This window comes from Rugamonas sp. GW822-FHT03B10, assembly GCF_058801745.1.
Genome location: NZ_JBXANP010000013.1, coordinates 114,509 through 159,996, shown reverse-complemented (window position 1 = coordinate 159,996; position 45,488 = coordinate 114,509). Strand labels below are relative to the sequence as shown.

32 protein-coding genes (1 of these 32 cut by a window edge) are annotated in these 45,488 nt (G+C 68.3%); 13 read left to right on the top strand and 19 right to left on the bottom strand.

Annotated features, from left to right (window positions below; translation table 11 throughout):
- The 9 genes from AC1RQG_RS20025 to AC1RQG_RS19985 form a co-directional block, all read left to right on the top strand.
- Positions 1 to 1,038: ABC transporter substrate-binding protein (locus AC1RQG_RS20025; RefSeq protein ID WP_493133899.1), on the top strand; the 1,038-nt coding region annotated here is incomplete at its 5' end.
- A gap of 117 nt (positions 1,039 to 1,155) precedes the next feature.
- A complete protein-coding gene (locus AC1RQG_RS20020) occupies positions 1,156 to 2,292 on the top strand; it encodes an ABC transporter substrate-binding protein (protein WP_493133897.1) in 1,137 nt (378 codons plus the stop codon).
- A 38-nt stretch (positions 2,293 to 2,330) separates the two neighbouring features.
- Positions 2,331 to 6,809: an EAL domain-containing protein gene (locus AC1RQG_RS20015; RefSeq protein WP_493133895.1), complete on the top strand. Its 4,479-nt coding sequence runs from the start codon at positions 2,331 to 2,333 to the stop codon at positions 6,807 to 6,809.
- 423 nt (positions 6,810 to 7,232) lie between these two features.
- The gene (locus AC1RQG_RS20010; RefSeq protein WP_493133893.1) at positions 7,233 to 9,101 is read left to right on the top strand and encodes a thiamine pyrophosphate-binding protein; all 1,869 of its coding nucleotides are present in this window, start codon (positions 7,233 to 7,235) and stop codon (positions 9,099 to 9,101) included.
- 3 nt (positions 9,102 to 9,104) lie between these two features.
- Positions 9,105 to 9,902 (top strand): SDR family oxidoreductase, encoded by a 798-nt coding sequence (locus AC1RQG_RS20005; protein ID WP_493133891.1) that lies wholly within the window; start codon positions 9,105 to 9,107, stop codon positions 9,900 to 9,902.
- Positions 9,899 to 10,723, top strand: coding sequence for a citrate synthase family protein (locus AC1RQG_RS20000; RefSeq protein WP_493133889.1), 825 nt, complete (start codon positions 9,899 to 9,901; stop codon positions 10,721 to 10,723). Before AC1RQG_RS20005 ends, AC1RQG_RS20000 begins: the two co-directional genes overlap by 4 nt.
- Positions 10,720 to 11,532 carry a citrate synthase family protein gene (locus AC1RQG_RS19995; protein WP_493133887.1) on the top strand — a complete coding sequence of 271 codons (813 nt, stop codon included), beginning with the start codon at positions 10,720 to 10,722 and terminating at the stop codon, positions 11,530 to 11,532. Before AC1RQG_RS20000 ends, AC1RQG_RS19995 begins: the two co-directional genes overlap by 4 nt.
- A 71-nt stretch (positions 11,533 to 11,603) precedes the next feature.
- Positions 11,604 to 13,709, top strand: a complete 2,106-nt coding sequence (locus AC1RQG_RS19990) for a TonB-dependent receptor plug domain-containing protein (RefSeq protein WP_493133885.1) — start codon at positions 11,604 to 11,606, stop codon at positions 13,707 to 13,709.
- Positions 13,710 to 14,042: 333 nt separating this feature from the next.
- Complete coding sequence (locus tag AC1RQG_RS19985; RefSeq protein WP_493133883.1) at positions 14,043 to 15,992, top strand: diguanylate cyclase domain-containing protein; 1,950 nt, start codon at positions 14,043 to 14,045, stop codon at positions 15,990 to 15,992.
- Between the two features lie 10 nt (positions 15,993 to 16,002).
- Here the strand turns inward: AC1RQG_RS19985 and AC1RQG_RS19980 are convergent, their stop codons facing one another.
- Positions 16,003 to 17,202, bottom strand: coding sequence for an NnrS family protein (locus AC1RQG_RS19980; RefSeq protein WP_493133881.1), 1,200 nt, complete (start codon positions 17,200 to 17,202; stop codon positions 16,003 to 16,005).
- Positions 17,203 to 17,494: 292 nt separating this feature from the next.
- Here AC1RQG_RS19980 and AC1RQG_RS19975 point away from each other — a divergent pair, with 292 nt between their 5' ends.
- The gene (locus AC1RQG_RS19975; protein WP_493133879.1) at positions 17,495 to 17,755 is read left to right on the top strand and encodes a heavy-metal-associated domain-containing protein; all 261 of its coding nucleotides are present in this window, start codon (positions 17,495 to 17,497) and stop codon (positions 17,753 to 17,755) included.
- A gap of 135 nt (positions 17,756 to 17,890) precedes the next feature.
- Here AC1RQG_RS19975 and AC1RQG_RS19970 read toward each other — a convergent pair whose 3' ends face one another.
- The 3 genes from AC1RQG_RS19970 to moaA all read right to left on the bottom strand — a co-directional run bounded on the left by AC1RQG_RS19970 (position 17,891) and on the right by moaA (position 21,717).
- Complete coding sequence (locus AC1RQG_RS19970; protein WP_493133877.1) at positions 17,891 to 18,565, bottom strand: response regulator; 675 nt, start codon at positions 18,563 to 18,565, stop codon at positions 17,891 to 17,893.
- Positions 18,566 to 18,619: 54 nt separating this feature from the next.
- On the bottom strand, positions 18,620 to 20,563 hold the full coding sequence (locus tag AC1RQG_RS19965; protein WP_493133875.1) for a type IV pili methyl-accepting chemotaxis transducer N-terminal domain-containing protein: 1,944 nt from the start codon (positions 20,561 to 20,563) through the stop codon (positions 18,620 to 18,622).
- A gap of 179 nt (positions 20,564 to 20,742) precedes the next feature.
- Entirely contained in the window at positions 20,743 to 21,717 is a 975-nt protein-coding gene (gene moaA, locus AC1RQG_RS19960; RefSeq protein WP_493133873.1) for a GTP 3',8-cyclase MoaA, read from the bottom strand.
- A gap of 230 nt (positions 21,718 to 21,947) precedes the next feature.
- Here moaA and AC1RQG_RS19955 point away from each other — a divergent pair, with 230 nt between their 5' ends.
- Positions 21,948 to 26,288: a DUF4214 domain-containing protein gene (locus AC1RQG_RS19955; protein ID WP_493133871.1), complete on the top strand. Its 4,341-nt coding sequence runs from the start codon at positions 21,948 to 21,950 to the stop codon at positions 26,286 to 26,288.
- Between the two features lie 100 nt (positions 26,289 to 26,388).
- Here the strand turns inward: AC1RQG_RS19955 and AC1RQG_RS19950 are convergent, their stop codons facing one another.
- The 6 genes from AC1RQG_RS19950 to AC1RQG_RS19925 all read right to left on the bottom strand — a co-directional run bounded on the left by AC1RQG_RS19950 (position 26,389) and on the right by AC1RQG_RS19925 (position 34,501).
- Positions 26,389 to 27,135: a peptidylprolyl isomerase gene (locus tag AC1RQG_RS19950; RefSeq protein ID WP_493133869.1), complete on the bottom strand. Its 747-nt coding sequence runs from the start codon at positions 27,133 to 27,135 to the stop codon at positions 26,389 to 26,391.
- Between the two features lie 18 nt (positions 27,136 to 27,153).
- Positions 27,154 to 27,837 carry a respiratory nitrate reductase subunit gamma gene (gene narI, locus AC1RQG_RS19945; RefSeq protein WP_182218844.1) on the bottom strand — a complete coding sequence of 228 codons (684 nt, stop codon included), beginning with the start codon at positions 27,835 to 27,837 and terminating at the stop codon, positions 27,154 to 27,156.
- Positions 27,838 to 27,848: 11 nt separating this feature from the next.
- Positions 27,849 to 28,508, bottom strand: a complete 660-nt coding sequence (narJ, locus tag AC1RQG_RS19940) for a nitrate reductase molybdenum cofactor assembly chaperone (RefSeq protein WP_493133867.1) — start codon at positions 28,506 to 28,508, stop codon at positions 27,849 to 27,851.
- Between the two features lie 34 nt (positions 28,509 to 28,542).
- Positions 28,543 to 30,099, bottom strand: a complete 1,557-nt coding sequence (gene narH, locus AC1RQG_RS19935; RefSeq protein WP_493133865.1) for a nitrate reductase subunit beta — start codon at positions 30,097 to 30,099, stop codon at positions 28,543 to 28,545.
- 29 nt (positions 30,100 to 30,128) lie between these two features.
- Positions 30,129 to 33,824, bottom strand: a complete 3,696-nt coding sequence (locus AC1RQG_RS19930; RefSeq protein ID WP_493133863.1) for a nitrate reductase subunit alpha — start codon at positions 33,822 to 33,824, stop codon at positions 30,129 to 30,131.
- Between the two features lie 155 nt (positions 33,825 to 33,979).
- Entirely contained in the window at positions 33,980 to 34,501 is a 522-nt protein-coding gene (locus tag AC1RQG_RS19925; RefSeq protein ID WP_493133861.1) for a nitrous oxide reductase accessory protein NosL, read from the bottom strand.
- A gap of 257 nt (positions 34,502 to 34,758) precedes the next feature.
- Here AC1RQG_RS19925 and AC1RQG_RS19920 point away from each other — a divergent pair, with 257 nt between their 5' ends.
- Positions 34,759 to 35,151, top strand: a complete 393-nt coding sequence (locus AC1RQG_RS19920; protein ID WP_493133859.1) for a hypothetical protein — start codon at positions 34,759 to 34,761, stop codon at positions 35,149 to 35,151.
- Positions 35,152 to 35,180: 29 nt separating this feature from the next.
- Here the strand turns inward: AC1RQG_RS19920 and AC1RQG_RS19915 are convergent, their stop codons facing one another.
- Positions 35,181 to 36,899: a putative bifunctional diguanylate cyclase/phosphodiesterase gene (locus AC1RQG_RS19915; protein WP_493133857.1), complete on the bottom strand. Its 1,719-nt coding sequence runs from the start codon at positions 36,897 to 36,899 to the stop codon at positions 35,181 to 35,183.
- 225 nt (positions 36,900 to 37,124) lie between these two features.
- Between AC1RQG_RS19915 and AC1RQG_RS19910 the strand changes: the two genes are divergently transcribed.
- On the top strand, positions 37,125 to 37,811 hold the full coding sequence (locus tag AC1RQG_RS19910; RefSeq protein WP_493133855.1) for an SDR family NAD(P)-dependent oxidoreductase: 687 nt from the start codon (positions 37,125 to 37,127) through the stop codon (positions 37,809 to 37,811).
- Here AC1RQG_RS19910 and AC1RQG_RS19905 read toward each other — a convergent pair.
- From AC1RQG_RS19905 to AC1RQG_RS19870, 8 genes are all read right to left on the bottom strand, one after another.
- On the bottom strand, positions 37,808 to 38,953 hold the full coding sequence (locus tag AC1RQG_RS19905) for a JmjC domain-containing protein (RefSeq protein WP_493133853.1): 1,146 nt from the start codon (positions 38,951 to 38,953) through the stop codon (positions 37,808 to 37,810). The two genes, AC1RQG_RS19910 and AC1RQG_RS19905, sit on opposite strands and share 4 nt — an antisense overlap.
- A gap of 137 nt (positions 38,954 to 39,090) precedes the next feature.
- On the bottom strand, positions 39,091 to 39,333 hold the full coding sequence (locus AC1RQG_RS19900) for a DUF3079 domain-containing protein (RefSeq protein WP_493133851.1): 243 nt from the start codon (positions 39,331 to 39,333) through the stop codon (positions 39,091 to 39,093).
- A 20-nt stretch (positions 39,334 to 39,353) separates the two neighbouring features.
- Positions 39,354 to 40,004 (bottom strand): carbonic anhydrase, encoded by a 651-nt coding sequence (locus AC1RQG_RS19895; protein ID WP_493133849.1) that lies wholly within the window; start codon positions 40,002 to 40,004, stop codon positions 39,354 to 39,356.
- Positions 40,005 to 40,017: 13 nt separating this feature from the next.
- The gene (locus tag AC1RQG_RS19890) at positions 40,018 to 41,676 is read right to left on the bottom strand and encodes a methyl-accepting chemotaxis protein (RefSeq protein ID WP_493133847.1); all 1,659 of its coding nucleotides are present in this window, start codon (positions 41,674 to 41,676) and stop codon (positions 40,018 to 40,020) included.
- Between the two features lie 31 nt (positions 41,677 to 41,707).
- Complete coding sequence (locus AC1RQG_RS19885; RefSeq protein ID WP_493133909.1) at positions 41,708 to 42,388, bottom strand: Crp/Fnr family transcriptional regulator; 681 nt, start codon at positions 42,386 to 42,388, stop codon at positions 41,708 to 41,710.
- 7 nt (positions 42,389 to 42,395) lie between these two features.
- Positions 42,396 to 43,823: an oxygen-independent coproporphyrinogen III oxidase gene (gene hemN, locus AC1RQG_RS19880; RefSeq protein WP_493133845.1), complete on the bottom strand. Its 1,428-nt coding sequence runs from the start codon at positions 43,821 to 43,823 to the stop codon at positions 42,396 to 42,398.
- A gap of 86 nt (positions 43,824 to 43,909) precedes the next feature.
- Positions 43,910 to 45,295 carry a NarK family nitrate/nitrite MFS transporter gene (locus AC1RQG_RS19875; protein WP_493133843.1) on the bottom strand — a complete coding sequence of 462 codons (1,386 nt, stop codon included), beginning with the start codon at positions 45,293 to 45,295 and terminating at the stop codon, positions 43,910 to 43,912.
- Between the two features lie 44 nt (positions 45,296 to 45,339).
- Positions 45,340 to 45,488 carry the 3' portion of an MFS transporter gene (locus AC1RQG_RS19870; protein WP_493133841.1) on the bottom strand. The gene runs 1,108 nt beyond the window's last position, so only the last 149 of its 1,257 coding nucleotides appear in the window; its start codon lies off the right edge, out of view; the stop codon is at positions 45,340 to 45,342.

Below are 45,488 nucleotides of genomic sequence, written 5' to 3'. Positions count from 1 at the left end.
ACAGTTTTTTCTCGGGGGTGCGGAGGTGGGGAGAAGAGACAGCTGCTGGCCGGCGCGCTGGCGCTGGCCGCCCCCGCCGCCCGCGCCGACCGCCTGCCCGACAACCTGGCCGCGCGCGGCGTGCACGGCGACGCGCTGGCGCAGGCCGGCGAGCCGGCCCGGCGCCCGCACGTGGCGGCCGGCACGCTGGCCGTGCTGTACCCGGACATCGGCGAACCCTACCGCAAAGTGTTCACGGAGATCCTCGAGGGCATCGAAGACCAGGCCCAGGCCCGGGTGCACGGCTACCCGGTGGCCGCCAGCGCCGACCCGGCCGAATTGCAGTCGACCCTGAAAAACAACGGTTGCCGGGTCGTCATCGCGCTCGGCCGGCAGGGCTTGAAGACGGCCAGCGGCCTCGATCTGCCGCTGGGGATGGTGGTGGGCGGCGTCAGTTCCGTGCCCGAGGCCGACAAGCTGAACGGCATCAGCCTCACGCCCGACCCCGCCCTGCTGTTCTCCCACCTGCGGGGCCTGCTGCCGGGCGTGCGGCGCGTGATCGTGGTCTACAATCCGCGCCACAACGAACCGCTGATGAAGCTGGCGCGCGAGGCGGCCCGGGCCCAGGGGCTGGAGCTGCAGACGCTGGAGGCGACCGACCTGGCCGGCGCCGTGCGCCGCTACGAGACGGCCCTGGCCGGCGCCGACGGCCGGCGCGACGCCATCTGGCTGCCGCCCGACCCGCTCACCGTGGACGAGGCCGTGATCATGCCCATGGTGCTGCGCGAGTCGTGGAATCGCAACATCGCGCTGTTTTCCAGCAGCGTCCTGCACGTGCGCAAAGGCGCGCTGTTCGCCCTCTACCCCAACAATTTCGAACTGGGCCGCGACCTGGCCACGCTGGCCCTGGCGCGCCTGAACGGCGACCCGGCGCGGCGCGGCGTGGCGCCGTTGCGGGCCGTGCGCGCGGCGCTGAACACCCGCAGCGCCAGCCACATGGGGTTGAATATTTCCGCTAGCCAACAGCGTAGTTTTGATGCACTATTTCCCGAACCTTAAACGTGCCATGTTGCTCATGTTTTTTGGCAACAAATTTCCTTTAGTTTAACTAGCATCAGCATATATACTACGGCGTACCTTGGTCCCACGTTGCATGGGACGGCAACCGACAGCTGAATGAACAACATCAATTTCCCCGCCGGCCGCCGCGTGCGCGCCTGCATCGCCCTGCTGCTGGCCCTGGCCGGCGCGGGCGCGACGGGCCAGGCCGGCGCCCAGCGCGCCGGGCAGCCCTCCATCGTCGACCTGCCCGGCGCCCACGTCCATTCCGACGTCGGCGCCCTGATCGACCGCATCGAGTCGGGCAACGTGCCGGCGCCCTACCGTTCCGTCACCCTGGCCCAGCTCGAGGACCAGCTGCGCCGGCCCGAGCTGCAGGCCTCGATCGGCAAGGGCGGCACCATCGCGGTGCTGTACCCGAACGTGGAGGAGCCGTTCCGCTCGGCCTTCGTCAGCATGATCCAGGGCATCGAGGAGCGCACCAAGCTGCACGTGCGCAGCTATCCGGTCGACCCGAAGGTGGACACGGCCGACCTGAACAACACGCTCAAGCGCAACGGCACGCGCGTCGTGATCGCGCTGGGCCGCCAGGGCCTGAACGCGACGGCCGGTCTGGACAAGGAGATCACGGTGCTGGCCGGCGGCGTGCTGTTGCTGTCGGACGCAGACAACGTGGCCGGCATCAGCATGACGCCCGACCCGGCCCTGCTGTTCGCGCGCCTGCGGGCGCTGCTGCCCGAGCTCAAGCGCGTGATCGTGGTCTACAACCCGCAGAAATCGGAGTGGCTGATCAAGCTGGCGCGCGAGGCGGCCCGCGCCCAGGGGCTGGAGTTGTCGACCCACGTGGCCGGCGACCTGGCCCGCGCGGCCCAGCTCTATCCGCAGCTGATCGCGGCCGCCGACAACCGCCACGACGCCGTCTGGCTGCCGCACGACACCACCACCGTGGAGGAGGGCACGATCCTGCCGCTGGTGCTGCGCGAATCGTGGAACAGCGGCGTGCCGCTGTTCTCGAGCAACGCGCTGCACGTCAAGAAGGGCGCGCTGTTCGCCATGGTGCCCAACAACGTGGAACTGGGCCGCACGCTCGGCGGTTCGGCGCTGGGCGTGATCGCCGGCGACAACCGGCGGCGCAGCCTGACGCCGCTGCGCGAACTGCAGACGGCCATCAACGTGCGCACGGCCAGCCACATCGGCCTGAACCTGGGCTCGCGCCAGCAGCGCAGCTTCGACTTCGTCTATCCCCAGCCGTGAAACGCTAGCCTCCCCTTCGACTCCTGAGCACGGTTAATATGTTTCGTCATTACTTACGCCGCACCGGATTCCAGCATCAACTGACCGTCATCGTCTCGGCCGCCATCCTGGTGCTGGCGCTGTTCTCGTCGTTCATGAACTCGTGGGAGGCGCGCTCGCGCATGCGTGAGCACTTCATCGGCCAGGGCCAGCGCGTGGCCGAGAACCTGGCCCGCCAGAGCACGCTCGCGCTGCTGTTCCACTCGCCCGAGAACGCGCGCGACGTGGTCAGCGCCACGCTCGCCTTCCCCGACGTGGTGGGGGTGCAGATCAGCGACGCGCGCCACAAGGTGCTGCTGTCCAAGGTGCAGGGCGGCGCCACGCTGGACGCGGCGGCCGGCCGCGGCGCCAGCCCGGCCCACCCGGACCTGGTCAGCGAGACCGCGGACGCGTGGCTGTTCGCCGCCCCCGTGTTCGGCGGCCAGGCCGAGGCCTCGCCGTTCGAGCTGCAGGAGCGCCAGCCGCAGTTGCTCGGCTACGTGCACGTGCAGTTCGGCAAGGGCACGCTGCAGCGGCTGACGCTGTCGCTGTTGCTGGGCAACCTGGCCATCAGCCTGTCGTTCGCCGTGATCCTGCTGCTGCTGGTGCGCCTGCTCACGCGCCACATGATCAATCCGCTCAACGCGCTGTCGACCCTGATGCGGCGCGCCGAGGCCGGCGAATCGGGCATGCGCGCCAAGCCGGCCGGGCCGCGCGACCTGATCGAGATGGGCCAGACCTTCAACAAGATGATGAACGTGCTCGAACAGCGCGAGGCCGAACTGATGGACTCGCGCGACGCGGCCGTCAACATGGCGCAGATGAAGGCGCAGTTCGCCGCCACCGTCAGCCACGAGGTGCGCACCCCGCTCAACGGCGTGGTCGGCATGCTCGACATGCTCAAGGAGATGCGCCTCAACCAACGCCAGCAGGAATGCGTGGACGTGGCCTGGAACTCCTCGCGCACGCTGATCGATCTGATCAACAACATCCTCGACTACTCGAAGATGGAGGCCGGCAAGCTGGCGCTGGAGGAGGTCGACTTCGACCTGCGCACGCTGCTCGAGGAGGTGGTGGAGCTGGTGGCCCGCCCGGCCCAGCAGAAAGGGGTGGAGATCGCCTACCTGCTGGACGCGGCCGTCCCGGCCCGCATCACGGGCGACGCGCTGCGGCTGCGCCAGATCCTCATCAACCTGCTCGGCAACGCCGTCAAGTTCACCGAGCACGGCGAGGTCGCGCTCAGCGTCACGCCGGCCGACGTCGGCGACGGCGCCGGCCTGCGCTTCGAGGTGCGCGACAGCGGCATCGGCATGAGCCTGGACGTGCAGCGCCACCTGTTCGAATCGTATGTGCAGCCCGACCCGTCCACCACGCGCCGCTACGGCGGCACGGGCCTGGGCCTGGCCATCTGCAAACAGCTGGTGGGCCTGCTGGGCGGCCAGATCGGCGTGACCAGCGTGCCGGGCGCCGGCACCACCTTCGTGTTCACCGTGCGCTGCCGGCCCGCCGCCGCCCAGCCGGCCGCGCCGGCCGACGCCGCGCTGGCCGGCGTGCCGGTGCTGGTGGTCGACGGCAGCGAACTGGTGCGCACCTTCCTGCGCCAGGCGCTCGAACGCCACGGCGTGCGCTGCCAGGCCACGGCGTCGGGCGGCGCGGCGCTGGGCGAATTGAAGGCGGCGGCGGCCGCCGGCCACCATTACCGCGCCGTGATCCTCGACATGGCCGCCACCGACGACGAGGGGGCCGACCTGGCCGGGCGCATCGAGGCCGCCGGCCTGGGCGCGCAACTGCTGGTGCTGGACCGCTTCGGCCCGCCGGCCGGCGGCACCACCATCGGCGGCCACGCCACGCTGGGCAAGCCGCTGCGCCAGGAGCGCCTGCTGGCGGCCCTGCGCACGCTGCTGGCCGGCCGGCCCGCGCCCGAGCCGCAGCAACTGAGCCACGCCGGCCCGCCGCCGGCGCGCCAGTTCCGCGTGCTGGTGGCCGAGGACAACCGCACCAACCAGATGGTGGCGGCCGGCATGCTGGCCATGAACGGCTGCGTGTGCGAATTCGCCGCCAACGGCCGCGAAGCCGTGCAGGCGGCCCAGCGCGGCCAGTACGACTTGATCCTGATGGATTGCAGCATGCCGGAGATGGACGGCTACGAGGCGACGGCCCACATCCGGCTGGCCGAGGAGGCTCAGGGCCGGCGCACGCCGCTGGTGGCGATGACGGCCAACACCCAGCGCGGCGACGCCGAGAAATGCCTGGCCGCCGGCATGGACGACTACCTGGCCAAGCCCATCACCCTGATCGAGCTGCGCCACAAGCTGGAGAAATGGCTGCCGCACGGGACCGACGCGGCGGCCCACGCCGGCGCGCCCGCGCCCGCGCCGGCGGCCGGCGCCGAGGCCGAGGCCGAACGCGAGCGCCAGGCCGGCGCCGACCCGGCGTCCGCGTCCCCGGTCGACCCCGAGGTGTTCGACAAGCTGCGCGACATCCTGGGCGCCACCCTGCCGCACGCCATCACCCCGTTCCTGGAGGACGCGCCCGCCAGCCTCGACGAGCTGGAACAGGCCGTCCACGGCGGCGACATCGAGACGGCCCGGGCCCGCGCGCACGCGCTCAAGGGCTCGTCGGGCAACCTGGGCGCGAGCGAGCTGGCGCAATTGGCGGCGCAGGCCGAACAACTGGCCATCGCCCACAAGGTGGCCGAGATCGAACCGCTGCTGCCGCGCCTGCACGCCAGCTACCAGCAGGTGGCCGACTTCCTGCACGCCCAGCTGGGCGGCGCCACGGCCGTCGGCGCGCTGGGCGACGAGGACATGCCGCAGGTGCTGGTGGTCGACGACGACCGCAGCACCCGCAGCACGCTGCGCTACACGCTGCAGCGCGACGGCTTCCGGGTCGAGGAGGCGGCCGACGGCGCCCAGGCGCTGGCCATGCTCAAGCGCTTCCAGCCCGACGTGATCCTGATGGACGCCGTGATGCCGGTGATGGATGGCTTCACGGCCTGCGCCCGCATGCAGGAGCTGCCGGGCGGCAGCGGCATCCCGGTGCTGATGATCACGGCGCTGCAGGACAACTCCTCGGTCGAGCGCGCGTTCGCGGCCGGCGCCAGCGACTACATCCCCAAGCCGATCCACTACGCCGTGCTGTCGCAGCGCGTGCGCCGCATCATCGAGGGCAACCGGGCCGAGAAGCGCATCCGCCACCTGGCCTTCAACGACCTGCTGACCGGCCTGCCCAACCGCACCCTGTTCTTCGACCTGCTGGGCCAGAGCGTCGAGGCGGCCGGCGCCGCCGGCGGCCAGGTGGCCGTGCTGTTCATGGACCTGGACCGCTTCAAGTACGTCAACGACAACCTCGGCCACGACGTCGGCGACCGCCTGCTGCAGGCCGTGGCCCAGCGCGTGCGCCACAGCGTGCGCAACGTGGACACCGTGGCCCGCCTCGGCGGCGACGAATTCACCGTGGTGCTGAGCGACCTCGATGGCCCGGGCGCGGCCGCCGCCGCCGCCCACAACATCTGCCGCATGCTGGCCACCCCGTTCCAGATCGACGGCCACGACATCTTCGTCACCAGCAGCGTGGGCATCGCCATGTATCCGCACGACGGCGCCGACGTGGCCACGCTGGTCAAGCACGCCGACAGCGCCATGTACCGCGCCAAGAAGACCAACACCGGCTTCCAGTTCTACGAGGCGTCGATGGAGCAGTCGATCTCCGAGCACGTGCGGCTCGAGAGCGACCTGCGGCGCGCGCTGGAGCTGGACCAGCTGGAAGTGTATTACCAGCCGCAGTCCAACATCGCCACCGGCCAGATCGTGGCCATGGAGGCGCTGGTGCGCTGGCACCACCCGCAGCGCGGCATGGTGTCGCCGGCCGAGTTCATCCCGCTGGCCGAGGAGACCGGCATCATCAAGCCGCTGGGCGACTGGGTGCTGCGCACCGCCTGCGCCCAGCTCAAGGCCTGGCACAGCGAGGGCCTGCCGCCGCTGCGCGTGGCCGTCAACCTGTCGGTGCGCCAGCTGCTGCAGAAGGATTTCTCGCGCGCGGTGGAGGCGGTGCTGGCCGACACCGGCCTCGCGCCCCACCTGCTGGAGCTGGAGATCACCGAGAGCACGCTGATGGAGAACGCGCAGGACACGCTGACGGCGCTGCACCGCCTGCGCTCGCTGGGCGTGCGCCTGTCGATCGACGATTTCGGCACCGGCTACTCGTCGCTGTCCTACCTCAAGCGCTTCCCGGTCGACATCATCAAGATCGACCGCTCGTTCGTGCGCGACGTGCCGCAGGACGCCGACGACGCGGCCATCGTCACGGCCATCATCGCCCTGGCCCACAGCCTGCGGCTGGAGGTGGTGGCCGAGGGCGTGGAGACGGCGGCCCAGCTGCACTTCCTGCAGGCGCGCCATTGCGACCTGCTGCAGGGCTATCATCTGAGCCCGGCCATCCCGGCCGCCCAGTTCGCGGCCCTGATCCGCCAGCACGAAGCCGGCGCCGTGCGCGCCTGACGCGGTCCCGCGCCGCCCGCCGGCGCGGCCGTCCGCCCCCACAGTCCACCGCCTCCCCCGTCACCGCCCGCCAGCCGGCCCAGCTTTGCCCGGCCGGCGCGCCCCAGGCGCGTCCGGTCGCGGCTTTCCGCGCCTTGCCGCGTCGCCCCCCCCTCCCGCCACGTCCGCCCCTCCCGCGCGCCGATAGTTGCAATTGCGCGACAGGCACGCGCATGCTGCACCGCACTATGAAAAACCTGTTTTTTCAATAGTTCAACTAGAATAACTCTCCTAAATTCTCACAGAATGTCACAAATCCTTTGTTTTTACGCTATCATTGCGTCTTGGAATTATTCGTTACTTCGAAACAAATGTAGTTGCTGTATCGCTATTTCATGTCGGCTCACCCGGATAGCCGATATCGCCTATTCAAAGGAGCTTTACATGTTTGACGCAGTTGAGTTTGAGCAACAAAAGACCGTCCCCGCCCGCCGCCCCCTCGCCACCGCCCCCCTGCGCAGCGCCGAACCGATGGACATGGCCGACCTGCTGGTGGCCTACCTGGAACAGCTGGAAATCGACTATGTGTTCGGCATTCCCGGCGGCGCCATCGAGCCGCTGTACAACGCGATCGCCCGCAACCAAAGGCGCGGCGGCCGTCTGAGCCACATCGTCGCGCGCCACGAGGCCGGCGCCGCCTTCATGGCCGACGGCTATGCCCGCGAGACCGGCAAGATCGGCGTGTGCGTGGCCACCTCGGGTCCCGGCGCCACCAACCTGATCACGGCCGTGGCCACCTCCTACGCCAACGGCGTGCCGATGCTGGTGATCACCGGCCAGCCCGCCCTGCCCTCGTTCGGCAAGCACACCTTGCAGGAATCGACCTGCACCGGCATCGACGTGATGGGCATGCTGCGCCCCTGCACACGTTACAATTCGCTGGTCTCGCATCCGCTGCAATTGGAGTGGAAATTGCTTACCGCACTGCAGCATGCGACCCGCGCGCCGCGCGGTCCCGTGCACCTGAGCGTGCCGGTCGACGTGTTCCGCGCGCCCAGCATGCAAAGCGCGCCGGCCTACGACCTGCCGGCCCTGCTGCGCCCGTCCGCGCTGGTCGACAGCCAGGCCGTGGAGACCCTGCGCAGCATGATGGCGGCCTGCCGCAACGTGGTGCTGCTGATCGGCGGCGACTGCGGCGACGCCATCCACCCCATCCTGCAGTTCGCGGCCCTGAAGGGCGCCACCTTCGTCACCACGCCCGACGGCAAGGGACTGGTCAGTCCCCAGCATCCGCTGTACCGCGGCGTGTTCGGTTTCGCCGGCCACGCGTCGGCCGAGGCGGCGCTGCGCGATCCGTCCGTCGACCTGATCCTGGCCGTCGGCGCCAGCATGGGCGAATGGAACACGGGCGGCTGGAACGACAGCCTGCTCAACGAACGGCTGGTGCACATCGACGAATCGGAGGAGCACCTGGCACGCACGCCGATGGCGCGCTTCCACATGCGCGGCAACCTGCGCTCCATCTTCGACTGCCTGGTCGAGCGCATCCTCGCGCACCGCCAGCAGGCCGACGTGGCGGTCGAGCGGCGCGTGGCCGCGCGCGAGCTGGCCGCCCTCAGCTGGGACCCGGAATCGCTGCTGGCCGCGCCGGCCGCCTTCCACAGCGAAGCCACGCCGATCAAACCGCAGCGCCTGATGCACGACCTGGGCCGGCTGTTCCCGCCCGCCACGCGCTACCTGGCCGACGCCGGCAACAGCGTGGCTTGGGCCACCCACTACCTGCAGCCGCGCGACCGCCGGATGGCCGGCGGCGAACGCGCCCACGCGGCGGGCGGCGACCAGCGCGCCTGCAACGGCGGCTGGCTGCGCCTGACCACCCACTTCGCGCCCATGGCCTGGGCCATCGGCGCGGCCGTGGGCACGGCGGCCGGCAACCAGAACGCGCCCGTGGTCTGCATCACGGGCGACGGCAGCATGCTGATGAGCGGCCAGGAGATCTCGGTGGCCGTGGCCGAGCAGTTGTGCGTGGTGTTCGTGGTGCTGAACGACCGCGCGCTGGGCATGGTCAAGCACGGCCAGCGCCTGGGCGGCGCCGAGCAGATCGGCTACGCGCTGCCGCCGACCGACTTCGCCATGCTGGCCCGTTCGCTGGGCGGACGCGCCCACACCATCCATTCGCCGGCCGACATGGCGGCGCTCGACATCAAGGCCATCTGCAACTACCCCGGCCCCACGCTGCTCGACGTCCACATCGACCCCGAGGAAGTGCCGCCGATGAACAGCCGTCTGCGCGTGCTGCAGGAAGGGGTGTAAGCGATGGGCAAGGCGGAATTGTTTCTGGCCGACGGCCTGCAGGCGCAGGCGCACGGCAAACTGGCCGGCAAGGTGGCGCTGATCACGGGCGGCACCAGCGGCATCGGCCTGGCCAGCGCCCGGCTGTTCCAGGCCCACGGCGCGCAGGTGGCCATCACCGGCCGCAGCCCGGACGGCCTGGCGCGGGCCGGCGCCGCGCTCGACGGGCAGGCGCTGGTGCTGCGCAGCGACGCGGGCAGTCTGGACGAGATCGACGCCGTGATGGCCGCCGTCAAGCGGCGCTATGGCCGGCTCGACGTGTTGTTCATCAACGCCGGCGTGGCCAGCCCGGCGCCCATCGAGCAGGTCGACGAGGCCGGCTTCGACGAGCAGATCGGCGTCAACCTGAAGGGGGTGTTCTTCACCATCCAGAAGGCGCTGCCGCTGTTCGACGGCCCGGCCAGCGTGATCGTCACCACCTCGATCACCAACCGCCTCGGCTCGCCCCATTTCAGCGTGTATGGCGCGGCCAAGGCCGCCCTGCGCTCGCTGGTCAAGTCGCTGGGGCTGGAACTCATCGGACGCGGCGTGCGCGTCAACGCCATCAGCCCCGGCCCCATCGACACCGCGATGTTCGACCGCCTCGGCCTGTCCGACGCCGTGGCGGCGGCCAAGAAGCAGGCCATCGCGGCCAAGTCGCCCAGCGGCCGATTCGGCAGCGCCGACGAGGTGGCCAAGGCCGCCCTGTTCCTGGCCAGCGCCGACGCGTCCTACATGGTGGGCGAGGAGATCGTCGTCGATGGGGGGATGAGCCTGCTATGACCGCGACCGCGCCCCGGCCCGACGCGGCCGACCTGATCCACACCCGCATCTGGCACGAGACGCCGGAACCGGACAATCCCTTCGCCACCCGCAACGCGCTGTGCCGCGGCTACGACGTGTTCGGCCAACTGGTCGGCCGCGCGCGCTGGGTCGAGATGCTGTACCTGCTGCTGCGCGACGAGCAGGCGCCGCCGTCGGCGCTGGCCATGCTGGAGGCGCTGGCCGTGGCGCTGGCCAACCCCGGCCCGCGCGACGCCTCGGTGCACGCGGCCATGTGCGGCGCCGTCGGCGGCTCGACGGCCGCCGCCAGCCTGATCGCGGCGCTGTCGGTGGGCGCCGGCCGCCACGGCGGCGCGCGCGACGTGTACGACGCCATGGTGCTGTGGCAGACGTGCGGCCCCGACCTGGCCGCCTGGCGCCAGCACCAGCGGGACCAGGCGGACGCGCCCATCGAGCCGTGGCCGCGCAGCGCGCGCCTGCCCGGCTTCGACCCGCACGGCACCTCGACGCCGACCGTGGTGCGGCAATTGCTGGCCACCCTGGTCACGCTGGGCGGCGACAACGGCCACGGCTACACCGGCTGGCTGCTGCAACAGCTCGATCATCTGCCGGCGCTGGCCGGCCTGCCGCTGGCCATCAGCGGCGTGGCCGCCGCCGCCCTGTGCGACCTCGGTCTGTCGCCCGACGAGGGCGAGATGCTGTACCTGCTGCTGCGCCTGCCCGGCGCGGCCGCGCACGCGCTGGAACAGAAGCACGGCGGTTTCAAGCGCTTCCCCTTCTATCCGGTCGAGCTGGCCGCCCACGACGCGGAGGCCGCATGACCGGCCCCGACCTGCTGCGCGAACACGCCGGGCGCCTGGCCACCGGCGTGGGCGCCTGCTACCCCGGCAGCCACGCCATCTTCCGCGGCCACGACCTGCACCGCGACCTGCGCGAACTGGACTGGGTGGACCTGTACGTGTTCGGCATCACGGGCCGGCGCCTGACCCCGGCCCAGGTGGCCATGCTGCACGCGATCTGGGTCTGCACCAGCTATCCGGACGCGCGCCTATGGAACAACCGCGTGGCGGCGCTGGCCGGCAGCGCGCGCAGCAGCGCCAACCTCGGCATCGTGGCCGCGCTGGCCGTGTCGGAGGCCACCGTGTACGGCGGCCAGGCCGGCATGCGCGCCATCGCCTTCCTGCAGGCGATGCGCGCGGCCGTGGACGGCGGCGCGGCGCTGGCGCCGCTGGTGCTGGCCGAGGCCAGGGCCCGGCGCGTGTACGGCTACGGCCGCCCGATCCACGCGACCGACGAGCGCTTGCCGTGGATCATGGAACTGGCCCGCGAACACGGTCTGGCCGACGGTCCGCACGTGCGGCTGGCGTTCGAGGTCGAGAAAGTGTTGCTTCCGCACTACCCACAGTTGCGTATGAACTACGCTTCCTTGCATGCGGCCCTGATCGCCGACATGGGCCTGTCGGCGCGCGAATACCAGTTGCTGCGCATCCCCACTTTCCTCGCAGGCATGCCGCCTTGCGTGGTGGAAGCGGCGGAAAAGCCCGAGGGCGTGCTGTTCGCCACGCCCTGCGACGCGGTCGCCTACGCCGGTCTGGCGCGCCGTCCGTGGCCCGGCGCCGCCATCGGATGATGCATATTTTGAACATTTGCCGATGGGGGCACGCTACAATGCAAAAAATCATCACCACAGGAGACACGATTTTGAAGTCGTCGCATGCGTACCGTTTCTGCCTGGCAGCCGCCCTGACCGTTCCCGTTGCCCTGGCCCACGCGCAACCGTCCAGCGAGGAAGAGGAATTGACGCTGGTGTACGGCGACAACGACAGCGTCAGCATCGCCACCGGCAACGTGCAGGCCCTGCGCCGCGCGCCGTCCGTGGCCTCGGTGATCACGGCGGCCGACATCGCCGCCATGGGCGCGACCGACCTCGACCAGGTGCTGGAGACGGTGCCCGGCATCCACGTGGCCCGCAGCGCCAACAACTATTCGCCGCTGTATGTGGTGCGCGGCATCTTCAGCGCCTACCTGCCGCAGCTGCTGGTGATGCAGAACGGCGTGCCCATCACCACCATCTACCAGGGCAACAAGGGCAACCTGTGGGGCGGCTATCCGGTCGAGCACATCGCCCGCATCGAGATCATCCGCGGCCCCGGCTCGGCCCTGTACGGCTCGGACGCCTTCTCCGGCGTGATCAACATCATCACCAAGAGCCCGGCCGAGGTGGCCGGCACGGAGATCGGCGCCCGCGTGGGCGCCTTCCACACCTACGACGGCTGGCTGCAGCACGGCGGCAAGGCCGGTCCGGTGGACGTGGCCGCCTTCGTGCGCGTCGGCCAGACGGACGGCTTCAAGAGCATCATCGACGCCGACGCCCAGACCCGCAACGACCTCCTGTTCGGCACCCACGCCAGCTACGCGCCGGGTCCCGTCAACGTCGGCAACAAGGCGGTCGACGCCAACCTCGAACTGGGCCTGGACAAGTGGAAGGCCCGCTTCGGCTACAAGCTGCGCGACGACCTGGGCACGGGCGCCGGCATCGCCTCGGCGCTCGACCCCGTGGGCAAGCAGAAGAGCGAACGCATCACGACCGGCCTGAGCTGGGCCGATCCGCAGTTCCGTCCCGACTGGGGCCTGGGCGCCAGCATCAACACGCTGCAGTACATGCAGCAGATCCCGGTCGACTTCCAGCTGCTGCCGCCGGGCACGGTGCTGCCGAGCGGCGCCTTCCCCGACGGCATGCTGGGCGGGCCCGACACCACCGAACGCCAGGTGCGGCTGGCCGCCTACGCCGACTACAGCGGCGTGGACCGCCACCGCGTGCGGATCGGCCTCGGCCACGACGACCTCAATATGTACCACACGCACGAGACGCGCAACTTCACCTACGCGCCCAACGGCATGCCGATCCCGCTGCCGGCCGTGGTCGATTTCTCCGACACCAACCCCTTCATCTTCCCGCAGCACCGCCGGCTCGACTATGTGTACCTGCAGGATGAATGGAACTTCGCCAAGGACTGGAACCTGACGGCCGGCGTGCGCCACGACCGCTACTCGGACGCCGGCGGCACCACCAATCCGCGCCTGGCGCTGGTGTGGGACGCCACGTTCGACCTGACGGCCAAGCTGCTCTACGGCCGCGCGTTCCGGGCGCCCTCGTTCAACGAGAGCTACAGCATCACCAACCCCGTCGCGCTGGGCAACCCCAACCTGCGGCCGGAGACCAACGGCACGGCCGAGGCCTCGCTGGCCTGGCAGGCGCGCGCCGACGCCCAGGTCAACGCCACCTTCTACCGCTACGACATGCGCGACATCATCCGCACCGTGCCCAACGCGGTGGCCGGCACCGGCGCCACCTACGCCAACACGGGCGACCAGACCGGCCACGGCCTGGAGCTGGAATCGAGCTGGACGGTGAACCGCGATCTGCGCCTGCTGGGCAACTACGCGTGGCAGAAGTCGACCGACCTGGCCACCGGCCGCGACGCCGGCTACGCGCCGCACCACCACCTGTTCGGCCGCGCCGACTGGCAGGTGGCCGGCGCCTACCTGCTCAGCACGCAGCTGAACTGGGTGGCCGACCGCCACCGCGCGGCCGGCGACACGCGCGTCCCCATCGCCGACTACAAGACGGTGGACCTGAGCCTGTCGACGCGCCATGGCCGCGAGCAGTGGAACTTCACGCTCTCGGTGCGCAACCTGTTCGACGCCGACGTGCGCGAGCCGAGCCTGGCGCCCGGCGTGGCGCTGCCCCACGACCTGCCGATGGCGCCGCGCGCGCTGTCGCTGCAAGCCGTCTACAAACTGTAAGCCATCCGGGGCGGCCCGCGCCGCCCCGCCTCCCGCCCGGACCCGGTTCCGGGCGCCGGCACGCCGCACCGCCCCACTGCCCCACCGCCGGCCGCCCCCGCCATGCGCCGGCCCCCCGCGCCACAGCCCCGCCAGGCCGCCACTGTTACAATTTCGCCCACGACCGGCCCCTGAAGTCAATCCGCGCGCCGAAAATCATTGTGTCCAGTACAATTCAACAGTACGATTGATGCTTGCAATGCAATAATAGTTTCTATGATCCAACATCGTCGCGCCCGGCATGCCGGGCCGCGCGGTGACAGGCGCCGGCCCGCCGGCGCTGAAAGGAGCAAGATGGCCGCGTCATCCCCGTCCTCGCCCGACCGTCCGCACCCCGGTCAGGCGCACCGCCTTGGGCACGGCGCCGGCGCGCTGCGGCTGCAGTTCGCCGTGTTCATGCTGGTGGCGCTGGCCGCGCTGTGGGGTTTCGCGCTGGTCGCGCTGGACCGGCGCGAACAACTGGACACGGCCAGCGCCGAGGTCGAGATGCGGGCGCTGGCCCAGGCCTACGCGGAGAACTCGCTGTCGACCATCAAACGCATCGACATGATCCTGCTGGAACTGGCCCGCACCTGGACCTTGCGCCCCGATGAATTCGCGGCCGACATCGCCCGCCACCAGCAGGACCTGGACGACGTGGCGCTGCAGGTGGCCGTGGCCGACAAGGACGGCCTGATGGTGTACTCGTCGATCCAGCGCATCCAGGAGCGGGTCAGCCTGGCCGACCGCGAACACTTCAAGGTCCAGCAGCAGGCCAGCGCCAGCCGGCTGTTCATCAGCAAGCCCGTGCTGGGGCGGGTGTCGGGCAAATGGTCGCTGCAGTTCACCCGCCCGCTGCTGCGCGACGGCCGGTTCGACGGCGTGATCATCATCTCCGTGGCGCCGGAGTTGTTCAGCCGTTTCTACGACACCCTGTCCATGGGCCGCCGCGGCGTGACGCTGATGGTGCGCGACAGCGGCGAGATCATGGCGCGCGCGCCCGACTGGCGCGAGTACATGGGCCGCAGCCTGCCCACGGCACCCTACCTGGCGCCCGGCGCCGCGCCGCAGGGCAATTTCCGGCGCGTGGCCGTGCTCGACGGCGTGCCGCGTCTGTACGGCTACCGCAAGCTGCCCCAGTTCCAGCTGACCTTCGTGGCCGCCCTGCCGCTCGATGAGATCCTGGCCGGCGTCCAGCGCCAGCGCCAGGCCACGTTCGCGACCATGGCGGCCACCACGCTGGTGCTGGCGGCCATGGGCTGGCTGATCCTGCGCAGCGTGCGCGCGCGTGAGCGGGCCGAGCGCGCGCTGCGCGACGCCAATCGCGAACTGTCGCTGGCCGGCAGCGTGTTCCGGCATACGATGGATGCCGTCATGGTGACTGAGATCGACGGCACCATCGTCTCCGTGAACCCGGCCTTCACGGCCGTCACCGGCTACGAGGCGGCGGAAGTGGTGGGCCACACGCCCCGGCTGCTGCGCTCGGGCCGGCACGACGCCACCTTCTACCGCGCCCTGTTCGAGCAAGTGGCGAGCACCGGACACTGGCGCGGCGAAATCTGGAACCGGCGCAAGGACGGCCAGTCGTATCTGGAGTGGATCAGCATCTCGCTGGTGCGCGACGAGCGCGGCAAGCCGCTGCGTTACGTGAGCGTATCGAACGATGTGACGGAATTGCGGGCCGGCGACGCCCATCTGCGCCATCTGGCCTTCCATGATCCGCTCACGGGCCTGCCCAACCGCGCCCTGCTGCTCGACCGCATGAGTCAGGGCATCAGCGTGGCCGAGCGCGACGGGCGCGGCATGGGCGTGATGTTCATCGATCTGGACCGCTTCAAGCCCATCAACGACACCCTGGGCCACGACGTCGGCGACCAGCTGTTGCAGCAGGTGGCCCAGCGCCTGAGCCAGGCCGTGCGCCATTCGGACACGGTGGCCCGCATCGGCGGCGATGAATTCGTGATCCTGCTGGAACAGGTGGACGACGGCGTCACCTACGTCAACCTGGCCGAGAAGCTACTGTCGAGCCTAAGCCGGCCCATGGTGCTGGGAGCCCACACGCTGGAGGTGGGCGCCTCGATCGGCATCGCCAGCTACCCGGGCGACGGCGCCGACGCGACCACCCTGCTCAAACATGCCGATGCGGCCATGTATGTGTCCAAGGCCAGCGGCCGCGGCGCCTACCACTTCTACCACCCCGGCATGGCGATCGGCTCGGTGCAGCGGGCGCCGCCAGAGGCGCCGGCGCCGGACGCCGCCGCTTGAATCGCCGAAATCAGCCGGCCGCGCCGTCGACCCGGGCGCTGCCCAGGTACGGCAGGTACACGATCACGTAGGCCACGAAGGCCAGCGTCCAGCAGCCGGCGCTCAGCAGCAGCGCCGCGTCGCGCAGGCCGTCGGTGGCCAGCGCGGCGGCCACGCGCACCAGCGCGCCGGTCTGGATCAGCGCGAACATGGCGAACTCGGCGCGTCCGGCCTTGAGCGGACGGCCCGTGTGGCCCAGCGTGGTGCGCGTGATCATGCCGATGATCAGGCCCGTCATGGAACCGACCGTCAGCGCGTGGAAGGCGGCGCTGGTGGGCAGCCAGCCGAGGGCGGCGCCGGCCAGCAGGAAGCAGCCCACGCCGATCCACGCGTACGCCAGGTGCAGCACCCACAGCAGCGGCACATGCCACACCTTGTGCGGCTGCCAGCCGGCCAGGCGCACCAGCACCAGGGCGCCGGCGGCCAGCGCCAGCGGCGCCGTCAGCCAGCCCGGCAGGCCGGCCACCCAGGCCAGGCTGGTGGCGGCCAGCAGGCCCAGCGAGATACGGTCGCGCAGCGGGCGCACCAGCGGGTCGGTGCCGGGCGCGCCGTTGCGGGTGAACATCGGCAGCACGCGGGTGGCGATGGCCGACTCCATCACCACCACCACCAGGATGGCGGCCCGCACCGGCACGGCCTGGGCCAGCCCCAGCACGCCCAGCGTGGCCAGGTGGTACAGGCCGTTGGCCACGGCCAGCAGGCTCAGCAGGCCAACCAGGAAGTAGTTGCGCTTGTTGTTGGACTGGCGCATCACGCGCCACAGCGGCCAGGTGGCCAGCGGCAGGAACAGCCAGTCGACCACGGCCGCCACGGGCGCGGGCGCCCACAGCATGGCCAGCCGGCCGGCCAGCCACAACGCGGCCAGCGCCGCCAGATGGCCGCGCACGGGCGTCCACAGGCCGGTCCAGTTGCGCGCCGCCGTGAACAGGAAGCCGATCACCACGGCCGTCACCATGCCGAACACCATCTCGTGCATGTGCCAGCCCATGTCGATGCGGGCCGCGTGCAGCCAGCCGAAATACTGGGCGATCCACAGCGGGATGCTGAGCGCGGCGAACATGGCCGCCAGCAGGTAGAACGGACGGAAGCCCATCCGCCACAGCGGATGGGCCATTTGCCACGGCGCCGGCGTGCTGGCCGGCAGGGGTTCGTCGATGTGTAACAGGCTCATAGTCGATACTCGCAGATGCTAAGGTTGCGGGCCGCCGGCCCCGAAGGTCCGCCCGCGCGGCCAGCCTCCCTTTTGCAGACTGGCCCGCACATTGTGTGCGCGGGCGCAAGCCTTGTGAAGACAGGGCGCGCGAGCGGATGATATGCATCAAGGAAAACAAATTTACCGGCCGCAACGCCCGTTCGCGTATCGACGCGGCGCGCCAGTTCCCTTACGCTACAACTTCCCGACGGCGCCACGGTCAACCACATCGTCCGCGACGTCCCCTGATTTCTTATGAAGGAAGTTCGCCATGCAAAACGCTACTTTGAAAATCGACGGCATGAACGGTGAAGCCTGCGCCGACCTCGTCACGCTCGTACTCAACAACATCACCGGCGTCAGCGACGTGCGCGTGTCGCTGCTCAACAGCGAGGCCAGCCTCAAGTTCGACGAGCGCCACACGTCGCAGCCCTACCTGATCAACAGCCTGGCCCGCGCCGGCTACACGGCCCGCTCCGGCGCGCAGGCCGAAAAATCCGGTGGTTGCTGCGGCGGCTGCTGCGGCGGTTAAACCATGCCCATCGTCGTTCCCGCGCAGGCGGGAACCCATGCCACGCCAGCGCTGTAGTGACGCTGGCGTTCCATGGCTACCCGCTGCCGCGGGTACGACGGGCAAGATTCCCGCTGTTCCGCCCTTCCCCCCTGCCTACCGCTCGCCGCCGGCACCCAGCAAACGGTGCTCGACGGCGAACACGGCCGCCTGCACGCGGCTGCTCAGCTTCAGCTTCTTCAGCACATTCTGCACGTGGATCTTGACCGTGCTCTCGGCCAGGTCCAGCGAACGGGCGATCAGCTTGTTGCTCTCGCCGCGCGCCAGGCAGGCCAGGATCTCCTTCTCGCGCGGCGTCAGCTTGTCGATCTCCGACGCCACCGGCGCCTCGCCGCCGCCATGCAGCTGGGCCACCAGCTTGGCCGTCATGGCCTCGGCCACCACCGTCTCGCCGGCCGCCGCGCGCCGGATCGCCCGCGTCAGGTACTCGGCGTCGATGTTCTTCAGCAGATAGCCGGAGGCGCCGGCCTTGAGCGCCACCGACAGGTCGTGCGCATCCTCGGACACGGTCAGCATCACGACGGCGCTGTCCGGGCAGTCCTGCAACAGCAGCTGCAGCGTCTCCACGCCCGACATGCCGGGCATGTTCAGGTCCAGCAGGATCACCTGGGGCTTGAGCTGCTGCGCCCGCTTGATGCCCTCCACCCCGTCGGCCGCCTCGCCCACCACGGCGAACTCCGGGTTGCGCTGCAGCAGCAGCCGTATGCCGCTGCGGAACAGGGTGTGGTCGTCCACCAGCAGGACGGTGATCGGGTTGCTGCTTGCTTCCATTGTGGCTTTGCCTCTCTGTGTTGAATCTCTCGGTGTCATGGATCCGGTGCGCGCTCAGGCCGCGCGGCGCTGCTGGCGCGGCAGGCGCAGCGTGACCGTGGTGCCGCCGCCGACCACGGAGCTGACGGCCAGCTGGGCGTGGATACGCTGCGCGCGCTCGCGCATGATGTGGATGCCGACATGGCTCTCGCCCTTGCCGGGCAGCGATTCCGTGTCGAAGCCGGCGCCGTTGTCGCTGATGCTGAGCACGAAGTCGTACTGGTCCTGCAGCCGCACCTCGACCCGGCTCGCCATCGCGTGCTTGCGCACGTTCGACAGCGCCTCCTGCACGATGAACAGCAATTGTAGCTGCTGTTCGCGGGGGAACGGCGCACCGTCGCTGTCGGCCACCAGCACCGCCTCGATGCCGCTCTGGCGCTGGAACTTGTCGATGGTCGTCTTCAGCGACGCCACCAGGTTGCCCTGCTCGAGCTTGGTGCGGAAATTGTGCAGCAGTTCGCGCACGTCCTGGTAGCTCTCCTCCACCCCCGTGCGCAGCAGCGGCACGATCTCGGCCACGTCGCCGAACTGCTGGGCCTGCACCGACTGGTCCAGCATCTGCACCTGCAGGTTGAGGAAGTTCAGGCCCTGGGCGATGCTGTCGTGCAGGCCCTGGGCCACCAGGTTGCGCTCCTCCGAGATGGCCATCTCGCGCTCGCGCGCGGCCAGGCGCTGGTTCTCGATCGCCGTGCCCAGCAACTGGCCCAGCGTCTCCAGCAGGGCCGTCTCGCGCTGGTTGAACGACACGGGCTTGCGGAAGTGCAGGTTGAAGAAGCCCAGGTGCTGGCGCTGCGCGTAGATGTGGAACACGGAGACGGTGATGAAGCCGTCGCGGTGGCATTGCAGCGTGTGGTTGTCGTCGAGGCGGCGCAGGTCGTGCACCACGGCGATCTTCTTGGCCACGGCCTCGCCGCACAGGCAGTCGCCCACCTTCAGGCAATGCTCGGTCTGCACCAGCTGGTCGGAGATGCCATGGTGGACCAGCATGTGCAGGTTGCCGCGGATGGGGTCGAGCACGCGCACCGAGCCGCCGTCGGCGTGGAAGTAGGCGCTGATGCGCTTCAGGAAGCCGTCGCACATGGACTCGGCCGGCTGCGGCTGCTGCAGGAAGGCGGCGCTGTCGTACAACAGGGCCAGCTCGCGGTTCTGGTCCTCCAGCGCCGCCGTCTTGGTCTGGACCAGCTGCTCGAGGTTGCCGTACAGGCCCTGCAGCTTGTCGGCCATCAGGTTGAAGCCCTGCGCCAGCTGGCCGAACTCATCCTGGGTGTCGACCGCCAGCCGCACCTCGAAGTCCTGCTCGCGCATGCGGTCCATGCCCTCCTGCAGGCTGGTGACGGGATTGACGATCAGGTTGAACATCAGGTAGATGATGCTGACCGTGCCCACCATGGCCAGCCCCAGCAGCAGCAGCTGCGACGCGCGCAGCCAGAACGTGCGCTGTTCGCTGTCCTGCTCGATCAGCTGCACCAGGCCGTTGACCTGGACCACGAAGCGTTCGGCCTGGGTGTGGAAGGTGCGCGCGTCGGCCGCGCGCACGTCCTCGCGCGCCAGCAGCGCCAGCGCGGCCGGCTGCACCGTGTCGTGCCAGCGCTGGTTGACGGTGGCGAAGGCGTCGCGGATGGTGGACGACGGCGGCAGGAACAGCGGCCGCTGCGGATCGCCCTGGCGCAGCTGCTGCAGGGTCTGCTCGATGGCCGCCAGCTGGTAGCGCGCCTCGTCGCGCGCGGCGGCGCGGCCCTCGGTGTCGGCCAGCTCGCCCACCACGAAGCTGAGCCGGTAGCTGTTCATGCGCAGGCTGCCGGTCACGTTGATGGCGGCCGCGCTGCCTTCGAGCTGCCAGGACAGGAACAGCGTCGAGCCGATCACCATCAGCGCCACGGCCAGAAAACTGAGCAGCACGCCCACGATCTTGGTCGACAGCTTCTGCCAGGCGGCGAACAGGTGCGGGGTGCCCATCATCGTTGTCCTTCGCGCGCGCACGACCAAGCGCCCGGAGCGCGATGCGCCCGGGCCCGGCCCTGGTCCACAGTCTGTTTCATTCCATCTCCTCTATCGGCACGGCCGCCATCGCGGCGGGCCCGGCCAAGTATACACGCGCTCTTGTTTCCTGATCTCCCGTACGCGCCTGTCAATCCCCCTCAGCCGCCCGTCTGCGACATGAAGCGGATGATCTTTTCCGGCTGGCGGCCGAAATCATGCTGCTGCGGTTTCAGTTCGATCGCTGCGCGGATCGCCTGCTCCAGCTCCGCGTCGCTGGCGCCGCCGCGCAGCAGCGGGCGCAGCTCGAATTTCTCCTCCTGGCCCAGGCACAGGTACAAGGTGCCGTCCACGGCCAGCCGCACCCGGTTGCAGGTGGCGCAGAAATGCTGCGACATGGGCGTGATGAAGCCGATGCTGCTGCGCCCGTCCGGCGTGGCCAGGTAGCGGGCCGGCCCGCCGCCCAGCTCCAGCGCCTGCGGCACCAGGCCGAACTTCTCGCGCAGGTGGCGCTGCACCGTCTCCAACCCCAGGTAGGACGCGTCCTTGCCGGTGGCGCCCATCGGCATGACCTCGATCAGGCGCAGCACGAACGCGTGTTCGAGGCAGAACTCCACCATCGCGTCGATCTCCTGGTCGTTCACGCCGCGCATGGCCACCATGTTGATCTTGATGGGCGCGAAGCCGACCTCCTTGGCCGCCTGCAGGCCGGCCAGGATCTGCGGCAGGCTGTCGCGGCCCGTGATGCGGGCCATGCAGTCGCGGTCCAGCGAATCGAGGCTGACGTTGATGCGGCTCACGCCGGCCGCCTTGAGCGCGCCCGCGTGGCGCGCCAGCTGGGTGGCGTTGGTCGACAGCGACAGGTCCTGCAGGCCCGGCAAGGCCGACAGGCGGCTGGCCAGCTGCGGCAGGTGGCGGCGCATCAGCGGCTCGCCGCCCGTCAGGCGCACCCGGCGCGTGCCGAGCCGGGCGAAGGCGCCCACCACCCGTTCCAGCTCATCGAAGCTCAGCCAGTCGGGCGGATCCTCGAAACCCTTGAAATCCTTGGGCATGCAATACGTGCAGCGCAGGTCGCAACGGTCCGTCACGGAGACGCGCAGGTAGTCGATGGACCGACCAAAGCGGTCGCTTAGCATCGCAAACTCCCATTCATGATCAATGGAGAAATTGTAGCGGTCCGCCCCGCGTTTGCCGATGGCCATGACGACTTAGGCGCCCTAGTCCATAAGCACTAGTTTTATCAAGTTGGCATGCAAAATTGTCTTACATCATTGCAATAAGTTGCATAATAATATATTATTTACTGCAGGCAATACCACGCCCCCTTGCGCATCCGCGCGCAAGCCGTTCATCCAAGGAGCTTCGTTTGACCCCAACCGCCACCACCGACTGGATTTCCGCCCTCGCCGACAACGGCGTGCGCGACGACCTGGCCAACGCCGCCACCGATGGTGCGCTCAGCTACAACGAGGCGCTGCGCGTGCTCAACGACACCGCCGCCGATGGCACTTTCACGGCGGCCGAGTTCCAGGCGCTGCAGACGGTGGCGGGCCATCTCAACAACGGCGTGGCGGCCACCAGCTACGTGGCCAACATCTTCACCCAACTGGTGCAGGGCAACCCGGCCAATATCGCCTGGCACGGCGGCAGTGCGAACTCGGCGACACTGGGCAACCTGCGCGCCGACAGCAGCGTCACCCAGCTCAACGAACTGATCTCGAAATGGTTCCTGGGCACCGACATGCCCGACCCGACCCTGGTGCCGGACAACAAGAGCACGGTCGTCACCCAGCCCCATTACGCGACCGCCAGCGGCCTGCTGTTTGGCGCGGATGGCGCCGCCGCGATCGGCGATGTGGCCCAGGGCTCGCTGGGCGACTGCGTCGTCTGCGCCAGCCTGATCGAAATGGTCAACAACCACCGCGACCTGCTCCGGTCCATGATCGTGGACAACGGCAATGGCAGCTACGGCGTGCGCTTTTACCTGGGCGGCAATGAAGTCTGGGTCACGGTGGACCGCGAGCTGCCGGTCGACGCTTACGGCAAGCAGGTCTACGCCCGCGACGCGCTGAATCAGGACAAGTCGCTGTGGGTGCCGCTGCTGGAAAAAGCCTACGCGCAACTGAGCGAGACGGGCCAGGTGGGCCATCCGTCCGTCAACAGCTACGAGAACATCGACGGCAACATCAGCAGCATCGTGCTGCCCGCCATGAACAATGCCAGTGTCACCTACTACCGCACGTCCGACAGCGACTGGGCCAGCCGCAAAGCGACGCTGGTGCAGGCGCTGGCCGAGCACCGCGACGTGATCCTGGAGACGGCCAAGAGCGCGTCCGACACCTACAGCAACAGCGGCATGATCGAGCTGGTCGGCTGGCACGCGTTCGCGGTGCTGGGCTACGACGGCAACACCGACAAGTTCATCGTGCGCAATCCCTGGGGCGACAACTACAGCGACCAGAACTGGACCGCCCAGTTCGAAATATCGATGGACCAGATGGCCGCCGAGGGCGGCGCCGTGGCCGTCGCCACGTCGACGTCGCTGCCGGCGATCCAGGCCCTCACCGCCACGCAGCAACTGAGCCTGGCGGCCTCGGTGGCCGTGGCGCCGCTGTTCACCGTCTTCAATCCCGACGCGCTCACGGTCAGCCGCTACCTGTTCCACGCGGCCGGCAGCGGCAGGCTCGAGCTGCATGGCGCCGTCAACCTGGCCACGCCCGAACAAACCGCGGCCGGCGACGTGGTGGTCGCCGCCACCGACCTGGCCAAGCTGCAGTTCACCGCGCCGGCCACGGACGGCAAGGGCGTGCTGTCGATCCAGGCCTTGCTGGGCCAGCAATGGAGCGCGGCGGCCAACATCGAATGGATCTTCGACGACACCGGCGCCGACACCATCACCGTGCCCAAAGCGCACCTGAGCGCCAGCGCCGGCGAGAACGTCAGCATCGCCAGCCTGTTCCAGCTCGACGGCGCCAACGACAGCCGGGTGTACTACGAGGTGCTGCTGCCCGACAACGGCAGCACGCTCGACCTGCATGGCGCCCACAACCTGTGGAACAATGCCAAACCGGGCCAGTACGAGATCTACGGGGCCGACCTGGCCCTGGTCACCTACCGGATGCCGAATAGCGCCGGCGCGGTCAAGCTGCAGGTCAACGCCTACCATGGCGGCGGCTGGGGCGCGATCCAGGACGTCACCATCGATGTCGGCGTCAGCGACGTCGCCCATGCGCTGCAAGCCTATGCCAACGGCCAGTTCGCCACCATCGGCAGCGTGGCCGACCACGGCGACGCCATCTTCAGCAACTTCGACGGCCTGCGCACGCTGCTGCGCGCCGGCACGCTCGACACGATCCGGGTCAGCGACGACGTCGCGCAAGTGCACAGCCTCACCGGGGAGCAGTTCGACGCCTGGCGCGGCGTGTACGCCGCCATGACGGGCAACTACAGCTTGCGGCTGACGGACGCCGCGGCGCAGGACGCCGGCGCGCTAAGCACCACCTGGCTCGGCTACCTGGACGCGGCCAGCTTCCGTGGCAGCGCGGCCGACATCGCCGCCAATCTCGACGCCCTGCAGACGCTGGCCGCCGCCGGCAAGCTGAGCAGCATCACGCTGACCGACAGCGCGCCGGTACTGGCCATCACCGGCACCCAGATGGCCGCCGACAGCGCCGCCCTGAAGCTGATCGCCGGCGACTACCATGTGGCGGTGCAGGACAGCGTGGCCGCCGTGCTGGCGGCCAGCGCCAGCAGCGCCGTCGCCCTGAGCTACACGATCAGCGACAGCGCGGCCCACGTCAACGCCAGTCTCGATGCGCTGCAGGCGCTGGCGGCGGCCGGCAAACTGTCGGCCATCGCGCTGACCGACAGCGGCGCCACCCTGACCCTCAGCGCCGCCCAGTTGCATGGCGACGGCGACGCGCTGGCCAGGCTGGCGGGCGACTACACGCTGGCCGTGACCGGCGCCCACGCGGCTGACGCGGCCACGCTGGCCCCCCACTACCCACAAGCGGACTTCACCATCCGCGACAGCGCGGCCCAGGTGCAGGCCAACCTGGCCGCGCTGCAGGCGCTGGCCGCGCAGGGCCGCTTGTCGGGCCTGACGCTGAGCGACGGCGGCACGCCGGTGCTGAACCTGACACCATCCGAGCTGGTGGACAATGGCGCCCTGCTGCGCGCCATCGGCAGCCCGTACCAGCTCGCCGTGGCCGGCGTCAGCGCCGCCGCGGCCCGCTTCGTGCTGCAGCAGGACGCCATGCGCGGCGCCGACGTCCAGTTCTATCCGTCGGCCGATGGCCGCGCGGCGGCCGGCCAGGCCAACACCGTCATCGGCTTCCAGAACGCCACGCTGGGCCAGGGCCACCACGCCGTCGTGCTCGACGGCGCGCGCGACCACTACGCCGTGCGCCTCGACAGCAGCGGCCAGCTGGAACTGAAGAACATCGCCGCCGGCGACGCCGACTACAACAAGAGCGTGGCCATCCACGGCGCCGCCTACATCGTCTTCAACGGCGCGGCGACGGACGCCGGCGGCAATTACCCGAATATGTACTTCGTCGCCGACGCCCACAACGCGGCCGTGGCCGAACTGTACGTCGCCGCGCTGGGCCGCCTGCCTGACCTCGGTGGCCTGGAATACTGGGAGGCCATCCGCGGCGGCGGCGCGGGGCTGGCCGACATCGCGGCCTCGTTCATCGCCTCGCACGAATTCCAGCTGCGCTTCCCGGCCGCCGCCAGCCCCGCCGACCAGGGTGGCGCGGCCGACCAGGCCTTCGTGACCGCGCTGTACCAGAACGTGCTGCACCGCGCGCCCGACGCCGGCGGCCTCCACTACTGGCTGGACCGCCTGTCCAACGGCGGCAGCCGGGCCGACGTGCTGGTATCGTTCGCACTCAGCCCCGAGGACGAGAGCAACACCCATGCCGCGCCGGGCCACCAGAATGGCTGGCTGATCGACACCAACCAGGGCGGCTACGCCGACAGCGCCACCCTGCTGCCGGCCACCACGGTGCTCAGCCAGGGTCTGGCCAACGGCTACCTGAACACGGGACTGATCGCCGCCGCCACCATCGGCACGGGCGTGGCGGCCGGCGGCATTAGCCTGGCCGGCCATACGCTGACGTTGGCGCAAGGCGTGACGGCGCAAAGCATCGTGCTGTCCTCGACGGTCGACCAGCTGGCCGGACATGGCGACGACAACCAGATCTACAGCGGTGGCCACGCCACCATCGCCATCGACGGCACCGGCAACACGGTCCACATGAACGGCGCCGACCACCTGGACCTGCTCGATGGCAGCGACACCCTGGTGATCAATTTCGCGCCCGGCGGCGGCGCCACGCTGCACCTGGCCCAGGGCCAGCCGACCCTGCTCAGCGCAACGGCCAGCCGGATCGACGGCGCCGCGCTCAACGCCGGCCTGGGCTATGTGATCCAGGTGGGCAGCCTGGGCGACGGCAGCGCGGGCGCGGCGGCGGCCGCCATCAACGCCGCGTACGCGGCGGCCGGCACGGCGGCCGGGCACATCACCTTCATCGGCCAGGACAGCGGCGGCAACATGGAAGCGTGGCGCTTCGGCGCCGGCGCCACCGGCGCCACCACGGCCGACGCCAATGGCAACCACCAGGTCGACGCCCGCGAACTGGTGCACCTGGCCACGCTGGTCGGCGTCAACGCCGCCCAGCTCCACGCCACCGACCTGGCCTGATCGCCCCAAAAGCAAACCGGGGTCAGGTCATACCAATTGGCAAGATGCGCGCATCTTGCCAATTGGTATGACCTGACCCCGGTTTTTGTTTGCGCCGGCCTTATTGCACCAGCGGCGAGTCGGCCCCTTCCAGTTCCACGCCTTCGATGTCGGCCTGCCCCACCAGGATGTGCAGGTACTGGTGCAGCGCGCGCTGCCACGATTGGCGTCCCAGCTCGTCGGCGATCTGGGCGTGCACGGCCTCGAACGGCAGCGCCTCCCCTTCGATGCGGCGCATCGCTTGCACGATGTGCAGCCCGAAACGGGTCTCCAGCAGACGGCCGGCCAGTTCGCCCGGCGCCATGCGGAACAGCAGCTGTTCGAATTCGGGCACGCACTGGCCGCGTGCCAGCTGGCCCAGGTTGCCGCCCACGGCGCCCGACGGGCAGTTCGAGTACTGGCGCGCCAGTTCGTCGAAACGGTCGGGGTTGGCTTGCAACTCGGCCAGGATCAGCTCGGCCGTGCTGCGCACCAGCTCCAGTTGCACGCTCGGCGTAACCTGGAACAGGATGTGGCGCGCCTCCACCAGCGCGCCGCTCGAATAGCGTTCGATCTGGCTCTGGTAGTAGCGGCGGCACGCGGCCTCGTCCACTTCCGGCACCTTCACTTCACGCTCGAACAGCGCTTCCACACGGGCGTCGTCCGTCTCGCCCGCGATGCCGAGGCGGTCGGCCTCCTGCAGCAGCATCTGGCGCAGCACCACTTCGTGCACGGCCTGTTTCAGGGGATTGGCCGCGTCCTGGTGGTGCGGCAGTTCCTGCTCGATGGCGAGGTCGCTGACCTCGATTCCGTTGACGGCGATACCCATGTTTAGACTCCTGCGAAATTAACGGGTGCGGACCAGCTGGAAGGCGCGGCCCAGATAGCCGACGGCGCCAAAGCCGCTCCACACGTGCACCAGACGGGTGAACGGGAAGATCACGAACAGCGACATGCCCATGAACAGGTGCAGCTTGAAGATCAGCGGCGCCGTTTCGATGAAGCCGGCCGCGTCGCCGCGGAAGGTCACCACGTGCTGGGCCCAGGTCATCAGCAGGACCATCATGTGGCCGTCCATGTGCGAGGCCGAGGCGCCGATCGAGATCAGGCCCAGGGTCAGCGTCACCAGGATCCACAGCAGCACGATCTTGTCCTTGAAGGTGGTGACGGCGCGCACGCGCTCGTTCGAGAAGCGGCGCGCCAGCAACAGAAGCAGGCCGATCATGGCGCACGAGCCCATGATGCCGCCGGCCGTCATGGCGATCAGCTGCTTGGTGCCGTGTTCGACGCCGAGCGCGTCCCACACGGCGACCGGGGTCAGCAGACCGGCCGCGTGGCCGAAGAACAGGCCCAGCACGCCCACGTGGAACAGCGGGCTGCCCAGGCGCAGGGCGCCCGTGTGCAGGGTCTGGCTGGACTCGGACTTCCAGGTGTACTGTTCGCGGTCGAAGCGAATCAGGCTACCGAGCAGGAAGATCGCGAGCGCGATGTAGGGATAGATCCCGAACACGAATTGATGTAAATAGTTCACTGCAGTCTCCTTCAGGCACGCTGCGGCGCGGCAGCCGCAGCCTTGGGATAAAAGTTAATCGGTTGCGGGCCGCTGGCCAGCGAGGTCTGGAGCAGCGGCTCGACGCCATCGACGCCGGGGCCGAAGGTCTCGAGCGCCTCGTCCATGTCGCGGATGGGCGGCTCGGCCAGTTCCTCGGCCGGCACCGGGCTGTCGGCCTCGAGCAGGTCGAACAGCACGGCGTACGGGTTGGCGTTGGCCTTCAGCTTGCGGCCAATGTAGGCCAGCACGTGGACCGCGTCGCCCAGCAGGCGCAGACCTTCGTCGCGCTCCTGCTGCGACAGGAATTCGAGGAACAGCGGCACATAGTCCGGCAGGTCGTTGCCGACCATGTCCAGCCCGTGCTTGCGGTATTCGGCAAGCAGGTCGACCATGGCCTGGCCGCGGTCGCGCGACTCGCCGTGGATGTGCTCGAACAGGTGCAGCGAGTGCGACGGATTGCGGTCGAACGTGGCCACGTACTGCTGTTGCAGATCGATCAGCGGGGTGCTGGCCAGGTGCTCGAACAGGCCGGCCAGGCTGGCCTGCCATTCGGGCCGGTCGGCCAGCGCCTGCCGCAGTTCCGGCAGGGCGTCGCACAATTCCTGCTCCGGGTAGAGCAGCAGCGCGGATAAGACTTGATAGCTTTTCATCTTCATTCCTTGGTGGGCTAAGCGGACCGCGTCATCAGACGTCGAGCACTTCCTTCTTCTTGCGCGACTTCGGCATCTGCATGAAGATGGTCGAACCCTGCTTCTTCTTGCCGAACAGGCTGTGGTCGGACACGCCGTCCGAGCAACCGTTGCCGAAGCTGAAGCCGCAGCTGCCCTTCTCGTTGAAGCTGTCCTCGGCCATTTCCTTGTGGCTGCTCGGGATCACGAAGCGGTCCTCGTAGTTGGCGATCGCCATGATGTGGTACATGTCCTCCACCATGTGCTTGTCCAGACCGACCTGCTTGAGCGGCTCCAGGTTTTCCACCCCTTCCACGCTCTTGCCACGCATATAGGCACGCATGGCCAGCATGCGGTCCAGCGCCTTCAGCACCGGCACCTGGTCGCCGGCCGTCAGCAGGTTGGCCAGATACTGCACCGGGATGCGCAGGCTCTTGGTGTCCGGCAGGATGCCGTTCTTGCCCAGCTGGCCCGATTCGGCCGCGGCCTGGATCGGCGACAGTGGCGGGATGTACCACACCATCGGCAGCGTGCGGTATTCCGGGTGCAGCGGGAACGCCACCTTCCATTCCACCGCCATCTTGTAGACGGGCGAACGCTTGGCCGACTCCAGCCACGAATCGGGGATGCCCTGGCGGCGCGCCTCGGCGATGATCTCCGGATCGTGCGGGTTCAGGAACAGGCCCAGTTGCGACGGATACAGGTCGCGCTCGTCGGCCACCGAGGCCGCCGACTCGATCTTGTCGGCGTCGTACAGCAGCACGCCCAGGTAGCGGATCCGGCCCACGCAGGTTTCCGAGCACACGGTCGGCTGGCCTGCTTCGATACGGGGGTAGCAGAACGTGCACTTCTCGGCCTTGCCCGAAGACCAGTTGTAGTAGATCTTCTTGTACGGGCAGCCGGAGATGCACATGCGCCAGCCGCGGCACTTGTCCTGGTCGATCAGCACGATGCCGTCGTCCTCGCGCTTGTACACGGAACCGGACGGGCACGAGGCCACGCAGGTCGGGTTCAGGCAGTGCTCGCACAGGCGCGGCAGGTACATCATGAAGGTGTTCTCGAAGGTGCCGTACATCTCCTTCTGCATGTTGTCGAACAGCTTGTCCTGGCTGCGCTGGGCGAACTCGCCGCCCAGGTCGTCCTCCCAGTTCGGGCCCCATTCGATCTTGTCCATCTTCTTGCCGGTGATGACGGAGATCGGACGCGCGGTGGGCGGCGTCTGCGACAGCGGCGCGTGCTGCAGGTGCTCGTAGTCGTAGGTGAACGGCTCGTAGTACTCGTCGATGTTGGGCAGGTTCGGGTTTGCGAAGATGTTGGCCAGGATCTTCAGACGGCTGCCCTGGCGCGGCTCGATCTTGCCGGCCGCGGTGCGGCGCCAGCCGCCGTTCCACTTGTCCTGGTTCTCCCACTGCTTCGGATAGCCGATGCCGGGTTTGGTTTCCACGTTGTTGAACCATGCGTATTCCACGCCGTCGCGGCTGGTCCACACGTTCTTGCAGGTGACGGAACAAGTGTGGCAACCGATGCACTTGTCCAGATTCAGCACCATGCCGATTTGCGCTCTGATTTTCATATGTTTTTACCTCGCTATCGTTGACGGTTTCAGGCCTTGGAGGACAATGGGCCTTCCAGCCAATCGACTTTATCCATCTTGCGGACCAACACAAACTCATCGCGGTTGGAGCCGACCGTGCCGTAGTAGTTGAAGCCATACGACAGCTGGGCGTAGCCGCCGATCATGTGGGTCGGCTTGGTGACGGCCCGCGTGACGGAGTTGTGGATACCACCGCGCTTGCCCGACGTTTCCGCGCCAGGGACGTTGATGATCTTCTCCTGGGCGTGGTACATCAGCGTCATGCCTTCCGGTACCCGCTGGCTGACGATGGCGCGCGCCGTCAGGGTGCCGTTCACGTTGAACACCTCGATCCAGTCGTTGTCCACGATGCCGGCCGCCTTCGCGTCGATCTCCGACAGCCACACGTGCGGGCCGCCGCGCGACAGCGTGAGCATGCGCAGGTTGTCCGAGTAGGTGGAGTGGATACCCCACTTCTGGTGCGGCGTGATCCAGTTGAGCGCGATCTCCTTGTTGCCGTTCGGTTTGGCGCCCAGCATGGCGGCCGTGGTCTTGGTGTTGATGGCCGGCTTGTAGACGCACAGACCTTCGCCAAAATCACGCATCCACAGGTGATCCTGGTAGAACTGCTGGCGGCCCGTCAGCGTGCGCCATGGGATCAGTTCATGCACGTTGGTGTAGCAGGCGTTGTAGCTGACCTCTTCCGACTCCAGACCCGACCAGGTGGGCGAGGAGATGATCTTGCGGGGCTGGGCCTGCACGTCGCGGAAGCGGATCGAGTCATGCTCGCGTGGCAGCGCCAGGTGGGTGTGGTCGCGGCCCGTGATCTTGGACAGCGCATCCCAGGCTTTGACCGCCACGTGGCCGTTGGTTTCCGGCGCCAGCGACAGGATCATCTCCGCCGCGTCGATGGCCGTTTCCAGGCGTGGCTGGCCTTGCGAGATGCCCTCTTCCAGCACGGTGCGGTTCACGCCGCGCAGCACGTCCACTTCGTGGCCGGTCTTCCAGCTGATGCCCTTGCCGCCGTTGCCGATCTTCTCGAGCAGCGGGCCGATCGAGGTGAACTTCTTGTAGATCTGGGTGTAATCGCGCTCGATCACGGTCATGCTCGGCATGGTCTTGCCGGGGATCGGCTCGCACTCGCCGGCGCGCCAGTCCTTCGGATCGAACGGTTGACCCAGTTCGCCCGGGGTGTCGTGCAGCAGCGGGGTGAGCACCAGGTCCTTCTGGGTGCCCAGCGCGGCGCCGCCGATTTCCGAGAACTTCTTGGCCAGGCCCTTGTAGATCTCCCAGTCCGACTTCGATTGCCACAGCGGTTGCACGGCTTCCGACAGCGGGTGGATGAACGGGTGCATGTCGGACGTGTTCATGTCGTCCTTCTCGTACCAGGTGGCCGTCGGCAGCACGATGTCGCCGTACAGGCAGGTGGTCGACATGCGGAAGTCCAGCACCACCAGTAGATCGAGCTTGCCTTCCACGGCCGGACGCACTTTCACGTCGCGCGGCTTGATGCAATCGGCCTCGTCGCTCATCAGCGCGTTCTGGGTGCCCAGCAGGTACTTGAGGAAGTACTCGTGGCCCTTGCCCGAGCTGCCCAGGATGTTGGAGCGCCAGACGAACATATTGCGCGGGAAGTTGGCCGGATTGTCCGGGTCGTCGCAGGAGAAGTTCAGCTTGCCGTCCTTGATCTGCTGCACGGCGTAGGCGGCCGGATCCTGGCCTGCCGCCGCGGCGGCGCGCACCACTTCCAGCGGATTGGTTTCCAGCTGCGGCGCGGAAGGCAACCAGCCCATGCGCTCGGCCTTGGCGTTGTAGTCGAGCAGCGTCATCGGCGCGACATCGGCGCCGGCCGTCGGCGACGAGATCTCCTCGGTGTGCAGCTTCTCGTGGCGCCACTGGCTGGTGTGGGCGTAGAAGAACGAGGTACCGTTCATCTGGCGCATCGGACGGTTCCAGTCCTGGGCGAACGCCAGCGGGGTCCAGCCGGTCTGCGGACGCAGCTTTTCCTGGCCCACGTAGTGCGCCCAGCCGCCGCCCGATTGACCGACGCAGCCGCACATCATCAGCATGTTGATGATGCCGCGGTATGTCATGTCCATGTGGTACCAGTGGTTCAGCGCGGCGCCCACGATGACCATGCTCTTACCGCGGGTCTGGTCGGCGTTCTGCGCGAACTGGCGGGCCACGGTGATCACGTCGGCCGCCTTCACGCCGGTGTGCTTGACCTGCCATTCAGGGGTGTAAGGCACGTCGTCGGCGTAGCTGGTGGCGACATTGCCGCCGCCCAGGCCACGGTCGATGCCGTAGTTGGCCATGGTCAAGTCGAACACGGTGGCGACCAGCGCGGTGCTGCCGTCGGCCAGCGTGATGCGCTTGACGGGCACGTTGCGCATCAGCAGATCGCTGGCGTCCTTGCCGCCGAAGTAGGCGAAGCCCACGGACACCACTTCATCAGCGCAGCCGATCAGCGACAGGCGCGGATCGACCGGCTTGTTGTTGCCGCCCTGCTTCATCTCCAGGTTCCACTTGCCGTCCTCGCCCCAACGGAAGCCGATCGAGCCGGCCGGCGCAACGATCTCGCCGCTGGCGTCGTCGATGAGCAGCGTTTTCCATTCTGGATTGTTGGTTTCGTCCAGGTTGTTGGCCAGGTGCGAGGCGCGCAGGAAGTACTCGGGCGCCAGCGTGCCGTTCTGCTCCTTGAGCAGCACCAGCATCGGGAAGTCGGTGTATTGCTTGGCGTAGTCCTTGAAGTACTGGGACTGGCCTTCGGTGTGGAATTCCTTCAGGATCACGTGGCCCATGGCCATCGCCAGCGCGGCGTCGGTGCCCTGCTTCGGCGCCAGCCAGATGTCGCCGAACTTGGCCATTTCGCCGAAGTCGGACGACACGGCCACCGTCTTGGTGCCCTTGTAGCGCACTTCCGTGTAGAAGTGGGCGTCGGGGGTGCGGGTCATCGGCACGTTCGAGCCCCACACCATCAGGAAGGTGGAGTTGTACCAGTCGGCCGATTCGGGCACGTCGGTCTGCTCGCCCCACACTTGCGGGCTGCTTGGCGGCAGGTCGCAGTACCAGTCGTAGAAGCTCAGGGCCACGCCGCCGATCAGCGACAGGTAGCGGGTACCGGCCGCGTAGCTGACCATGGACATGGCGGGGATCGGCGAGAAGCCGACGATGCGGTCAGGGCCGTATTTCTTGATCGTCAACGCGTTGGCGGCAGCGATCATCTCGTTGCAGGTGTCCCAGTCGGCGCGCACGAAGCCGCCCAGGCCGCGCACGGACTTGTACTGGTTGGCGCGCTCGGGGTTCTGGCTGATGTAGTCCCAGGCCGTGACCGGGTCCATGGTCTTGCGCGCTTCGCGCCACATGTCCATCAGGCGGCCGCGCACCATCGGGTACTTGACGCGCTGGGCCGAATACACGTACCAGGAATAGCTGGCGCCGCGCGGGCAGCCACGCGGCTCGTGGTTGGGCAGATCGGGCCGCGTGCGCGGATAATCGGTCTGCTGGGTTTCCCACGTGATCAACCCGTTCTTCACATACACCTTCCAGCTGCAGGAGCCGGTGCAGTTCACGCCGTGCGTGGAACGCACGATCTTGTCATGCTGCCAGCGTTGGCGGTAGGCGTTCTCCCAGGTCCGGTCCTCGTGGACAACTGCCCCGTGGCCGTCGGAAAACGTCGATTTTGTTTTACTGAAGAATTTCAGGCGATCCAGAAAATGACTCATGCTGCCTCCTCACTTGCACCCTGTGCGGTACCAGGAACTAAACACCTCCTCACGCAACATGCGTGAGGCCGTCGATACCATGCAGTCTACGCAGGGGGCTGTTTAGTGTGAATCGGCAAGAAGTCTTGCGGGCGGGGCGAGAAGGACTAGGCCGCTTAGGCCTTTGTGACTAGGCCGGCGATGGATTCCGTGACAGCGATGTTGCTGGCCGCCGACAGCAATTGTTGGTAGGACAGCAGCCGGCCGCCGCCGGCGCGCGCGTAGGCCCGGGCGTGGCCGGGCGAGGCGAAGGCGGCCACGCTGCCCTGCCCCTGGCCCGCCAGGCTGCGCAGCACGTAGGTGGCCCTGGGCGCCGCGACCCAGCCCGCCGTGCCGACCTGCGGCGCGCCCGCGTCCTGGACAAAGCTGGCCCGCACGAAGCCCGGTTGCTCCACCGACGCCAGCATCGCGAACATGGCCGACAGCGAGCAGTAGAACACCGGGCGGCCCTGGTCGTACTGGATCTGGCCGGCCGGCGCCGTGGCGCACGCGGCGGCCCCGGCGGACGGCGGCGGCGCCGGCTGCGCGTCCGCATCGGCCGGCTGCAGCGACGGCGCCAGCAACAGCACCCGCAGCAGACCCGCCAGCGCCACCGCCTGGGTGGCCACGCTCAGATAATGGCGCTTACTCGACAACATGGTGTAACCTCTCCTTGCACACGGCGGCTCGCACTGGTCCGTACCAGCCACCATTGTCCGGATCGGCACGCGCAAACAATATGATGTGCCTCAAGGATTTCCGTGACGGCCCTCGGCCAAAAGGACTAGGCCCGCTAGCCACTCGCGCCGATGGCCACGCCGGCCGCGCCGGGTTATACATACGGCTGGCGCGCACGCACGATCCCCGTGTCGGATCATTTTGTCGCGGCGCGCCAGTACAACGAAAGGGAACACCCGTGAATATCGCCAGTTTTACCGACCTGCTATCGGCCGCCGCGCTGCAAGCGGAACCCCAGCGCCTGCTGTTTACCTTCACCCGCGCCGAATACGAGGCCATCGACCCGGCCAACGTCGACGCGCCACGGCGCGGCACGCTCACCCCGGTGATGTGCGTGGACAAGCAGGTGGGGGAACTCGACACCTTCGCCAACCTCGCGGCCGAGTCGCGCGCCATGGGGGCGCCGTGGGACGTGGTGCTTGTCACCAGCCTGTCGGGCAGCGCCGGCCAGTTGCCGGATGCGCGCCAAACCGAGGGCGCGCTGAAGGACATGGTGCAGGCGATCCAGCAAGGCCGCATGGAGCGCTTCCTCGCGTTCGATCCGGACGGCGAACTGCTGCAGTTCTCCTGAACGCGGCCCCCACGGCGGCGGCGCCGCCGTCAATGCCGGGCGCGGCGCAGGCTGGCCTCCAGATCCGGCGCCGCCATGGGGCGCGCGAACAGATAGCCTTGCCCGCAGTCGCAACCGGCCGCCGCCAGCAACGCGCGCTGGCGCTGCGTCTCCACGCCCTCGGCCACGACCGTCAACCCCAGCTTATGCGCCATGGCCACGATGGCTTCGCACAGGGCCAGGTCGGCAGCATGGCTGTCTATCCGTTGCACGAAGGCGCGGTCTATCTTCAGCACGTCGAGGTGGAAACGGGTCAGGTAGGCGAGCGATGAATAGCCGGTGCCGAAATCGTCGAGCGAAATCTGGAGGCCGGCCGCGCTGAAGCGGCGCAAGGTCTCCCTCAACTCCGCGCTCACGTCGAGCAGCAAACCCTCGGTGATCTCCATGCCCACGCACCCGGTCGGCAAGTCCAGCGCCGCCAGGTGGGCCAGCCAGCGCTGGCACAAGCCGGCGTCGTTGCGGAACTGCAGCGGCGACACGTTGACGCAGATCTGGAACGCCGGCAGACCAAGCGCCATCACGCGCCGCACCTGATCGGCCGCGCGCCGGAACACCCAGTCGCCGATGTCGACGATCAAGCCATTGGCCTCGGCCAGCGGCACGAAATCGGACGGCGGCACCATGCCCCGGCGCGGATGGCGCCAGCGCAGCAGGGCCTCGGCCTTGCAGACCCGACCCGTGGCCAGTTCGACGATGGGCTGGTAGTGCACCTCCAGTTGTCCTTCCCGCAGCGCGTCGCGCAGATCGTTGCTCAGGCCGATGCGCTGCTGCAGCGCGTCCTGCAGGGCGACGCTGAAGCGGCTGAAGCGGTTGCGGCCCGCGCCCTTGGCCGCGTACATGGCCTGGTCGGCGTGGCGCAGCAGCGTGGCCATGCTGTCGCCGTCAGCCGGATACTGCGCGATGCCGATGCTGGCCGAGACGAAGGCGCGCTCCGTACCCAGCTGGTAGGGCGCGGCCACGCTGGCCACCAGCTGCCCGGCCAGCGCGTCGAGCCGGGCCAGTTGTTCGCGCTCGGCCACCACCACGGCGAATTCATCGCCGCCCAGCCGGGCCGCCATGCCGGGCGCGCCCAGGCAGGCGTCGATCCGGCGCACGGCCTCGATCAGCAGCTCGTCGCCCTTGTCGTGGCCCAGCGTGTCATTGACCTCCTTGAAATGGTCGAGGTCCAGCAGCAGCAGCGCAAACGGCGCCGGCGGCACCTGGTCGAGCCGCCGCTGCAGCCGCTCCTTGAACAGGTAGCGGTTGGGGGCGCCCGTCAAGCCGTCGATATTGGCCTGGTGCCAGATCAGCTGTTCGGCCCGTTTTCGCTCCGTGACCTCGACCAGCGAAAACACCAGGTACTCGACCTCGCCGGCCGCGTCCAGCACGGGCACCAGGGTCCAGTCCCAGTAGGTGACGCCGCGTTCCGGCTGGTCGGCGAACTCGAAGGCGCGGGTGAAGGTGACGTAGTCCCGCTTGGAGCGCACCACGTCCTCGAAGATCAGGCGCGCGTCCGACGGGAACAGGTCGAAATGGTTATGGCCGGCGAAATCGTTGATGTCGCGCCGGCAGGCGTCGGCGTAGGTCTGGTTGACCCGCACGAAATTAAAATGCCGGTCGAGGATCACGAGGCTGGCGACGCTGTGCTTGAAATACGTGTCGGCCAGCCTGAGCTGCCTGAGCACCTCGCTGTCCTGGACCGATAGTGCCCAAGCTTTCGATTCAGTCATGGCGATACCATCCCGCAGCGTGGCGACTATTGGTCGACAACCCAGCGTTCAGGCTAGCCAACTTGTTTCAAATCGTCAAGTTCCGCCGCCGCCCGGTCGGCACTGCATACCATGATTGCAACACCGCATTAATTGCAACACCGCATTACATTATGCAAACATCGGCTGCGGCGTCGGTGTCTATCTGATAATATTGAATCCATTCAACAATTAGGGAGTCATACCATGCAGGCAATCGTGACCGGCGGCACACGCGGCATCGGACTGGAAATCACCCAACAGTTGTTGGCGCGCGGCTATGCGGTCCATATCCTGTCGCGCACCGCACCGGCCGCGCCGTTGGCGGGCGCCACTTGGTGGCGCGCGGACATGGCCGACTACGCGGCGCTGTGTGACACGGTCGAGGCCATCGGCACCCCCGACGTATTGATTAACAACGCCGGCCAGATGAACCCCATGACGGCCCGCGATTACGATGAAGCGGCCATCGCGCACATGCTGCAGGTGAACCTAATCTCGGCCGTGCGCCTGAGCGTGGCGGTGGCCGAACGCATGGCGGCCAAGGGCGGCGGCCGCATCGTCAGTCTGGGCTCCATCGCCGGCGAGATTGGCCATCCCGACATCTGGTACGGCATCTCCAAGGCGGGATTGGCCAACGCCATGCGCTCGCTGGCCCGCAGCCACGGCCCGCGCGGCGTGGTGGCCAATTCCGTGGCGCCGGGGCCGGTCGAAACGGACCTGATGCGCGCCGTTCCGGAGGAACGCAAGCAGCGGCTGCGGGCAGGCACCATCAACCAGCGCTTTTGCACCGCGCAGGAAGTGGCGTCCACCGTGTGCTGGCTGGCCACGGACTCCCCCGCGTGCATCAACGGCGAAGTGTTCGACGTGAACAACGGCGTCAACTACCGCTAATCAGCGAAGTACCAGTAACCGGCGTTCACCCAGCGCGTGAGCGCGGCCAGGATGGCGGGCTGGGACAGCCACGGCGCCAGCTGCGCGCCGTCCAGCCGTTCCTGGTCGCACAGCACGGGCACGAAGCCGGCGCCATCGGGGCCGAAGTCCAGCCGCTCGCCATCGACGTAGCACACGCCCTGCCCCAGCGTGGCATCCACGTAGAAGCAGCGCAGGCCGCCCGTGCGCACCAGCGCGCCGGTGGCGAGCGCCGCCGCCAGTTCCGGTTCGTCGTACGGCGACGCCAGCGCCTGCAGGTCGAGCTGGCACTTGTTGCGCGACAGGTAGCCGCCGGCCATGTCGGCCAGCAGCGTCTCGTCGTCGAGCACGGCCTGCAGCTGGGCGCGGATGCGGGCGAAGTCGGCGCCGTCGATGCGGCCCTGCTGGGTGTGCAGCGGGCGGCCCGGATCGGCCAGCAGTTCGTTGCCCAGTTCCTTGTCGATCAGGTGGTCGGCCAGGGCGCTGAACATGTCGCACGCCGACTTGGCGCGGAAGCCCACGGAGAAGCTCATCGCGTGCTCCAGCGTCACGCCGTCGTGCGGGAAGCCGGGCGGGATGTAGAGGATGTCGCCGGCCTCCAGCACCTCGTCGATGATGGGCTCGAACGGGTCCGTGTGCAGCAGGGCCTCGTGGGCCGCGAACTCGCGGTGCGGGCCGCGCGCGCCCACGCGCCAGCGGCGCTTGCCCGAACCCTGGCAGATGAACACGTCGTAGCGGTCGATGTGGGGGCCGACGCCGCCGTCCGGCGTGGAATAGCTGATCATCACGTCGTCCAGCCGCCACTTGGGCAGGAAGGCGAACGGTTCGACCAACGCCTGCACCTCGGGCGACCAGTGGTTGGCGGCCTGCACGATCAGGCACCACTGGCGCTCGCCGAGGTGCTCGTAGCTGTCGAACGGCCCCGTCTCGGCCTGCCAGCGGCCGTCGCGGCGGTACACGAGGCGCGATTCGACCTGCTCCTCGCACGCCAGGCCGGCCAGTTCGTCGGGGCTGATCGGATCCTCGAAGTGGCGGAAGCCCTGGCGGATCAGCAGCGGTTGCCGCTGCCAGTAATGCTGGAGGAAATGTTCAAGGGTGAAATCGGGCAGGTGTAAGGTGTGCATGCGTGACCAATGTGGAGAGAATAAGCGGGCCCGCCGTTGTATCACCGGCGGCTGCCGGGCGATAGCAACGGGATCAAGGCCGCGCCAGGTAATGTGCTACGTCCCCGATGATGCGGGATGCCGGGTTCGCAATCGCGTTACGTCCGGCTTTTCTCGGGCGGCGCGTCGGCCGAGGGGTCGACCACTTCATGCGGCGTGTCGTCCTCCCCGGTCTTGGCGTTCAGGCCGAACTTCTCCCAGCCCTCGCCCCACAATTCGATCGGGTGCTGGGTGCGATCGGACCCGTTGCCGCAGGCGAGGGAATCGACCGGGCAGTATTTGTCGCAGCCCCAGCAGATGCGCTCGGGGTGCTTGGGGTTGATGGGGAATATCTTGGCCATGCCCTACTCCTTGTGCTTAACTATCCGCGCCGCTCCAGCGGGCAGACCAGCGGCAGGAATTGCTGCTGACGGGCCGAATAGGCCATCAGCGCGCCGCTTTCAATATCAAAATACCAGCCGTGCAGCTTGACCAGCCCCTGCTCGACCCGTTCCCTCAGCCACGGGTAGGTCAGCAGGTTGTCGAGCGAATGCAGGATGCTGGCCAGTTCGCACGCCTTGTGCTGGTGTTCCTCGCTGCGGTGGGCCAGGTCGCGCTTGACCTGGTTGGCCACCGGCTCGGCGATCTTCATCCAGCGGCCCACGAAATCGGTGTCGGCCAGCTTCTGGCGCGGTCCCATCAGCGCGCGGATGCCGCCGCAGCGGGCGTGGCCCAGCACGATCACGCGCGCCACCTCGAGGTTGCAGATGGCGAATTCGATGGCCGAGCTGACGCCCGGCGGCGCGTCCGGCGTGCACGGCGGCACCAGGTTGGCGATGTTGCGCACCACGAACAGGTCGCCCGGCTCGCTGCCCGTCAGCAGCATGGGGTCGACGCGCGAATCGCAGCAGCCGATCAGCAGCGTGGCCGGCCGCTGGCCCGCCCGCAGGCTGTCGTACAAGGTCTGCGAATCGCTGAAGTACTGTTGCTGGAACCGGCTGAAACCGCGCAGGAATTTTTCGATGGCTTCCATCCGTCCTCCCCGCTCAGACCGGCCGGCCCTGCGGCTTGCGCAGGTTGGCTACGGCGGGCCGCGCGGCCGGCGCCTTGCGGGCCGGACGCTCGAACGGCAGCACGGTGGCGCGCGGCGCGGGCGCGGATGCGCCGTCGACCTTGAACACGGCCACCAGGTCGGACAGGCCGTCGGCCTGCTGCTGCAGGGCCTGGGCGGCGGCGGCCACCTGCTCCACCCGCACCGCGTTGCTGCGGGTGCCCTCGTCCATCTGGCTGACGGCCTGGTTGATCTGCTCGATGCCGGCGCTCTGCTCGGCGCCGGCGCGGCTGATGTCGGCGATGATGGCCGTCACCTGGCCGATGCTGGCCAGGATCGCGTGCATGGTGGCGCCGGCCTGGTCGACCAGTTCCGCCCCTTCGGCCACCTGTTCCTGCGAATCGCGCACCAGTTGCTTGATCTGGCGCGCGGCGGCGGCCGATTGCTGCGCCAGCTGGTGCACCTCGTTGGCCACCACGGCGAAGCCCTTGCCGTGGTCGCCGGCGCGGGCCGCCTCCACGGCCGCGTTCAGCGCCAGCAGATTGGTCTGGAACGCGAGGCGGTCGATCACGCCGATGATGTCGCCGATGCGCGTGGCCGAGCTATTGATGGCGCCCATGGTGCTGACCACCTTGGCCACCACGGCCTCGCCCTGGTTGGCCACCTGGGCCGCCGATTGCGCCAGCTGGTTGGCCTGCTGGGCGCTGGCGCCGTTCTCGCGCACGGCCACCGTCAGCTGCTCCATCGAGGCGGCCGTCTGCTGCAGGGCGCTGGCCTGCTGCTCGGTGCGCTCGGCCAGTTCCACGTTGCCGGCCGCGATGCTGTGGGCCGCGCCGTTGATGGCGGCCGTGCCGCCCCGCACGTCGCCCACGATCCGGGTCAGGCTGGTGTTCATGTCGGCCAGCGACTGCAGCAGCTGGCCCGTCTCATCATTGGCTTCGACGGCGATGCGCTGGGTCAGGTCGCCGGCGGCCACGCTGCCGGCCACGCGCACGGCCTGCTCCAGCGGCCGCACGATGGCCCGCTGCAGCAGCACGCCGATCACGGCCGACAGCACCAGGCCGAAGGCGATGCCCGTCAGGCAGGCCAGGCGCACGCGCTGGTAGGTCAGCTGGCTATGCTCGAATTCGGCGTGGGCGCTGCTCAGGTGCAGCGCCATCAGCGCGTCGATGTTCTTGCGCACGGGGATGAACAGGCGCGCCATGTCGCCGCGCATCAGGGTGCGGGCCGCGCCGTGGTTCTCGCGCCGCAGCGCCTCGATGGCCGGACGCAAGCCCTGCGCCGCGAACTGCTGGCGCGCTTCCGCGTAGTCGTGCGCCAGCGCCCGCTCCTCGGGACGCAGGCCGTTCTGCACGTAGGCGTCCCACATGCGGCCGATCTGCGCCATGCGCTGCTCGACCTGCGCCATCTCGGGCTGCACCACGTCCGGCGCCTCGTTGAGGGCCTGGGCCACGGCCAGCTGGTTGGCGTCGATCAGGCGCACGATCTGGTCCAGCTGCGACATGGGCAGCATGCGCTGCTCGTAGTTGTTGCGCAGGGTGTCGTTGGCGCCGGCCAGGCTGACCAGGCCGATCACGCCGCCCAGCACCAGCAGGACGGACAAAAACCCGATCACGAACACGAGTCGCAACCGGATGGTGAGGTTCTTGAACATGGGGGACTCCAGGCGCGTGCGCCGCGCCGGTTCAACCGGCGCAGGCACGCAGTTTTTCTTCGTCGAGGATGGTGACCTTGCGGCCCTTGAATGCGATCAGTTGTTGCGTGCTCAGATCGGCCATGATGCGCGAGAAGTGCTCGGGCGTGAGGTTCAGGCGCGACGCCAGCACGGCCTTGGCCACCGGCAGCGTCAGTTCGGCGCCGGTGTCGCCGTCGCGGTCCTTGAGCAGGTAGGACACCACGCGCTGGGTGCCCGAGCGCAGCGAGTACGACTCCATGTCGGACATCAGGCTGTGCATGCGCTGGCTCAGGCCGGCGAGCATCTTGACCGCGAACGCGGAATCGTTCTCGATCTCGCGGAAGATGGCCTGCTTGGACACGTGCAGCAGCAGCGAGTCGGCCATGGCCTGCGACGACACGATGTAGGGGCTGCCCATGAACATCAGCGCCTCGCCGAAGCTCTGGCCGGGGCCGACCAGCTCGATCACCTTCTCGGCCCCCTGGGCCGAGGTGAACGACAGCTTGATCTGCCCGTACAGCACCACGTGGAAGCCGACGCACGGGTCGCCGCGCTGGAAGATGATCTCGCCGCGCTCGGCCCGCACCTCCGTGGTGCCGAGCGCGATGCGGTCCAGTTCCTCCTGGCGCATCGAATTGAACAGCGGTACGCGTGACAGGAAGGTTTGTACTTTGATCTTGGTCTTGTCCATCATGTCCTCAAATCGTCCTTGAATAGCGGATCGGGCTCGGGCCCTCCTCGCGCGGCGCGTGCAGGTAGCTGTCGAAGGCCATGCACACGTTGCGGATCAGCAGCCGGCCGCGCATCAGCACCTTGATGCCGTCGCCGTCCACGGTCAGCAGGCCCTGCTCCTCGAGCGGCTTGAGACGGGCCAGGTCGGCCGCGAAGTAGTCGGCCGGGTCCCGGCCGCCGGGGATGGACAGGTCGGCGTAGCGCAGCTCGAAGTCGCACATCAGTTTGCCGATCACGCTGCGGCGCAGCAGGTCGTCGGCGGTCAGGTCGATGCCGCGCGCGATCGGCAGCTGGCCGGCGTCGAGCCGCTCGTAGTAGGCCGACAGCACCTTCTCGTTCTGGCTGTAGCTGCCGCCCACGTCGCTGATGGCCGACACGCCCAGCGCCACCATGTCGGCGTCGGCGTGGGTCGAATAGCCCTGGAAGTTGCGGTGCAGCTCGCCGTCCACCTGGCTGCGGGCCAGGTCGTCCTCGGGCAGCGCGAAGTGGTCCATGCCGATGTAGACGTAGCCGGCCGCCGTCAGGCGCGCGATGCACAGGCCCAGCATCTCGAGCTTGGTCTCGCCGTCGGGCAGCAGGTCGGCGTCGATCAGGCGCTGGGCCTTGAACAGGTGCGGCATGTGGGCGTAGTTGTAGATGGCGATGCGGTCGGGGCGGGCCGCGATCACCTTGTCGAGCGTGGGGCCCATGCTGGCCACGGTCTGCTTGGGCAGGCCGTAGATCAGGTCCACGCTGATCGAGCGGAAGCCGGCCGCGCGCGCCGCCTCCAGCACGGCGATGGTCTGCTCGTAGGGCTGGATGCGGTTGACGGCCTGCTGCACCTCGGGGTCGAAGTCCTGGATGCCGAGGCTGATGCGGTTGAAGCCCTGGCGGCGCAGCGTGTGGATGCGCTGCGGGGTGACGGTGCGCGGGTCCACCTCGACCGAGAATTCGCCCTCGTCGTCGGAGACGAAGTCGAAGTGCTGGCGCAGGTAGGCCAGCAGGCCGTCCATCTGCTGGTCGGTCAGGTAGGTCGGGGTGCCGCCGCCGAAGTGCAGCTGGTCGACCTGGTTGATGCCGTCGAACAGTCTGGCCTGCATGGCGATCTCGCGCCGCAGGTAGTCGAGGTAGGTGACGGCCTTGCTGTGGTCCTGCGTGATGATCTTGTTGCAGGCGCAGTAGTAGCACAGCGATTCGCAGAACGGGATGTGGATGTACAGCGACAGCCCGCTCGGGGTCCCCCGGGCCCGCACCCGGTTCACGGCCTCCTCGTATTGTTGCTGAGCATAGCCTTTGACGAAGCGGTCCGCCGTCGGATAGGACGTGTAGCGCGGTCCCATCTGGTTGAGCTTGCGCACGAGCGCAGCATCGAACTCCACCGACGGCGTGAGCGGGATGACTTTGGGGGTAGACATATTGTAACTCCAGGTTAGGCGTTGACCGCCAGGTGGACTGCAGCGCAAAGACCGCGACGCTGTCGCGGTCTTTGCGGGGCCATCGGTTAGCAAGGCATGGCGGCACCTTTACGAGAATAGCACCACCAGGTGATGGCGATACAGCTCAAATAGAAACCGATGAAGCACCACAGCGCCGTGTCGGGGCTGCCCGTCAGGGCGATCGAGGTGCCGTAGCTCTTGGGAATGAAGAACGCGCCGTAGGCGGCCATGGCCGAGGTGAAGCCCAGCACGGCGGCGCCTTCCTTGTTGGCGTCGACGATGGCCTGTTCCTGCGCGGCCTTCGGCTTGCCGGCGGCGGCGCGCTGGTGCTCGGTCAGGAAGATCACCGGGATCATGCGGAAGGTCGAGGCGTTGCCGACGCCGGTGCCGGCGAACAGGGCCATGAACATCCAGAAGAAGCCGGTGAAGTTGCCGGCCACGCCGTCATGCGGGGCGAAGTGCAGCACGCCCAGCACGGCGGCGATCATGAAGATGAAGGTCCAGAACGTGACGCGGGCGCCGCCGAGCTTGTCGGAGATGATGCCGCCCACCACGCGCGCCAGCGCGCCCACCAGGGGGCCGAGGAAGGCGTACTGCAGCGGGTTCACATCGGGGAACTGGGTCTTCATCAGCAGCGGGAAGGCGGCCGAGTAACCGATGAACGAGCCGAAGGTGCCCGTGTACAGCCAGCACATGAGCCAGTTGTGCTTGCGCTTGAAGATCACGGCCTGCTCGGCGAACGAGGCCTTGGCCGAGGCCAGGTCGTTCATGCCGAACCACGCCATCAGGCTGCTGACGACGATGAACGGCACCCAGATGAAGCCGGCGTTCTGCAGCCACAGGTTGCTGGTCTGGCCCAGTTTGCCCACGGTCTGGGCCTCGCCGCCGAGGCCGCCGAAGATGCCCATGGTGATCACCAGCGGCACCACGAACTGCACGGCCGACACGCCCAGGTTGCCCAGGCCGGCGTTCATGCCCAGCGCGTAGCCCTTCTGGGCCTTCGGATAGAAGAAGCTGATGTTGGCCATCGACGAGGCGAAGTTGCCGCCGCCGAAGCCGCACAGCAGGGCCAGGATCAGCATGGTCGGGTAGCCGGTGCTGGTGTCCTGCACGGCGAAGCCGATGCCGATGGCCGGGATCAGCAGCGAGGCGGTCGAGATGGTGGTCCACTTGCGCCCGCCGAAGATGGGCACCATGAACGAGTAGAAGATGCGCAGCGTGGCGCCCGACAGCCCGGGCAGCGCCGTCAGCCAGAACAGCTGGTTGGTGCTGTACTTGAAGCCGATGGCGGGCAGCTTGACCACCACCACGCTCCACACCATCCACACGGCGAAGGCCAGCGCCAGCGCGGGGATGGAGATCCACAGGTTGCGGTTGGCGGTACTTCGCCCCGTCGCTTGCCAGAAGGCCGGGGTTTCCGGCTCCCAGGTGTTGATCATGTATTTGCTCATACTATTCTCCTGATTTCACTATGTATTCTTGGGATCGGGCCGCGTCACGCGGCCGCCGCCTGGCGCACGCCGCCGGCCGCCGCCGCCTTGGCGGCCGGGCGGAACGAGAAGTGCATCCACACCAGCGAGACGCAGACGGTGCCGTACAACAGCATGAAGGCGCTCGAACGCACACCGGTCAGGTCGACCAGCG

Coding starts and splice junctions, on each gene's coding strand:
- AC1RQG_RS20020 (WP_493133897.1), top strand. CDS start 1,156: ATGAACAACATCAATTTCCCCGCCGGCCGCCGCGTGCGCGCCTGCATC.
- AC1RQG_RS20015 (WP_493133895.1), top strand. CDS start 2,331: ATGTTTCGTCATTACTTACGCCGCACCGGATTCCAGCATCAACTGACC.
- AC1RQG_RS20010 (WP_493133893.1), top strand. CDS start 7,233: ATGTTTGACGCAGTTGAGTTTGAGCAACAAAAGACCGTCCCCGCCCGC.
- AC1RQG_RS20005 (WP_493133891.1), top strand. CDS start 9,105: ATGGGCAAGGCGGAATTGTTTCTGGCCGACGGCCTGCAGGCGCAGGCG.
- AC1RQG_RS20000 (WP_493133889.1), top strand. CDS start 9,899: ATGACCGCGACCGCGCCCCGGCCCGACGCGGCCGACCTGATCCACACC.
- AC1RQG_RS19995 (WP_493133887.1), top strand. CDS start 10,720: ATGACCGGCCCCGACCTGCTGCGCGAACACGCCGGGCGCCTGGCCACC.
- AC1RQG_RS19985 (WP_493133883.1), top strand. CDS start 14,043: ATGGCCGCGTCATCCCCGTCCTCGCCCGACCGTCCGCACCCCGGTCAG.
- AC1RQG_RS19980 (WP_493133881.1), bottom strand. CDS start 17,202: ATGAGCCTGTTACACATCGACGAACCCCTGCCGGCCAGCACGCCGGCG.
- AC1RQG_RS19975 (WP_493133879.1), top strand. CDS start 17,495: ATGCAAAACGCTACTTTGAAAATCGACGGCATGAACGGTGAAGCCTGC.
- AC1RQG_RS19970 (WP_493133877.1), bottom strand. CDS start 18,565: ATGGAAGCAAGCAGCAACCCGATCACCGTCCTGCTGGTGGACGACCAC.
- AC1RQG_RS19965 (WP_493133875.1), bottom strand. CDS start 20,563: ATGATGGGCACCCCGCACCTGTTCGCCGCCTGGCAGAAGCTGTCGACC.
- moaA (WP_493133873.1), bottom strand. CDS start 21,717: ATGCTAAGCGACCGCTTTGGTCGGTCCATCGACTACCTGCGCGTCTCC.
- AC1RQG_RS19950 (WP_493133869.1), bottom strand. CDS start 27,135: ATGGGTATCGCCGTCAACGGAATCGAGGTCAGCGACCTCGCCATCGAG.
- narJ (WP_493133867.1), bottom strand. CDS start 28,508: ATGAAAAGCTATCAAGTCTTATCCGCGCTGCTGCTCTACCCGGAGCAG.
- narH (WP_493133865.1), bottom strand. CDS start 30,099: ATGAAAATCAGAGCGCAAATCGGCATGGTGCTGAATCTGGACAAGTGC.
- AC1RQG_RS19930 (WP_493133863.1), bottom strand. CDS start 33,824: ATGAGTCATTTTCTGGATCGCCTGAAATTCTTCAGTAAAACAAAATCG.
- AC1RQG_RS19925 (WP_493133861.1), bottom strand. CDS start 34,501: ATGTTGTCGAGTAAGCGCCATTATCTGAGCGTGGCCACCCAGGCGGTG.
- AC1RQG_RS19915 (WP_493133857.1), bottom strand. CDS start 36,899: ATGACTGAATCGAAAGCTTGGGCACTATCGGTCCAGGACAGCGAGGTG.
- AC1RQG_RS19910 (WP_493133855.1), top strand. CDS start 37,125: ATGCAGGCAATCGTGACCGGCGGCACACGCGGCATCGGACTGGAAATC.
- AC1RQG_RS19905 (WP_493133853.1), bottom strand. CDS start 38,953: ATGCACACCTTACACCTGCCCGATTTCACCCTTGAACATTTCCTCCAG.
- AC1RQG_RS19900 (WP_493133851.1), bottom strand. CDS start 39,333: ATGGCCAAGATATTCCCCATCAACCCCAAGCACCCCGAGCGCATCTGC.
- AC1RQG_RS19895 (WP_493133849.1), bottom strand. CDS start 40,004: ATGGAAGCCATCGAAAAATTCCTGCGCGGTTTCAGCCGGTTCCAGCAA.
- AC1RQG_RS19890 (WP_493133847.1), bottom strand. CDS start 41,676: ATGTTCAAGAACCTCACCATCCGGTTGCGACTCGTGTTCGTGATCGGG.
- AC1RQG_RS19885 (WP_493133909.1), bottom strand. CDS start 42,388: ATGGACAAGACCAAGATCAAAGTACAAACCTTCCTGTCACGCGTACCG.
- hemN (WP_493133845.1), bottom strand. CDS start 43,823: ATGTCTACCCCCAAAGTCATCCCGCTCACGCCGTCGGTGGAGTTCGAT.
- AC1RQG_RS19875 (WP_493133843.1), bottom strand. CDS start 45,295: ATGAGCAAATACATGATCAACACCTGGGAGCCGGAAACCCCGGCCTTC.